The 44,526-nt window shown below is 70.5% G+C and carries 44 protein-coding genes and 1 riboswitch; of the genes, 12 read left to right on the plus strand and 32 right to left on the minus strand.

Annotated features, from left to right (window positions below):
* Positions 1–364 precede the first annotated feature (364 nt).
* The 3 genes from LE548_RS25240 to LE548_RS25250 all read left to right on the plus strand — a co-directional run bounded on the left by LE548_RS25240 (position 365) and on the right by LE548_RS25250 (position 3,248).
* The gene (locus LE548_RS25240) at positions 365–1,252 is read left to right on the plus strand and encodes a helix-turn-helix domain-containing protein (protein WP_225099247.1); all 888 of its coding nucleotides are present in this window, start codon (positions 365–367) and stop codon (positions 1,250–1,252) included.
* Between the two features lie 282 nt (positions 1,253–1,534).
* Positions 1,535–2,752 (plus strand): MFS transporter, encoded by a 1,218-nt coding sequence (locus LE548_RS25245; RefSeq protein ID WP_225099248.1) that lies wholly within the window; start codon positions 1,535–1,537, stop codon positions 2,750–2,752.
* On the plus strand, positions 2,742–3,248 hold the full coding sequence (locus LE548_RS25250; protein ID WP_225099249.1) for a flavin reductase family protein: 507 nt from the start codon (positions 2,742–2,744) through the stop codon (positions 3,246–3,248). The genes LE548_RS25245 and LE548_RS25250 overlap by 11 nt, the downstream gene beginning before the upstream one ends.
* Positions 3,249–3,260: 12 nt before the next feature.
* On the opposite strand, the gene LE548_RS25255 is transcribed toward LE548_RS25250, so the two are convergent.
* On the minus strand, positions 3,261–4,454 hold the full coding sequence (locus LE548_RS25255; protein WP_374116174.1) for a PotD/PotF family extracellular solute-binding protein: 1,194 nt from the start codon (positions 4,452–4,454) through the stop codon (positions 3,261–3,263).
* 268 nt (positions 4,455–4,722) lie between these two features.
* Positions 4,723–6,162 carry a gamma-aminobutyraldehyde dehydrogenase gene (locus LE548_RS25260; RefSeq protein WP_225099250.1) on the minus strand — a complete coding sequence of 480 codons (1,440 nt, stop codon included), beginning with the start codon at positions 6,160–6,162 and terminating at the stop codon, positions 4,723–4,725.
* Positions 6,163–6,333: 171 nt separating this feature from the next.
* Between LE548_RS25260 and LE548_RS25265 the strand changes: the two genes are divergently transcribed.
* From LE548_RS25265 to LE548_RS25290, 6 genes are all read left to right on the plus strand, one after another.
* Positions 6,334–6,855: an Lrp/AsnC family transcriptional regulator gene (locus LE548_RS25265; protein WP_067041370.1), complete on the plus strand. Its 522-nt coding sequence runs from the start codon at positions 6,334–6,336 to the stop codon at positions 6,853–6,855.
* Positions 6,840–8,222, plus strand: a complete 1,383-nt coding sequence (locus LE548_RS25270) for an aspartate aminotransferase family protein (RefSeq protein ID WP_225099251.1) — start codon at positions 6,840–6,842, stop codon at positions 8,220–8,222. Before LE548_RS25265 ends, LE548_RS25270 begins: the two co-directional genes overlap by 16 nt.
* 201 nt (positions 8,223–8,423) lie before the next feature.
* Complete coding sequence (locus LE548_RS25275; protein WP_225099252.1) at positions 8,424–9,164, plus strand: ABC transporter ATP-binding protein; 741 nt, start codon at positions 8,424–8,426, stop codon at positions 9,162–9,164.
* Positions 9,146–10,495 carry a hypothetical protein gene (locus LE548_RS25280; protein WP_225099253.1) on the plus strand — a complete coding sequence of 450 codons (1,350 nt, stop codon included), beginning with the start codon at positions 9,146–9,148 and terminating at the stop codon, positions 10,493–10,495. Before LE548_RS25275 ends, LE548_RS25280 begins: the two co-directional genes overlap by 19 nt.
* A gap of 89 nt (positions 10,496–10,584) precedes the next feature.
* A complete protein-coding gene (locus LE548_RS25285; RefSeq protein ID WP_225099254.1) occupies positions 10,585–10,992 on the plus strand; it encodes a VOC family protein in 408 nt (135 codons plus the stop codon).
* A 192-nt stretch (positions 10,993–11,184) separates the two neighbouring features.
* Entirely contained in the window at positions 11,185–11,880 is a 696-nt protein-coding gene (locus LE548_RS25290) for an LAETG motif-containing sortase-dependent surface protein (protein WP_263636565.1), read from the plus strand.
* A gap of 93 nt (positions 11,881–11,973) precedes the next feature.
* Here the strand turns inward: LE548_RS25290 and LE548_RS25295 are convergent, their stop codons facing one another.
* The 4 genes from LE548_RS25295 to rlmN all read right to left on the minus strand — a co-directional run bounded on the left by LE548_RS25295 (position 11,974) and on the right by rlmN (position 17,068).
* Positions 11,974–12,993 (minus strand): ABC transporter ATP-binding protein, encoded by a 1,020-nt coding sequence (locus tag LE548_RS25295; protein ID WP_225099256.1) that lies wholly within the window; start codon positions 12,991–12,993, stop codon positions 11,974–11,976.
* Between the two features lie 29 nt (positions 12,994–13,022).
* Positions 13,023–14,624 carry an iron ABC transporter permease gene (locus tag LE548_RS25300; RefSeq protein ID WP_225099441.1) on the minus strand — a complete coding sequence of 534 codons (1,602 nt, stop codon included), beginning with the start codon at positions 14,622–14,624 and terminating at the stop codon, positions 13,023–13,025.
* Between the two features lie 47 nt (positions 14,625–14,671).
* A complete protein-coding gene (locus tag LE548_RS25305) occupies positions 14,672–15,748 on the minus strand; it encodes a thiamine ABC transporter substrate binding subunit (RefSeq protein WP_225099257.1) in 1,077 nt (358 codons plus the stop codon).
* 81 nt (positions 15,749–15,829) lie between these two features.
* Positions 15,830–15,938, minus strand: a riboswitch (TPP riboswitch).
* Between the two features lie 23 nt (positions 15,939–15,961).
* On the minus strand, positions 15,962–17,068 hold the full coding sequence (rlmN, locus tag LE548_RS25310) for a 23S rRNA (adenine(2503)-C(2))-methyltransferase RlmN (protein ID WP_225099258.1): 1,107 nt from the start codon (positions 17,066–17,068) through the stop codon (positions 15,962–15,964).
* Positions 17,069–17,221: 153 nt separating this feature from the next.
* On the opposite strand from rlmN, the gene LE548_RS25315 reads away from it, so the two are divergent.
* Positions 17,222–17,887, plus strand: coding sequence for a YceI family protein (locus LE548_RS25315; RefSeq protein ID WP_225099259.1), 666 nt, complete (start codon positions 17,222–17,224; stop codon positions 17,885–17,887).
* A gap of 89 nt (positions 17,888–17,976) precedes the next feature.
* Here the strand turns inward: LE548_RS25315 and LE548_RS25320 are convergent, their stop codons facing one another.
* From LE548_RS25320 to rpsB, 5 genes are all read right to left on the minus strand, one after another.
* Positions 17,977–19,143, minus strand: coding sequence for a phosphatidate cytidylyltransferase (locus LE548_RS25320; protein WP_225099260.1), 1,167 nt, complete (start codon positions 19,141–19,143; stop codon positions 17,977–17,979).
* Complete coding sequence (gene frr / locus LE548_RS25325) at positions 19,143–19,700, minus strand: ribosome recycling factor (protein ID WP_225099261.1); 558 nt, start codon at positions 19,698–19,700, stop codon at positions 19,143–19,145. The genes LE548_RS25320 and frr overlap by 1 nt, the downstream gene beginning before the upstream one ends.
* Positions 19,701–19,845: 145 nt before the next feature.
* The gene (pyrH, locus tag LE548_RS25330; protein ID WP_225099262.1) at positions 19,846–20,604 is read right to left on the minus strand and encodes a UMP kinase; all 759 of its coding nucleotides are present in this window, start codon (positions 20,602–20,604) and stop codon (positions 19,846–19,848) included.
* 228 nt (positions 20,605–20,832) lie between these two features.
* Complete coding sequence (tsf, locus tag LE548_RS25335; protein ID WP_225099263.1) at positions 20,833–21,669, minus strand: translation elongation factor Ts; 837 nt, start codon at positions 21,667–21,669, stop codon at positions 20,833–20,835.
* Positions 21,670–21,820: 151 nt separating this feature from the next.
* On the minus strand, positions 21,821–22,696 hold the full coding sequence (rpsB, locus tag LE548_RS25340; RefSeq protein WP_225099264.1) for a 30S ribosomal protein S2: 876 nt from the start codon (positions 22,694–22,696) through the stop codon (positions 21,821–21,823).
* 272 nt (positions 22,697–22,968) lie between these two features.
* Here rpsB and LE548_RS25345 point away from each other — a divergent pair, with 272 nt between their 5' ends.
* Complete coding sequence (locus tag LE548_RS25345) at positions 22,969–23,550, plus strand: M23 family metallopeptidase (protein ID WP_225099265.1); 582 nt, start codon at positions 22,969–22,971, stop codon at positions 23,548–23,550.
* Positions 23,551–23,556: 6 nt separating this feature from the next.
* Here LE548_RS25345 and LE548_RS25350 read toward each other — a convergent pair whose 3' ends face one another.
* From LE548_RS25350 to LE548_RS25435, 18 genes are all read right to left on the minus strand, one after another.
* Positions 23,557–23,736: a hypothetical protein gene (locus tag LE548_RS25350; protein WP_225099266.1), complete on the minus strand. Its 180-nt coding sequence runs from the start codon at positions 23,734–23,736 to the stop codon at positions 23,557–23,559.
* Positions 23,737–23,957: 221 nt separating this feature from the next.
* Positions 23,958–24,515, minus strand: a complete 558-nt coding sequence (locus tag LE548_RS25355; protein ID WP_225099442.1) for a TetR/AcrR family transcriptional regulator — start codon at positions 24,513–24,515, stop codon at positions 23,958–23,960.
* 93 nt (positions 24,516–24,608) lie between these two features.
* On the minus strand, positions 24,609–25,451 hold the full coding sequence (gene whiG, locus LE548_RS25360) for an RNA polymerase sigma factor WhiG (RefSeq protein ID WP_225099267.1): 843 nt from the start codon (positions 25,449–25,451) through the stop codon (positions 24,609–24,611).
* 328 nt (positions 25,452–25,779) lie between these two features.
* The gene (gene dprA, locus LE548_RS25365; protein ID WP_225099268.1) at positions 25,780–26,940 is read right to left on the minus strand and encodes a DNA-processing protein DprA; all 1,161 of its coding nucleotides are present in this window, start codon (positions 26,938–26,940) and stop codon (positions 25,780–25,782) included.
* Entirely contained in the window at positions 26,937–28,562 is a 1,626-nt protein-coding gene (locus LE548_RS25370; RefSeq protein ID WP_225099269.1) for a YifB family Mg chelatase-like AAA ATPase, read from the minus strand. The genes dprA and LE548_RS25370 overlap by 4 nt, the downstream gene beginning before the upstream one ends.
* On the minus strand, positions 28,563–28,955 hold the full coding sequence (locus LE548_RS25375; RefSeq protein ID WP_225099270.1) for a YraN family protein: 393 nt from the start codon (positions 28,953–28,955) through the stop codon (positions 28,563–28,565).
* 97 nt (positions 28,956–29,052) lie between these two features.
* Entirely contained in the window at positions 29,053–29,361 is a 309-nt protein-coding gene (locus LE548_RS25380) for a DUF2469 domain-containing protein (RefSeq protein ID WP_003965949.1), read from the minus strand.
* Positions 29,362–29,417: 56 nt separating this feature from the next.
* Entirely contained in the window at positions 29,418–29,987 is a 570-nt protein-coding gene (locus LE548_RS25385) for an NUDIX hydrolase (protein WP_374116175.1), read from the minus strand.
* Positions 29,977–30,711, minus strand: a complete 735-nt coding sequence (lepB, locus tag LE548_RS25390; protein WP_225099271.1) for a signal peptidase I — start codon at positions 30,709–30,711, stop codon at positions 29,977–29,979. Before lepB (LE548_RS25390) ends, LE548_RS25385 begins: the two co-directional genes overlap by 11 nt.
* A 91-nt stretch (positions 30,712–30,802) precedes the next feature.
* A complete protein-coding gene (gene lepB / locus LE548_RS25395; RefSeq protein ID WP_225099272.1) occupies positions 30,803–31,807 on the minus strand; it encodes a signal peptidase I in 1,005 nt (334 codons plus the stop codon).
* Positions 31,695–32,786 (minus strand): signal peptidase I, encoded by a 1,092-nt coding sequence (gene lepB / locus LE548_RS25400; RefSeq protein WP_225099273.1) that lies wholly within the window; start codon positions 32,784–32,786, stop codon positions 31,695–31,697. The genes lepB (LE548_RS25395) and lepB (LE548_RS25400) overlap by 113 nt, the downstream gene beginning before the upstream one ends.
* On the minus strand, positions 32,779–33,480 hold the full coding sequence (gene lepB, locus LE548_RS25405) for a signal peptidase I (RefSeq protein ID WP_225099274.1): 702 nt from the start codon (positions 33,478–33,480) through the stop codon (positions 32,779–32,781). Before lepB (LE548_RS25405) ends, lepB (LE548_RS25400) begins: the two co-directional genes overlap by 8 nt.
* A gap of 45 nt (positions 33,481–33,525) precedes the next feature.
* Entirely contained in the window at positions 33,526–33,876 is a 351-nt protein-coding gene (rplS, locus tag LE548_RS25410; RefSeq protein ID WP_225099275.1) for a 50S ribosomal protein L19, read from the minus strand.
* Positions 33,877–34,011: 135 nt separating this feature from the next.
* Positions 34,012–34,845, minus strand: a complete 834-nt coding sequence (gene trmD, locus LE548_RS25415; protein ID WP_225099276.1) for a tRNA (guanosine(37)-N1)-methyltransferase TrmD — start codon at positions 34,843–34,845, stop codon at positions 34,012–34,014.
* Positions 34,845–35,387 (minus strand): ribosome maturation factor RimM, encoded by a 543-nt coding sequence (rimM, locus tag LE548_RS25420; protein WP_225099277.1) that lies wholly within the window; start codon positions 35,385–35,387, stop codon positions 34,845–34,847. The genes trmD and rimM overlap by 1 nt, the downstream gene beginning before the upstream one ends.
* An 82-nt stretch (positions 35,388–35,469) precedes the next feature.
* Entirely contained in the window at positions 35,470–35,709 is a 240-nt protein-coding gene (locus tag LE548_RS25425) for an RNA-binding protein (RefSeq protein ID WP_003973401.1), read from the minus strand.
* 5 nt (positions 35,710–35,714) lie between these two features.
* Positions 35,715–36,134 carry a 30S ribosomal protein S16 gene (gene rpsP / locus LE548_RS25430; RefSeq protein ID WP_184970374.1) on the minus strand — a complete coding sequence of 140 codons (420 nt, stop codon included), beginning with the start codon at positions 36,132–36,134 and terminating at the stop codon, positions 35,715–35,717.
* A gap of 303 nt (positions 36,135–36,437) precedes the next feature.
* Positions 36,438–37,034 (minus strand): hypothetical protein, encoded by a 597-nt coding sequence (locus LE548_RS25435; RefSeq protein WP_225099278.1) that lies wholly within the window; start codon positions 37,032–37,034, stop codon positions 36,438–36,440.
* Positions 37,035–37,546: 512 nt separating this feature from the next.
* On the opposite strand from LE548_RS25435, the gene LE548_RS25440 reads away from it, so the two are divergent.
* Positions 37,547–38,455 carry an SAM-dependent methyltransferase gene (locus LE548_RS25440; protein WP_225099279.1) on the plus strand — a complete coding sequence of 303 codons (909 nt, stop codon included), beginning with the start codon at positions 37,547–37,549 and terminating at the stop codon, positions 38,453–38,455.
* A 7-nt stretch (positions 38,456–38,462) separates the two neighbouring features.
* Here the strand turns inward: LE548_RS25440 and ftsH are convergent, their stop codons facing one another.
* The 3 genes from ftsH to LE548_RS25455 form a co-directional block, all read right to left on the minus strand.
* The gene (gene ftsH, locus LE548_RS25445) at positions 38,463–40,400 is read right to left on the minus strand and encodes an ATP-dependent zinc metalloprotease FtsH (protein ID WP_225099280.1); all 1,938 of its coding nucleotides are present in this window, start codon (positions 40,398–40,400) and stop codon (positions 38,463–38,465) included.
* Between the two features lie 61 nt (positions 40,401–40,461).
* A complete protein-coding gene (ffh, locus tag LE548_RS25450) occupies positions 40,462–42,012 on the minus strand; it encodes a signal recognition particle protein (protein ID WP_225099281.1) in 1,551 nt (516 codons plus the stop codon).
* A 216-nt stretch (positions 42,013–42,228) separates the two neighbouring features.
* The coding region (locus LE548_RS25455) for a [protein-PII] uridylyltransferase (RefSeq protein ID WP_225099282.1) at positions 42,229–44,526 on the minus strand (2,298 nt) is incomplete at its 5' end.

Consider the following 44,526-nt stretch of genomic DNA (forward strand, 5'->3'; position numbering starts at 1 on the left):
CACCAGCGTCAGCCGCATCCGCGACGTCAACCCCTGCGACTCCACCGGACCACCCGGACCACCCGGACCACCCGGACCACCCGGACCGGCCGAAACCGCCCCCTCCGACACACCATCAACAACAGACATGGGATCCCCTTCGAGACCTTCGAGAAGCTTCGAGAAACGTCGAGAACCTTCGACCGAAGGAATCCTGCGACCCGCGCCGGCACCTACCCAGTCCCCAAAAACGACTCCTCGGCCGCTGACCGGGCGGGCGCTGGGTGGTCACGACATGACCACCCAGCACGGGAAGGACCGGTGATCCACCCCCGTTGGACGGGGGGCACGGTTCATGTCACCGGATTCACGGGAGGGGCACCCCATGCCTGACTTCTCCGAGCTGAGCGACTTCCTGCGCAGCCGCCGAGCCGCCCTGACACCCGAGGAGGTCGGGCTTCCGCAGCTGGCGGAACGACGCCGGGTACCCGGTCTGCGCCGCGAGGAGGTGGCGCTGGCGGCCGGCCTGAGCGTCACCCACTACACCCGGCTCGAACAGGGCCGCATCAACCACGTGTCCGACTCCGTCCTCGACGCGATCTCCCGCACCCTGCGCCTGACCCCGGACGAGTACAGCCACCTCATGGATCTCGCCAGGCCGGAGACGGTCACCTCCCGTCGTGCCCAGGCCCCGCGAACCCCCTGCGCCGACCACGGTGTCCGCCAGCTCATCGACACCTTCACGGACACCCCCGCCCTGGTCCTGGACCGGCGCAACGACGTCCTCGCCTGGAACGCCATGGGCCATCTCCTGCTGGGCATGCACCTGGACTTCGACGCACCCGAGCATCCGGGGCGCCGGCCGAACCTGACCCGGATGCTCTTCCTGGACGAGCGCAACCGCGACCTCTACCCGCGCTGGCACGACGAGGCACAGCTCGCGGTGGCCTCGCTGCGGCTCGTCGCCGGCCGCTACCCCCACGACAAGCAGCTCGCCGAACTGGTCGGCGAACTCATCATGAACAGCGAGGAGTTCGCCAAACGCTGGGCCCGGCACCCGGTGCGGACCTGTGTCGCCGGAATCAAGGAGATCGACCATCCCCTCGTCGGTGCCATGGAGCTCTCCTTCCAGAGCCTGCTGGTTCCCGGAGCGGCCGGACAGCGCATGATCGCCTACACGGCCCGGGTCGGTACGAGTTCGGAGGCCGGTCTGCGGCTGCTCTCCTCCACGTTGCATGTGCCGAACACGAGCATCCCGACGGCCGTCGACTGACGCCCCGGCAGCGCCCGCGGCGGCACAGGCCGAACACAACACGGGCAACTTGCCGAAGACGCCCACCGTCGGCATCGACTCCTCAGGCCGGCGGGCCCGGCCGGGCTAACGTCACTGCGCGGTGACACTCCGCCCGCCTGACGGCCTTCCCCCTCCGTCGGCGGGCGGGGTCTCACCGCTCACTCCGGCCGGCCCGTGTCCGCCGCGCCCACCGCGCGGCACGGCCGGCCCCCCATCGCCAGCTCGCGCACCGGTCCGGTGCGCCGAGGTCGAGGAGTACACATGCCACTGGCGCTTCTGGCTCTCGCCATGGGTGCGTTCGGCATCGGAACCACGGAGTTCGTGGCCACCGGGATCCTGCCGCAGGTCGCGGACTCCTTCGGCGTGTCGATCCCGTCGGCCGGCTACCTGGTCACGGCCTACGCCGTCGGCGTGGTCGTCGGCGCACCCGTCATGACCCTGCTGGGCACCCGGATGTCCAGGAAATCGATGCTCGCACTGCTCATGGGCGTCTTCGTGGCCGGCAACGCGCTCTGCGCGGCCGCACCGGACTTCGCCCTCCTGCTCCTCGGCCGGGTCCTCGCCTCCTTCACCCACGGCGCCTTCTTCGGCATCGGCTCGGTCGTGGCGGCGGACCTCGTGGCGCCGCACCGCCGCGCCTCGGCGATCTCCATGATGTTCAGCGGACTCACGGTCGCCAACGTCGCGGGAGTCCCCCTGGGAACGCTGGTCGGACAGGCGGCCGGCTGGCGCGTCACCTTCGTCCTCATCGCCCTCCTGGGAGTCCTGGGCGTCGCCGGAGTCCTCTGCTTCGTCCCCGCCGACCGCCGTCCCGAACGGGCCGGTGTCGCCGGGGAGGCGGCCGCGCTCCGCAACCCGCAGGTCCTGCTCGCGATGCTCATGACCGTACTGGGATTCGGCGGGGTGTTCGCCGCCGTCACCTACATCGCGCCGATCCTGACCGAGGTGGCGTCCTTCCCCGAGTCCTCGGTCTCCGGGCTCCTCGTCGTCTTCGGATGCGGGCTGGTGCTCGGCAACATCATCGGAGGCAGGCTCGCCGACAAGCGGCTCATGCCGATGCTCTGCACCACGCTGGCGCTGCTCTCCGTGACACTGCTCTGCTTCAGTCTCGCCGCCTCCCACCAGGTCGCCGCGGTGGTCCTCACATTCCTGATCGGAGTGTTCGGCTTCGCGACCGTCCCGCCCCTGCAGAAGCGGGTGCTGGACAACGCGGCGGGGGCACCGACCCTGGCGTCCTCCCTCAACATCGGCGCCTTCAACCTCGGCAACGCCATCGCCGCCTGGCTCGGCGGCCTCACCATCAGCGCCGGCTTCGGGTACGCGTCCTCCAGTGCGGTCGGCGCGGTCATGGCCGCGGCCGCGCTGCTCACCGCCGTCGCGTCCGGCCGCCTGGAGTCGAGGCAGCGCCGCACCGCCCCCCGGCCGGACCCGCTGCCGGTCCCCGCCCACGCCGAAGGAACCCTCGACCATGCTCCGTGAAGCGACCCGCTCCCTGGTACTCGACGCCTTCTCCCGGATCGCCTCGACCGTGGCCGTGGTCAGCGCCGCCCACGACGGCACCCTGCGCGCGATGACGGTCACCTCGTTCGCGACCCTCTCGATGGCCCCGCCACGGCTCCTGGTCTGCGTGGCGAAGACGGCCCGCACCCACGTGGCCCTCACAGCACAGCCCGCGTTCGCGGTGAACCTGCTCGCCGAGGACCAGGAGGACCTGGCGCGCACGTTCGCGACGTCGGAGCCGGCGAAGCACACGACCGGCGGCCTCCGGGTGCTCGACGGTGGGATACCCGTCGTACCGGACGCGGCGGCCAGCCTGATCTGCCACCGGGAGAAGATCCACGACGAGGGCGACCACGACATCGTCATCGTCCGTGTCGTCGCGGTGGCCACCTCCGACTCCCCACCGCTGCTCCACCACCGCAGGACCTTCAAGCCGGTCGGCAGCACCCTGGACCGGGTGACGGCACCCGGGTGACCGGTCGGCGGCTCAGAGCCCCACGATCCTGTTCCAGCGCTTGGCGAACTCCACCCGTTCCGTGGAGGTGATGTCGCGGGCGACGGCGAGACGGCCGCGCATCGTGGCGTCCGGGAAGATCAGGGGGTTGTCGGCGAGGGCCGCGGTGTCCTTGTCCTTCGAAGCGGCCAGCACCTCCCTGGCCGCGGGGACCGGGCAGACGTACGTCACCCACGCGGCGAGCTCCGCGGCGGCCTCGGGGTCGTAGTAGTAGTCGATCAGCCGCTCGGCGTTGGCCTTGTGCAGGGCACGGTCGGGGATCATCAGGGAGTCCGCCCAGAGTTCGGCGCCCTCCTCGGGGACGACGAAGCGGATGTCGGGGTTGTCCGCCTGGAGCTGGATGACGTCACCCGAGTACGCCTGGCAGGCCAGCACATCGCCGCTGACCAGGTCCTTGGTGTAGTCGTTGCCGGTGAAGCGGCGGATCTGGCCGCGGTGGATCTCGCGCTCCACCTCGTCGCAGACGTTGTGGAAGTCGTCCGCCGTCCATGTGGTGATGTCCACGCCGTTGCCCTGCATCAGCAGCGCGAAGGACTCGTCCAGGCCGGAGAGGAGCGTCACGCGGCCCTTGAGGTCGCTCGCCCAGAGGTCCTTCACGTGCCGGATCTCGCGGCCCAGCTTCTTGCGGTTGTAGGCGATGCCGGTGATGCCCGACTGCCACGGCACGCTGAACCGGCGGCCCTTGTCGAAGGCGGGTGTACGCAGCAGCGGGTCCAGATACTTGGCCACATTCGGCTGCCGGGCGCGGTCCATCTCCTGGACCCAGCCCAGCCGGACGAACCGGGCGCACATCCAGTCGCTGATGACGATCAGGTCCCGGCCGGTGGACTGGTGGTTCATCAGCGCCGGGCTGATCTTGCCGAAGAACTCGTCGTTGTCGTTGATCTCCTCGACGTAGTCGACGGAGATGCCGGTGCGCTTCTCGAAGGCGTCCAGGGTGGGCCGCCGGTTCGGGTTCTTGTCGTCGGTGTCGATGTACAGCGGCCAGTTCGCCCAGGTCAGCTTCTTGTCGGCCGTGGACGCGTCGGCGACGGCCCGGTCGCCGGGCGCGACGTAGGCGGCGGGCACCCCGCAGCCGGCCAGGGCGCCGAGCACGGCGGTGCCGCCGAGCGCGCGCAGAAGGGAACGGCGGGGCATCGGTGTCGTACGGGAGGAAGTCTGGGGCACCCCGGAAGCATGCCGCCCGGCCCGCCGAACGGACAATCGACGCTGCGTCGAGCAAGCCGGCGGCTGCCCGACACCTTGTCGATCACTGATGGCATGTTCCAGTCATACGTGCCCTGTTCACTGGCCGGACACCGGCGCGTCCCTGAACCGGGACGGCACTCTTCAAGTCACCGGCAGCGAGCTGGAGTTCGTGGCCGGGGAACGAGCCGGCGCGGCCCCCGGACGGGGAGGTGACCCGTCCAGAGGCCGCGCCCGCTGTACCCGGTGTCTACTCGCCCAGGGACGTCATCACGTGCTTGATGCGCGTGTAGTCCTCGAAGCCGTACGCCGACAGGTCCTTGCCGTAGCCGGACTTCTTGAAGCCGCCGTGGGGCATCTCGGCGACCAGCGGAATGTGGGTGTTGATCCACACGCAGCCGAAGTCGAGCTTCTTGGACATGCGCATCGCGCGGGCGTGGTCCTTGGTCCACACCGAGGACGCGAGGGCGTACTCGACGCCGTTGGCCCACTCGACGGCCTGGTCCTCGTCCGAGAAGGACTGGACGGTGATGACCGGGCCGAAGACCTCGTTCTGGATGATCTCGTCGTCCTGCTTCAGGCCGGAGACGACGGTCGGGGCGTAGAAGTAGCCCTGGTCACCGACCTGGTGGCCGCCCGCCTGGACCTTGGCGTGGGCGGGGAGGCGGTCGATGAAGCCGGAGACCTGCTTGAGCTGGTTCGGGTTGTTCAGGGGGCCGTACAGGACGTCCTCGTCGTCCGGCTGACCCGTCTTCGTCTCGGCCGCGGCCTTGGCGAGCGCGGCCACGAACTCGTCGTGGATGGACTCCTGGACGAGGACGCGGGTCGCGGCCGTACAGTCCTGGCCGGCGTTGAAGAAGCCCGCGACGGAGATGTCCTCGACGGCCTTGGCGATGTCGGTGTCCTCGAAGACGACGACCGGGGCCTTGCCGCCGAGCTCCAGGTGGACCCGCTTGACGTCCTTGGACGCGGACTCGGCCACCGACATGCCGGCGCGCACCGAGCCGGTGATCGACGCCATCGCGGGCACCGAGTGCTCGACCATCAGCCGGCCCGTGTCGCGGTCGCCGCAGACGACGTTGAAGACGCCCTTGGGGAGGATCGAGCCGATGATGTCCGCGATGAGGACGGTGGAGGCGGGGGTGGTGTCCGACGGCTTCAGGACGACCGTGTTGCCCGCGGCGATCGCCGGGGCGAACTTCCATACCGCCATCATCATCGGGTAGTTCCAGGGGGCGACCTGGGCGCAGACGCCGACCGGCTCACGGCGGATGATCGAGGTCATCCCCTCCATGTACTCACCGGCCGAGCGGCCCTCCAGCAGCCGCGCCGCGCCCGCGAAGAAGCGGATCTGGTCGACCATCGGCGGGATCTCCTCGGAGCGGGTCAGCCCGACCGGCTTGCCCGTGTTCTCCACCTCGGCCGCGATCAGCTCCTCGGCGCGCTCCTCGAACGCGTCCGCGATCTTCAGCAGCGCCTTCTGCCGCTCGGCGGGCGTCGTGTCGCGCCAGGCCGGGAAGGCGCGGGCGGCGGCCTCCATTGCGGCGTCCACGTCCGCCGCACCGGACAGCGGCGCGGTCGCGTACGCCTCGCCCGTCGCGGGGTTGACCACCTCGGTGGTCCGTCCGTCGGCGGCGTCCCGGAACTCACCGTCGATGTAGTTGCGCAGACGACGCAGCTCGGTGCTCACTGCCGGCCTCCTGAATCAGGTTCTCGCTGTCCGATTGCTGAGACACCCACCCTAGTCGCCAGGCCCACGTTTTCAACACCCCCATGGGCACCTCTTCTGCGAAATCCGCAAGGTTCGGACTCTCAGACAACGAATTTCATCGATCGGGGCTTGCGGAACTGTCGAGACCTCGTGCACAGTGAGGTCGTGGCCAGTCGAAGCGCAGACCAGAGGGACTCCACCCGCGAGTCCAGGAACGGCGGCACCCCCCAGCTGGATGCCGTCTCCCTCGCCATCATCCAGCAGCTCCAGGAGGACGGCCGCCGGCCGTACGCCGCGATCGGCAAGGCCGTCGGCCTGTCCGAGGCGGCCGTGCGCCAGCGCGTCCAGAAGCTGCTGGACCAGGGCGTGATGCAGATCGTCGCCGTCACGGACCCGCTCACCGTGGGCTTCCGCCGGCAGGCGATGGTCGGGATCAACGTCGAAGGCGATGTCGAGTCGATCGCGGACGCGCTGACTGACATGTCGGAAGTCGAGTACGTGGTGATGACCGCGGGCTCGTTCGACATCCTCGCCGAGATCGTCTGCGAGGACGACGACCACCTGCTGGACGTCATCAACAAACGCATCCGGGCCCTGCCCGGGGTGCGCTCCACCGAGAGCTTCGTCTACCTCAAGCTCAAGAAGCAGACCTACATGTGGGGAACCCGATAACCGTGACCCAGAAGGACCTCAGCCGCACCGCGTACGACCACCTGTGGATGCACTTCACCCGCATGTCCTCGTACGAGAACTCCCCCGTCCCGACCATCGTCCGGGGTGAGGGCACCTACATCTACGACGACAAGGGCAAGCGCTACCTCGACGGTCTCGCCGGTCTGTTCGTGGTCCAGGCCGGTCACGGCCGCACGGAACTCGCCGAGACCGCCTTCAAGCAGGCCCAGGAGCTCGCCTTCTTCCCGGTGTGGTCCTACGCCCACCCCAAGGCCGTCGAGCTGGCCGAGCGCCTGGCCGACTACGCCCCGGGCGATCTGAACAAGGTCTTCTTCACCACCGGCGGCGGCGAGGCCGTCGAGACCGCCTGGAAGCTCGCCAAGCAGTACTTCAAGCTCAAGGGCAAGCCGACCAAGTACAAGGTCATCTCGCGTGCGGTCGCCTACCACGGCACCCCGCAGGGCGCCCTGTCCATCACCGGCCTGCCGGGCCTGAAGGCCCCCTTCGAGCCGCTGGTGCCGGGCGCGCACAAGGTGCCGAACACCAACATCTACCGCGCCCCGATCTTCGGCGACGACCCCGAGGCCTTCGGCCGCTGGGCCGCCGACCAGATCGAGCAGCAGATCCTCTTCGAGGGCCCGGACACCGTCGCGGCGGTCTTCCTTGAGCCCGTGCAGAACGCCGGCGGCTGCTTCCCGCCCCCGCCCGGCTACTTCCAGCGCGTGCGCGAGATCTGCGACCAGTACGACGTGCTGCTCGTGTCGGACGAGGTCATCTGCGCCTTCGGCCGCCTCGGCACGATGTTCGCCTGTGACAAGTTCGGCTACGTCCCGGACATGATCACCTGCGCCAAGGGCATGACCTCGGGCTACTCCCCGATCGGCGCCTGCATCATCTCCGACAAGCTCGCCGAGCCGTTCTACAAGGGCGACAACACCTTCCTGCACGGCTACACCTTCGGCGGCCACCCGGTGTCGGCGGCGGTGGGTCTCGCCAACCTCGACCTGTTCGAGCGCGAGAACCTCAACCAGCACGTGCTCGACAACGAGGGCGCCTTCCTGCAGACCCTGCAGAAGCTGCACGACCTGCCGATCGTCGGCGACGTCCGCGGCAACGGCTTCTTCTACGGCATCGAGCTGGTGAAGGACAAGCACACCAAGGAGTCCTTCAACGAGGAGGAGACCGAGCGCGTGCTGTACGGCTTCCTCTCCAAGGCCCTGTTCGACAACGGCCTGTACTGCCGTGCCGACGACCGCGGCGACCCGGTGATCCAGCTCGCCCCGCCGCTGATCTCCGACCAGGAGACCTTCGACGAGATCGAGCAGATCCTGCGGGCCACGCTCACGGAGGCGTGGACCAAGCTCTGATCATCCTCGGGTGATCCTTCTGGATGATCAACACCGGCCCCGGTGCCGCCCGTTCGAGTGAGAACGGCGGCCCGGGGCCGTGTGCTGTCCGGCCTCCCGGTACCGGCTATCTAGCGTTCCAGTGACCGATCGGCCCAGCCTTCGTTCGCCCACACGAGGGATCAGGCACGGGAACACGGATCAGAACCGAGGTGTACGCCCATGGAGGCCCCGCCGGACAACGACGTGCTCTGGGCACGCGCGCTGCACTTCAGGCACCCCGACGGCTCCCCCGGGCTCGCCGGGATCTCGCTCGGGGTGCGGGAAGGCGAGATCTTCGCCGTCACCGGCCCGCGCGGCAGCGGCAAGACGACCTTGCTGCGCTGTCTGTCCGGCCTGGTGCCGGTGCGCGAGGGCGAGGTCTGGTTCAACAGCGTGCCCGTGCACACCCTCAGCCCGATGGCCCGGGAACGGCTGCGCCGGGACCGCTTCGGCTGGATCGACCCCGTACCGGTCCTCGTCCCCGAGCTGAACGTCTGGGAGAACGCCGCGCTCCCCCTGATGCTGCGCGGCACCAGCCGCCGCCGGGCCAAGGTCGCCGCGCTGGAGTGGCTGGAGCGCCTCGACGTCGGCGACAGGTCCCGCGCGCACCCGCACGAACTTCAGCAGGCCGAACGCCAGCGCGTGTCGATCGCCCGTGCGCTGGCCCCGGCCCCCTCGGTCCTGTTCGCCGACGAACCGACGGCCCCGCTGCACCGCGCCGACCGCACCCACGTGCTGCGGACGCTCACCACGGCCGCCCGCTCGCACGGCATCACCGTCGTCCTCGCCACGAACGACCCCGACACCGCGGCCCTCGCCGACCGGACGGTCTCCCTGCTGGACGGGCGGCGCGTCCAGACCGTGCACCTGCCCCAGACCCCGGAGACGGAAGGCCGGGCCGCGTGCTCGCTCTCCGTCTGACCCGCGCGGCCCGGCCCGCGGTCCAGCTGCGCCGCCTGCTGGTGGCCGCGGCCTCGGCTGGCACCGGGTTCCTGCTGCTGTCCTGCCTCGGTTACGCCCTGCACCACCCTCAGTCCGCCGGTGCCGCCGCGCTGCGCCTGGTCTGGTGCGCGGTGCCGCTCGCCGCCACGGTGTACCTCGCGCTCGCCGTCGCCCGCACCGACCCCGGCACCAAGCCACGCACCGGACTGTCCGCCGTCGGCCTCGGCCCGGCCCGCCTCATGGCCATCTCCGCCCTCACCACGGCCCTGGCCTGCACCCTGGGCTCGGCGGTGGCCCTGCTGGTCTTCCTGCACCTGCGCGGCGACCTGACGGGCATGCCCTTCGACGGCGCCGCGTCCGACTTCCTCGCCTCCGGCCAGCCCCTCCCGCTCCCGGCGGCCCTGACCCTGCTCGCCCTGGTGCCGGCCACGGCGACGACGACGGTGGCCCTGTCCCTGCGCCCGCGCGACCCCCGCCCCACCACTCCGGGCCCGCGCAGATTCGGCCGTTTCGGGGCGTACGGCCACGCGACGGCGAAGGAGACGTTCGGGACGTACGGCAGGTACGGCGCGCGTCTGAGCCGGCGGACCGCGAGCGACGGCGGGCCACCGCATCCGCACCCGACGGGCGACCGTACCGCCGAGACCGCTCCCGCTCCGCAGGAGAGCGGCGACCTCACCGCACCGGGCACCGAACCCGGCTCCCCGGCCCCGGAGACCACCTGGCCCGCGGACACTCCTCAGCCCCCCAAGGACGCCCCCGCCGGCCTCCCCTGGGGCATCACCTTCCTCACCATGGGCCTCGCGGTCCACGCCTACGACCGCGCGGCCCTCGCCGTGCTGCTCGGCTGGCTCCTCATCGCCACCGGCCTGGTCCTCGCCGCCCCCGGCCTCACCCACCTGTGCGGCCGGCTCCTGCAGTCCACCCGCCCCGGCGCCCTCCGCCTGCTCGCCGGCCGGGTCCTCATGGCGGAAGCCACCCGTATCGGCCGTCCCCTGGGCGTCGTGTGCGCGGTCGCGTCCGCCGGGTACGCCATGACCACGCTGTACGCCGGCTCCGCACCGGCGTTCGGCCCGCTGACCACCCTGGGCGCGCTGCTCGTCACGGGCTGCACGGTCGCCACCCTGCTCACCGCGGCCGTGGAGACCCGCCAGTGCCGGTCCGAGACGACGGCCGCGCTACTCCGGCTCGGCGCCCCGGTCTCGATGCTGCGCGTGGCAGCGGCCCTGCGCGCGGCGGCCCTGCTGGCGCTGTTCGGTCCCCTCACCGTCGTCGTCGCCTCCCTGGCGGCGCTCCCCGTGGACCGCTGAAAAAAGTTCTCCCGTCGCCGATGAGTTCGAGCCGGACCCCCGGTCTACCCACCGAACACACTGGCACGAACCTCTACGGGAGAGACCTCATGTACCAGCAGATGATCTTCGTGAACCTGCCCGTGAACGACCTCGACGCCTCGAAGAAGTTCTTCACGGAGCTGGGCTACACGATCAACCCCCAGTTCAGCGACGAGAAGGCGGCCTCCGTGGTGATCAGCGACACCATCTTCGCGATGCTGCTCACCAAGCCGTTCTACGCGACGTTCACCAAGAAGGAGATCGCCGACGCGACGACGACCAGCGAGGTGCTGGTCTGCCTGAGCGCGGAGAGCCGCGCGAAGGTCGACGAGCTGGTCGAGAAGGCGATCGCGGCGGGCGGCACGGAGACCGGCCCGACCCAGGACCACGGCTTCATGTACGGCCGCACCTTCGACGACCTCGACGGCCACACCTGGGAGGTCATGTGGATGGACCCGGCGGCGGTCCAGGGCTGACAACTCGGGTCAAACGTCCGGTCGGTTAATAAGAAGGTAAAGCCAACGACTGCTGACGGCTTGTGCATTGACACTGCTTACGGAGCGCTTATAGACCTGTGAGCCTCCTGGGGGTGCTGGGGCGTCACCCTCGTCCGCCGCCCCAAAACCCCCTCAGCCCCCCGCAGTTATGCACTCTGTAAAGGACAAACGTTGTCCATAACTCGCCGCAGTGCACGTCGTTCCGTGCGCATCCTCGGTGTTGTCTCTGCCTCCGCCGCCGCGGTGCTGGCTCTGTCCAGCACCGCGTCCGCATGTGTGATCGGTGACTTCAAGGCCGAAGCCAAGTGCGACGGCGCGAAAGGTGTCATCGTCGTCACCGACACCGATGTCACCGGCACCCCGGCCCATGTCACCGTGTTCCTCAAGGACACCAGTGGCGTCGAGACGAAGGTGGGCGAGCACGAGGTCAAGGGCTCGGCCACGGGTGCGTCGGTGACCATCCCGGAGGACTGGAAGCCGGGCGCGACCTACCGCGTCCACATCAAGGCGACCAACATCCTCGACGAGGACATCCAGCCCGACCTGACGACCCCGTCCACCGCCTGCACGACCGGAAGCTCCACCCCGGCCCCGCCGGCCTCGACGACGCCGAAGCCGTCGCCGTCGGCGTCCACCCCGGCCCAGTCGCCGACCCCGACCCCGTCCGACTCCGCGTCCAGCTCCGCCCCGGCGAGCGCGGCGCCGAGCAACGCACCGTCCCCGGCGGCCGGCAGCTCGAACCTCGCCGAGACCGGTGCGAACTCCAACACCCCGCTGATCGCCGGTCTCGCGGGCGCGCTGGTCGTCGTCGGCGGCGGCGCGGTCTGGTTCGGCATGCGCCGTCGCGGCACGCGCGGCAACGGCTGACCCCGGCGCTTTCACTCCACTTCCGCGGCCCGTCCCCCTATCCCCAGGGGACGGGCCGCGGTCGTACGGCCCCTCCCCTCAGCAGGTCGCAGATCAGCCGAGCACGACGATGTCGGCCGCGTCGAACTCCACGCCCACCGCGTCTCCGGCCTCGGGCGCGTCCCGCAGTGCGCAGGCGGCCTCCAGGCGTGGTCCGTCCCCGGGCTGGAGGTGGACGGCCACATGGGTGCCCTTGAAGGTGCGGGCGGTCACCGTGCAGGGCAGGCCCGCGTCGGCCGCCACGAGCCGTACCCCGGCGGGCCGGACCAGCAGCGTGCGCGCGCCCTGCGGGGAACCGTCGGGCACCGGCAGCTTGCCCCAGGGGCTGTCGGCGGCCGTACCGACGACGGTCGCCTCGACCACGTTGTCGAAGCCGAGGAACCGGGCCACGAACGCGTCGGCGGGCCGCTGCCAGACCTCAAGTGGCGTGCCGGACTGGGCGATCCGCCCGTCCCGCATCACCACCACCCGGTCGGCCAGCGCGAACGCCTCGCCCTGGTCGTGGGTCACGGCGAGCACGGTGGTGCCCAACCGCCTGAAGAGTTCCCGCAGTTCGACCACCAGCCGCTCCCGCAGCGAGCGGTCGAGCTGGCCGAGCGGCTCGTCCAGCATCAGCAGCCGGGGCTTCGGCGCGAGCGCACGGGCGAGGGCCACGCGCTGCTGCTCACCACCGGACAGGGCGGCCACGGCCCGCCGCGCCGCCCCGGGCAGCCCGACCAGCTCCAGCAACTGCCCCACCTCGGCGTCCCGTTCCCCCTTGGCGACGCCGTGCATGCGCAGCCCGAAGGCCACGTTCGCGCCGACGTCCCGCTGCGGAAAGAGCTGATGGTCCTGGAACATCAGGCCGACACCCCGCTTGTGCGCGGGTACGCCGGACTGGTCGCGGCCGTCGAGCAGCACCCGCCCGCCGGACAGGGGCTGGAGGCCGGCGACCGCCCGGAGCAGCGTGGACTTTCCGCTGCCGCTGGGCCCGAGCACGCACACCACCTCCTGCTCGGCGACCTCCAGACCGACGGCGTCGAGCACGGCCCGCCCGCCGAAGCGCACGGTCGCGGCATCGAGGCTGAGCAGCATCAGAACTCCCCCGTCAGCGTCTTCGGCATCTAGAACTCCCCCGTCCGGTCGGTGCGCAGCCGTTCCAGGACGAGCAGCGCGACCGCGCACACCACCATCAGAATGGTCGAAAGGGCCATCGCCTGGCCGTAGTTGAGGTCTCCGGGACGGCTGAGCAGCCGGGCCACGGCGACCGGGAGGGTGGGATTGTCGGGCCGGGCGATGAACACGGTCGCCCCGAACTCACCGAGCGAGACGGCGAACGCGAACCCGGCCGCGACCAGCAGCGCCCGCAGCACCAGCGGCAGGTCCACCTCCCGCCACACCCGCCAGGGCGACGCCCCGAGCACGGCTGCCGCCTCCCGGAGCCGGCCGTCCACCGCGCGCAGCACGGGCAGCATGGTCCGTACGACGAAGGGGGCGCCGACCAGCGCCTGGGCGAGCGGGACGAGGATCCAGGACTGCCGCAGATCCAGCGGCGGCTTGTCCAGGGCGATCAGGAAGCCGAAGCCGACGGTCACGGCGGACACGCCGAGCGGCAGCATCAGCAGCGCGTCGAAGCTCCGGACCAGCCGTCCGGCGTCCCGGCGGGCGAGCGCGGCGGCGGCGAGACCTCCGATCACGACGGCGATGGCCGTGGCGGCGACGGCGTACTGCAGCGAGGTCCACACCGCCTGCACGGGCGCCACCAGGAACGTACCGCCGTCGGAGTCGGCGAGCGCCCGGTAGTAGCCGAAGCCGGGGGCGTCGAGGGAGCGCCGGACGAGCACGGCGAGCGGCAGCACGAGGAGCAGCGCGACGGTGACGAGGACACCTGCGAGCAGCGCCCACTGCCCGGTCCCGCGCGGCCGGCGGGCGGTCACCTTGGGGTCGACCAGCCGCAGCGCGGTCTCCCGGCGCCGTACGGTCCAGGCGTGCACGGCGAGGATCGCGCCGACGGCGGCGAACTGTACAAGGGTGAGGACGGCGGCTGTGGACAGGTCGAAGACCTCGGAGGTCTGCCGGTAGATCTCCACTTCGAGGGTGGAGAAGGTGGGGCCGCCGAGGATCTGGACGACGCCGAAGGAGGTGAAGGTGAACAGGAAAACCATCAGCGCGGCGGCGGCCACGGCGGGCGCGAGCGCCGGGAGGGTGACCTTCCGCCAGGCGCTGAGCGGAGACGCGCCCAGCATGCGGGCGGCCTCCTCCTGACGGGGGTCGAGCTGGGACCACAGTCCGCCGACGGTGCGGACGACGACCGCGTAGTTGAAGAAGACGTGGGCCAGCAGGATCGCCCACACCGTGGTGTCCAGCCGTACGCCCCACAGCTCGTCCAGCAGCCCGCCGTGCCCCACCAGCGCGAGGAAGGCGCTGCTGGCGACGACGGTGGGCAGCACGAACGGGACGGTGACGACGGCCCGCAGCACCTGCTTGCCCGGGAAGTCGAGCCGGGCGAAGACATAGGCGGCGGGCAGGGCGAGGAGCAGGGTGAGCGCGGTGGAGGCGAGCGCCTGCCAGGTGGTGAACCACAGCACGTGCCGGATGTCCGGCTGGGTGACGACGTCCGTGATCCGCCCGAACCGCCAGGCGCCGTCCACCTTCAGCCCGCGCGCGACGATCGCGGCCACGGGCCAGGCGAAGAACAGCGCGAAGAACGCGACGGGCAGGGCCATCAGCCCGAGCCGCGTCACGTTCCCGCGCGTCTTCCGCCGGGGTTCGGCTACTTCAGTACGAGTGACGTCCACGACTTGACCCACTGGTCGCGGTTGGCGGCGATCGTGCCGGGGGCCATGGTCTCGGGGTGCTGGGCGGCCGGGCCGTACTCGGTGAACTCGGCGGGCACCTTCGCCCCCTTCAGGACCGGGTAGACGTACATGTTCAGCGGCATGTCCTCCTGGAACTCCTTGGAGACCAGGAAGTCGATGAACGCCTTGGCGCCCTTGGGATTCTTGGCGTTGCTCAGCAGCCCGGCGAACTCGATCTGCCGGAAGCAGGTGCCGTTCGCCACGCCGGTCGGGGCGGTGCTGGGCCGCTTCGTGGCGTAGATGACCTCAGCGGGCGGCGAGGAGGCGTACGACACGACGAGCGGCCGGTCACCGCCGGCCTTCTTGCCCTCGGAGGAGCCGGAGAACTCCTGGTAGTAGGCCTGCTCCCAGCCGTCGACGACCTTGACGCCATTGGCCTTGAGCTTCTTCCAGTAGTCCTGCCAGCCGTTGTCCCCGAACTGCGCGGCGCTGCCCAGCAGGAAACCGAGGCCCGGCGAGGAGGTGGCCGCGTTCTCGGTGACGAGGAGGTTCTTGTACTCGGGCTTGGCCAGATCGGCGAAGGTCCGGGGCGGTGTCAGCTTGTGCTTGCTGAAGTACGCCTTGTCGTAGTTGACGCAGATGTCGCCGTAGTCGATCGGCGTGACCCGGTGCTTGGCCTGGTCGAGCTGGTAGGCGGCGCCCACCTGGTCGAGGCCCTTGGCGGTGTACGGCTGGAAGAGGCTGTTGTCGAGGGCGCGGGAGAGCAAGGTGTTGTCGACACCGAAGAAGACGTCGCCCTGCGGGTTGTCCTTGGTGAGGATGGCCTTGTTGACGGCCTGCCCGGCGTCGCCGTCCTTGAGGACCTTGACCTTGTACCCGGAACTCTTCTCGAAGTCGGCGAGCACGCTCTTGGAGACGGCCCACGAGTCGTGGCTGACGAGGGTGACGGTCTTGGAATCGGCGGGTGACGACGTGCCGTTGCCGGAACCGCACGCGGACAGACCGATCAGGCCGAGGCCGACCGCGGCGGCCACGAGGGTCTTGTTGTGCACTGGATGTCCTCCTGGGGGTTGGCCAGGAAGAACGCGGCCCTGCCCGGCCTTCCGCGCAGGAGGCCGGGCAGGGCGCAACAGCTTGAGTGATGACCGAACTTCCTACCCAGAATGACCTGGGCGAGGTTCAGAGGGTCTGCGGCCCTGTCCGCCGCACTCTCAGCGCTGTGGCGCTCCCCTGTCGGAATATGAAGATATGTGGACCCGGTCAGATTACCGCTCGGTGGCCGCGAGCTGACCACAGGCTCCGTCGATCTCCTGCCCACGGGTGTCCCGGACGGTGACGGGCACCCCGTGCGCGGCGATGGCCTCGACGAACGCCTTCTCGTCCTCGGGCCGCGAGGCGGTCCACTTGGTGCCCGGGGTCGGGTTCAGTGGAATGAGATTGACGTGCACGGGCTTGCCCCTGAGCAGTCGGCCGAGCCGGTCCCCCCGCCACGCCTGGTCGTTGATGTCGCGGATGAGCGCGTACTCGATGGACAGCCGGCGCCCGCTCTTCTCGACGTACTCGAACCCGGCGTCCAGCACCTCGCGCACCTTCCACCGCGTGTTCACGGGGACGAGGGTGTCGCGCAGTTCGTCGTCGGGGGCGTGCAGGGAGATCGCGAGCCGGCACTTGAAGCCCTCGTCGGCGAACCGGTGGATGGCCGGCACCAGCCCGACGGTCGAGACGGTGATCCCGCGCTGAGAGAGCCCGAGCCCGTCGGGGGCGGGATCGGTGAGCGCCCGGATCGCACCCACGACCCGGTTGTAGTTGGCGAGCGGCTCACCCATCCCCATGAAGACGATGTTCGAGAGCCGGGCAGGCCCGCCGGGCACCTCGCCGTCCCGCAGCGCCCGCATCCCGTCCACGATCTGGTGGACGATCTCGGCGGTGGACAGATTCCGGTCGAGCCCGGCCTGCCCGGTGGCACAGAAGGGGCAGTTCATCCCGCATCCGGCCTGCGAGCTGATGCACATGGTGACCCGGTCCGGATACCGCATCAGCACGGACTCGACCAGCGTGCCGTCGAACAGCCGCCACAGCGTCTTGCGGGTGGCGCCCTGGTCGGTCGACAGATGCCGGACGACCGTCATCAGCTCCGGGAACAGCGCTTCGCGCAGCCTCTCCCGCGAGCCGGCGGGGATGTCCGTCCACTGGTCCGGGTCGTGCGCGTACCGCGCGAAGTAGTGCTGCGAGAGCTGCTTGGCACGGAACGGCTTCTCACCGATCCCGGCCACGGCTTCCTTGCGCTCGGCGGGCGTGAGGTCGGCGAGATGCCGCGGCGGCTTCTTGGCTCCGCGCGGGGCGACGAAAGTGAGTTCTCCGGGCTTAGGCATGGCCTTACCAGTGTCGCAGATCGAACAGGGTGGCCCGCTGCGCTCGTTCCCCGGGGGGTGCGCGGGGTGGCGGCCTGTGAAGTTCTGTCGGGAAACGGTCGGGTTTCCTGGTCGGCCCTTGTCCCGCCTTTTGCCATGTCGTAGCAACAGGCCATGAAGTTCTTCGGCCGCAACTCCCCCCACCGGCACGCGCAGTCCCCCGGCGCGCCCGTGGCGACCACCGCTGCGGTGGCCGGTGCCACCGCCACCGCCGTACTGCCCGATCCCGAGCTGGCGCACCTGACCGGCGAGTGGCTGATCGATCCCGCGCACAGCAGGATCGGGTTCTCGGTGCGGCACGCGATGGTGACGACGGTGCGCGGTGCCTTTCCGCAGTACGAGAGCCGCCTGTACTTCGACGGCCGTGACCCGTCCCGGTCCCGGGCCGACATCGTGGTGTACACCGCCAGTGTCGACACGGGGGTCGAGCAGCGGGACGCGCACCTCGTCGGCCGCCCGTTCCTGGACTCCGCGACCTATCCGCGGATGACGTTCACGAGCACCGCCGTGCGGCTCGTGGGCAAGGACGTCTACCGGATGGCCGGCGACCTCACGATCAAGGACACCACCCGCCCGGTCGACCTGGACCTCACGTACATCGGCCACGTCACCGACGCGTTCGGTGACGAGCGGGTCGGCTTCGACGGCACCACCACGATCAACCGCTCCGACTGGGGTCTGACCTACGACGCCCGGATCGCCCAGGGCGGCGCCATGGTGAGCGAGACGGTCCGCCTCCAGTTCGACCTCGCGGCCATCCGCGTCACACCGGGCGCCTGAGCCTGGACACACCGGTGCCCCCGTCCCGCGCCCAGGACGGGGGCACCGTCGTATGCCTCGTCGTACGGCCCTCTGCTCACGCTCACGGCTCACGCGGAGCCGACGAACACCACCAGCAGCAACCACACCACCGGAGCCGTCGGCAGCAATGAGTCCAGCCGGTCCATGATGCCCCCATGACCCGGCAGCAGCGTGCCCATGTCCTTGATGCCCAGGTCGCGCTTGATCATGGACTCGCCGAGATCGCCCAGGGTGGCGCTGGCCGCGACCGCGAGGCCGAGGAGCAGCCCCTGCCACCAGGTGCCGTCGTCGATCAGGAACTGCATGCACAGCGCGCCCGCGACCATCGCGAAGGTCACCGCGCCCAGCAGGCCCTCGCGGGTCTTGCCGGGACTGATGCGCGGGGCCAGCTTGTGCCTGCCGAAGCGCCAGCCGACCGCGTAGGCGCCGGTGTCGCTGACGACGGTCAGGAGCAGGAAGGTCAGGACACGCCAGGGGCCGTCCTTCGCCGTCAGCATCATCGCGACGAACGTGGCCAGGAACGGCACGTAGAACGCCGCGAAGACGCCCGCCGTGACGTCCTTGAGGTAGCCCTCGGGTGGCTCCGTCATCCGCCAGACCAGGGCCGCGAGAGCGGTCAGCGCCATGGCGACCCACGCCCCCTCGGCGCCGCGCACATACCCGGCGACCACCATCGCCGCACCGCCCACCGCGAGCGGCACGAGCGGCGCGTTGATGCCCTTGCGCTCCCGCAGCCTGCTCGTCAGCTCCCACAGGCCCACGACCACGGCAGCCGCGATCACGCCGACGAACACGGCCTTGCGGACGAACAGGGACGCGACGATCACCACACCGAGCCCGACCCCGACCCCTATGGCCGCGCTCAGGTCACGGCCCGCGCTCTTCTTCTGCGGCGCTGGCGCCGGCTGGGGGGCGTCGGGCATGGGCTCCGGATTCTGGTTCTCGGCAGGCAGGGACCCGGCCGGTGCGGGCTCGGGCCATGCCTCGCCGGCGGCCTCGTTGCGGAACAAGGGGCCACTCGGCCGAGCGGCCCCCCGGTCGTCGTCCTGGTCATCGCCGTATCGAGATACGGCGGGTCCGTCGGGCACGATGGGCATGGGGCGAGTGTGCTGCGCCTCAGGCGCATCGTACGCGGGACCCGCCGGGGCGGCTCCCTGGGCAGGACCACCCTCGGTGGGCCCCCAGTAGCCGGCCTGACCCGCCGATGGCGGCGCCCCCCAGGAAGAGTCGCTCATCAGACTTCGAGCAGCTCCGCTTCCTTGTGCTTCAGCAGCTCGTCCACCTGCGCGACGTACTTCGACGTGAGGTCGTCCAGCTCCTTCTCCGCGCGGCGGCCCTCGTCCTCGCCGACCTCGCCGTCCTTGACGGCCTTGTCGATGGCGTCCTTGGCCTTGCGGCGCACGGAGCGGATGGAGACCCGGGAGTCCTCCGCCTTGTGCTTGGCGACCTTGATGAACTCGCGGCGGCGCTCCTCGGTCAGCTCCGGGAAGACCACACGGATGATGTTGCCGTCGTTGCTGGGGTTGACGCCCAGGTCGGAGTCGCGGATCGCCTGCTCGATGTTGCGCAGCGCGGTCTTGTCGAACGGCGTCACAACCGCCATGCGCGGCTCCGGCACGGAGAACGAGGCCAGCTGGTTGATCGGCGTCAGGGCACCGTAGTAGTCGGCCACGATCTTGTTGAACATCGCCGGGTGCGCACGGCCGGTGCGGATCGCGGCGAAGTCCTCCTTGGCGACCACGACGGCCTTCTCCATCTTCTCCTCGGCTTCGAGGAGGGTCTCTTCGATCACCACTTGCTCCTGCGTGTCTTGAGTAAGGCCCGGCTGCGGTTCCCGGAGTCGGGCGGCGGCCGGCTGCGTCGCGTCTGCTTCCTGCACGGTTCCGGACCGGCAGGACATTGTCCATCCCCCGGCCGGGAACCGGGTGGTCCTGAGCTCAGTCCCGGCTTCCCTGGTCACCCACCAGCGTGCCGATCTTCTCACCCTTGACCGCCCGCGCGATATTGCCCTCCGCGAGCAGCTCGAAGACGAGGATCGGCAGCTTGTTGTCACGGCACAGCGTGATCGCGGTGGCGTCGGCGACCTTCAGGTCGCGGGTGATGACCTCGCCGTAGCCGAGCGAGTCGAACTTGACGGCGTCGGGGTTCTTCTTGGGGTCGGAGTCGTAGACCCCGTCCACGCCGTTCTTGCCCATGAGCAGCGCCTCGGCGTCGATCTCCAGGGCACGCTGCGCGGCGGTGGTGTCGGTGGAGAAGTACGGCATGCCCATACCGGCGCCGAAGATGACCACGCGGCCCTTCTCCAGGTGGCGCACGGCGCGCAGCGGGATGTACGGCTCGGCGACCTGGCCCATCGTGATGGCGGTCTGCACCCGGCTGTCGATGCCCTCCTTCTCCAGGAAGTCCTGGAGGGCGAGGCAGTTCATCACGGTGCCGAGCATGCCCATGTAGTCGGAGCGGGCCCGGTCCATGCCGCGCTGCTGGAGCTCGGCGCCGCGGAAGAAGTTGCCGCCGCCGATGACGACCGCGATCTCGGCGCCGTCCCGGACGACGGCCGCGATCTCGCGGGCGATCTTGTGCACCACGTCCGGGTCCACGCCCAGGCCGCCACCGCCGGAGAAGGCCTCTCCGGACAGCTTCAGCAGAAACCGGCCGCGCACTTTGCCGTCGTCGCTCTTCTGGGCCTTGGTGGTCATGGGAGATCCCGCCTCTTTCACGTGTTGCACATACGAAGAAGGCCATTGCCGGTGGGGTCGCTTTTCGCTCCCATGCGCGGCAATGGCCTCCTCGTCAGATCTGCTGCCGTCCGCCTCACGCCGGGGTGTGGCGGTGTACGCGGACGACTGCTTACGACCCTATCGGGAATTCCCCCGGGATTGGTCCCGGGTTCTGTCCACGGGCCGTGCGTCGATCGCGGTACGGACTCAGATGCCGACCTTGATGCGCGCGAAGCGCTTCAGGGTGACACCGGCCTCGTCCAGAACCTTCTGGACCGACTTCTTGTTGTCCAGCGCGTACGGCTGGCCGAGCAGCGTGGCGTCCTTGAAGAAGCCGTTGAGGCGACCCTCGACGATCTTGGCGATCGCGGCCTCGGGCTTGCCCTCGGCGCGGGTGGTCTCCTCGGCGATGCGACGCTCGGACTCGACGACCTCGGCCGGCACCTCCTCCTGGGAGAGGTACTTCGGCGCGAAGGCGGCGATGTGCTGGGCGACGCCCCTGGCGACCTCGGCGTTCGGCTTGTCGAACTCGACCAGGACACCGATCTGCGGGGGCAGGTCGGGCATGGTCTTGTGCATGTAGGAGGTGACGTAGCCGTCGGAGAACTGCGCGAAGCGGTCCAGGACGATCTTCTCACCGAGGGTGGCGTTGGCCTCGTCCACGAACGCCTGGACGGTCTTGCCGGCCTCGATCTCGGAGCCGAGCAGGGCCTCGATGTCGGCCGGGTTCGTCTTGGCGACGTGCTCGGCGATGGTCTGGGCCACGGCCTGGAACTTCTCGCCCTTGGCGACGAAGTCCGTCTCGCACTTCAGCTCGACGAGGACGCCGGTGGAGTTGTCGTCGGCGATGATGGAGACCACGGCGCCGTTCTCGGCGGAGCGGCCCTCGCGCTTGGCGACGCCCTTCTGGCCCTTGATGCGCAGCGCCTCGACGGCCTTCTCGACGTTGCCCTCGGCCTCGTCCAGCGCCTTCTTGCAGTCCATCATGCCGGCGCCGGTGAGCTCACGGAGCTTCTTGACGTCGGCGGCGGTGTAGTTCGCCATGAGTCTGTGAGTCTTTCTCGAAGTCTGGAGAATCTTCAGGTCAGCACGGTTTGCGTTCCCCATGTAGTCGGGGTTGGCATACGTCGTACCGACCTACGGGTGAACAGCGGGGGCGGACTTCATGTCAGCGCCCCCGCCGTCAACGCGTGCGTCAGGCCTGCTCGCCCTCGGCGGCCGGAGCCTCGGCAGCCGGAGCCTCGGCAGCCGGAGCCTCAGCGGCGGCCTCAGCCGGCTTCTCGGCCTCGTCGGCCTTCTTCTCACCCTCAAGCAGGTCGCGCTCCCACTCGGCAAGCGGCTCGCCCGCGGCCTTCTCGCCCTTCTCACCGGCGGCCACGCCGGAACGGGCGATGAGGCCCTCGGCGACGGCGTCGGCGATCACACGGGTGAGCAGGGTGACGGAGCGGATCGCGTCGTCGTTGCCCGGGATCTTGTAGTCGACCTCGTCGGGGTCGCAGTTGGTGTCGAGGATCGCGACGACCGGAATGTTCAGCTTCCGGGCCTCACCAACGGCGATGTGCTCCTTCTTGGTGTCCACGATCCAGACGGCGCTCGGCACCTTCTGCATCTCGCGGATACCACCGAGGGTCTTCTCCAGCTTGGCCTTCTCACGCGAGAGGACCAGGAGCTCCTTCTTGGTCAGACCGGAGGACGCGACGTCCTCGAAGTCGATCTGCTCCAGCTCCTTCAGGCGCTGCAGACGCTTGTAGACGGTCGAGAAGTTGGTGAGCATGCCGCCCAGCCAGCGCTGGTTGACGTAGGGCATGCCGACGCGGGTCGCCTGCTCGGCGATGGCCTCCTGCGCCTGCTTCTTCGTGCCGACGAACATGACCGTGCCGCCGTGGGCGACGGTCTCCTTGACGAACTCGTAGGCGCGGTCGATGTACGACAGCGACTGGAGCAGGTCGATGATGTAGATGCCGTTGCGCTCGGTGAAGATGAAGCGCTTCATCTTCGGGTTCCAGCGACGGGTCTGGTGACCGAAGTGGACGCCGCTCTCCAGCAGCTCCCGCATCGTGACGACGGCCATGGCCGTATCTCCTTGAGTTCCTCGGTTGTGCCGCGAAAGCCGGACGGCCTCCACGCCTGACGCCCGCGATGCGCCGTGCCACAGAGGACCGAGAGGCGCTGACACCGACCGCTTGGCGGCCCGGTGTCGGGGCGTGCGAAGTCGACCCGGTGACCCGGATCGCCAGAAGAAGTGTACGGGACCGCCGGGGCACCGGGTGACGCCGCTGTCCACAACCGGGGAGTAGTCCACAGACTCCGGCCGTGATCGGCGGGGTGGGGGACGGTTGTCGCATGCGACGATCCATGCGATATGCCCAGGTCTGGGCCATCTTGCTGCTGGCCGCTCTGGCGGCGGCCCCACTGCCCCCGTGGGCCTGGGCGGCTCCCGCTCCCCCGGCCCCCGCTCCGTCCCCCGTCCGGGTGCCGCAGATCGCCCGCGCCTGGCCGGTGGGTGTACGACCGCCGGTACTGCGCGGCTGGGAACCCCCGCCGACACCGTACGGCCCGGGTCACCGCGGCGCGGACCTGTCCGCCCCGGCCGGCTCCCCGGTACGGGCGGTGGCCCCGGGCCGGGTGTCCTTCGCGGGGCGGGTGGCGGGACGGGGTGTGGTGTCCGTGGAACTGAGGGGCACGGATCTGCGGACGACGTACGAGCCGGTGAGTCCGTCGGTGCGCAAGGGTGACGAGGTCGGGGCGGGGGATGTGGTGGGAGCGGTGGAGCCGACGGGTTCACACTGCACGGTCACGTGCGTGCACTGGGGCTTGCTGAGGGGCGAGACCTACCTGGACCCGCTGTTGTTGTTGCCACCGTGGCTGCTGCACAGGGGGCCGTCGAGACTGCTGCCGGTACTGGGAGTACCGCTGCCGGCGTAGCTGCGGTCAGGAGCGCCGGCGCAGCTGTGGGTGGTGGTGCATGCCCGGCTGCGGGCGGTGGTCCATGCCCGACTGCGGGCGGTGGTGCATGCGCAGCTGCGGGCGGTGATCCATGCCCGGCTGCGGGTGGCAGTGCATGCCCGGCTGCGGGCGGTATTGCATGCGCAGCTGCGGGCGGTGATCCATGCCCGGCTGCGGGCAGTTGTGCCGTTGGGGCGATGGGGGTGCCCCCGGTCGAGCGAAGCCGAGACTGGGGGAGGGTGGGCGCCGGGGGTACCACCTGCTGGAATCAGCTCGGGGGAGGCACCCGGCAAGCACCGGCACGCGCCGGCGAGCGACCCGACACCCGCCCAGCCGCAGCACAGGGCACCTTGCAAGCACCGGTAGCCAGCCCGGCGCAGCCGGGCTCAGCCCCGCACACCCCGCAGCACCATCGCCACGGCCGCGTCGGTGATGGCCGCGGGGTCCTCCGCCGCGCCCAGCTCGATCCTCCGCACCGCCGCGTCCACGACCCCCTGCAGCAGCATCGCCGCCAGCCGGGGCTGCTCGTGCCCCAGCTCCGCGAGCGCCTCGCCGATCATCGCGACGAGTCCGCCGTGCGCCGCCCGGATCTTCTCCCGCGCCCCGGCGTCCAGCTCGCTCGCCGAGATGGCCACGACCGCCCGGTGCCGCCGGTCCCCGACCAGCGCCAGCTGCCGGCGTACGTACGCCTCGACCTTGCCCTCGGCCGAATCGGCGAGCTCCATGGCCGCGGCCACCTCCGCCGCCCACAGCGGGAAGTCGACCTCGCACAGCTCCTCGACCACGGCGGCCCGGGACCGGAAGTACTCGTACACGGACGACCGTGCGAGCCCCGTGCGCTCGGCGAGAGCCGGGAAGGTCAGCGCCTCCGTCCCGCCCTCGGACAGCAGGGACCGAGCCGCGTCCAGCAGGGCGGCTCGCTGCATCGACCGGTGCTCGGCCACGGAGGCCGCTCGAATCCTTGGCACGTCGACCACTGTACGGACGCCCCGCGCCGAACGGGAGAGCCACTCGCCCGCGCGAGGTCACCGGCGGCCTCACTGCCCGAAGCTCGCCAGCTTGGCCCGCAGCTGAAGCACGGACTTGGTGTGGATCTGGCTGACCCGGCTCTCGGTGACCCCGAGCACATTGCCGATCTCGGCGAGCGTGAGCCCCTCGTAGTAGTACAGCGTGACCACGGTCTTCTCCCGCTCGGGCAGCGTGTTGATGGCCCGGGCGAGGAATCGCCGCAGCTCCCGGTCCTCGGCCACCTCCACCGGATTGTCCGCAGCGGTGTCCTCCAGCGTGTCCATGAGGCTGAGCCGGTCCCCGCCTTCGCCGCCGACGTGCAGCAGCTCCTCCAGGGCGACGACGTTGGCCAGCGACAACTGGCTGAACACGGCGTGGAGTTCGTCGACCTCCATGCCGAGCTCGGCAGCGACCTCGCACTCGTTCGGGGTGCGCCGCAGCCGCGCCTCCAGCGTGGCGTAGGCCCGCTCCACGTTCCGCGCCTTCTGCCGCACCGACCGCGGAATCCAGTCCAGCGCCCGCAGCTCGTCGATCATCGCGCCCCGGATCCGGGTGATCGCGTACGTCTCGAACTTGATCTCCCGGTCGATGTCGAACTTCTCGATCGCGTCGATCAGCCCGAAGACCCCGGAGGAGACGAAGTCGGCCTGCTCCACGTTGGGCGGCAGCCCGACGCTCACCCGGCCCGCGACGTATTTCACGAGCGGCGAATAGTGCAGGATCAGCTGCTCCCGCAGCCGGTCGTCCCCCGTCGCCTTGTACGACCGCCACAGCTCGTCGAGCGTCGAGGGAGCGGGCGGCCGCACGCTGCCACCGTCGCGGGCGGCTGGGGGGATCGCCGCCCGGTCGGACCCGGAGGTGTGCTGGGGCATTCGTCGCCTTGTGCCGTTCTGCCGTGGAGAGCTGTGAAGTGCCGTGAAGGGAGGGAAGGGAACTGGGGTGGATGGGTGGGCGAATGGGCTGCATGGGTGAGCTGTCGGTCTGATGTCGAGTTGACGCGATCTGTATCGGCCTCTTCGTGAGCGTAGCGTGACTGAGGTGTCGCGGTGTGCGAACAGCGAGGCTCCACCCGTGCGCGGGGTCCTCCGGCCGGTCGTGCGGACGCGGTGCGCGACTCGCTCCGCGTGACCGGCCGGGGGCGCCAACTCCGGGAAACGCCAAGGGCGTCGGGGATTCCCCCGGACGGCCGAACACCCTGGGTCAGGAGGGGGCGCGACCGGTGCGGACGGACATCACCGCCTGGCGTGTCAACTTCCAGCCGTCGCCATGTCGTTCGACGTAACCGAGTGCTCGGAGTTCGTACAGTCTCGCGATCGCCTCGTCCCTGGTGGTCCGCGCGCCGAGAGCAATGTCGGCGGCGGTGGCCGCGCGATCGCCGGGCAGGGCGGCGAGCACGGCCCGGGCGGCGGGCTCCAGCAGGTCGCGCGGGAGCACAGGCCCGCGCCGTACCGGTGCCAGCTCTCCCATGTCACCGACGAGTTCGATGATCTCCGCGGTGTCGGTGACCAGGGTGGCCTCGCCGCGCAGCAGTTCATGCACGCCGGCGGAGAGGGCGCTGGTGACGGGGCCGGGCACGCCCATGGTGAACCGGCCGAGGCGTTGTGCGGCGCGGGCGGTGGACAGGGAGCCGCTGCGATGGGCGGCCTCCACGACGACGGTGCCTCGGGTGAGCGCGGCGATGACGCGGTTGCGCAGGATGAACCGGCTCGGCGTCGGATGGTCCCCGGGCGGCAGCTCTCCGACGACCAGTCCCTGGTCCGCGATCCGGTCGATCAGGGCGGCGTGGCCGCGTGGGTAGGGCCGGTCGACGCCGCAGGCCAGGACGGCGACGGTGGCTCCGCGGGCGGCGAGGGCACCCCGGTGCGCGGCGCCGTCGATGCCGTACGCGCCACCCGACACCACCACCCACCCCCGCTCGGCGAGCCCGCCGGCGAGGGTGGCGGCCACATGGGTCCCGTACTCGGTACAGGCCCGCGCTCCCACGACGGCGACGGATCGCAGCGCCCAGATCCGCAGGCCGGCCCGCCCCCGCACCCACAGTCCGAGCGGCCGGGCATCCCCGAGGTCATCGAGCTGGCGGGGCCACTCGACGTCCTGAGGGCCGACAAACCGTGCCCCCGCGCTCCGGGCCACGTCGAGATCCCGCTCCGGCTCGGCCCGCCGCGCCCGCGCGACCAACCCGGCCCACCGCACCTCACTCACCCCCGGCAACGCCTCCCCACCGTTCCGCAACCGCCGCACCACCTCCCCCACCCCGAACTCCCGTACCCACCTCCCTCCGACCTCGTCCCCGGGCTCGATGACCCGGGTGAGAAAGACGCGTCCGAGCAGGTCGGGGTCGGGCCTGTCCGCCGCGGTCATGTGAGCGCCCCGATGGCCATGGGCACTCCGCGGGGGACTCCGGTGCGCAGGTGCAGGGCCAGGGCGACGTCGGTCGAGTCCGGCCGGTCGTGCCCGACGAGGTCGGCGACGGTCCAGGCCACGCGCAGGACCCGGTCGATTCCGCGGGCGGTGAGCACGCCCCGTTCAAGGCTGCGCTCGGCCTCGTCCATCGCGCCGGGCGCGGCGTGATAGCGGGTGCGCAGCTCCCGGCCGGGCACTTCGCTGTTGGTGTGCCACGGGGTCCCGGCGAGCCGGGCCGCCGCCCGCTCGCGGGCCCGCCGCACGCGGTCGGCGACGGTCGCCGTGGACTCGCCCCGGGCCCCGGGTTCGGTGAGCTCGGTCCGGGTCACCGGATCGACCTCGACACGCAGGTCCACCCGGTCCAGCAGCGGGCCGGAGAGCCGTGACTGGTAGCGGCGGATCACCGACGGCGGGCACTCGCACAGCGAGTCGCGTTGCGCGAAGCGTCCGCAGGGACAGGGGTTGGCCGCCAGCACCATCAGGAAACGTGCCGGGAACCGGACGACGCCGGCGCTGCGCGCGATCACGACATGCCCCGACTCCAGAGGCTGGCGCAGGGCGTCGAGGACCTGGCTGTGGAACTCGGGCGCCTCGTCCAGGAAGAGCACGCCCCGATGAGCGAGGGAGACCGCGCCGGGCCGCGCGGTGCCGTGACCGCCGCCGACGAGCGACTGCATGGTGGCCGAGTGGTGCGGGGCGCAGTAGGGGGCGACGTCGATGAGCGGCTTGCCCGGTGGCAACAACCCGGCCACCGAGTGCACCGCCGTGACCTCCAGCGACTCCTCCCGGGTGAGCCGGGGCAGGACCGCGGGCAGCCGCTCGGCGAGCATGGTCTTGCCCGCGCCGGGCGGCCCTTCGAGGAAGAGGTGGTGCCCGCCGGCGGCGGCCACCTCCACGGCCGTACGGGCCGAGGTCTGGCCGACCACGTCCGCCAGGTCGTGATCGTGGTCGTGCTGCGCCCCGCCGATGCTGTGCATGCCGGTGGCCGCGCCCGTGCCGGGCATGCGCAGACCGGCCAGCAGCGGATCGGGGCGTCCCTGCTGGTCCGGTTCCTCCTCGGGGACGGGCTCCTCGGTGAGAACGGCGACGAGCTGGCGCAGGCTACGGACGCCGAGCACGGACACGCCGGGGACCAGCGAGGCCTCGGCGGCGGCGCACTCGGGCACCACCACTTGCTCATAGCCGGCGTCGGCCGCCGCCAGGACCGCGGGCAGAATGCCCCGCACAGGCCGCACCCGGCCGTCCAGGCCCAGCTCTCCGATCATGACGATGTCGGCGAGGACGCGGGGATCGATGCGTTCGGCGGCGCCGAGCACCGCGCAGGCGACCGCCAGGTCGAAACCTGAGCCGGCTTTGGGCACCGATGCCGGGCTGAGGCCGACGGTGAGCTTCTTCTGCGGCCACTCGCCGCCCGAGTTCACCACTGCCGCCCGGACGCGGTCACGGCTCTCCGTCAGGCTCTTGTCCGGCAGGCCCACCAGGGTGAAGGCCGCTACGCCGGGTTCGAGACCGGCCTGGACCTCGACGACCACTCCCTCGACGCCGACCAGGGCGACCGAGCAGGTACGGGCGAATCCCATTCAGGCCACCCCTCGCGCATGCTCCACGGACGGGGCGCCGCGGTGGGGCAGCAGGACGCCGATCAGGTCGATGCGGACACCGCCCGGCGGGGCTCCGCCGTGGGCCTGGATCCAGTGTTCGGCCAGCTCGCGCAGGCGGGCCGCCTTCTCCGGGCCCACCGCGGCCATCGGGTGTTCGTAGTCGCCGCCGCGGCGGGTCTTCACCTCGCAGACGACGAGGGCGTCCCCGTCGCGCGCCACGATGTCGATCTCGCCGGACCGCCCGCAGCGCCAATTCCGCTCCAGGATGGTCATTCCGGCCTCGGCGAGCCGCCGGGCGGCCAGGTCCTCGCCGTACTTGCCGAGTGCTTCTCGTGCGTTCATGTCGGCACCACCTCCGGCGCCAACGGTCACGCATCCGGCCGAGAGATGTTGATCTTGGTGAGCTACTCGGCGGTTGTGGAAAACTTCGTCACCCGATCGGGGACATCACCCGCGACGCCGCAGGTCATCAGCCGCCCGGGAGCTCCAGGTCGCTCTTGTTCAGCTCCTCGATGTTCACGTCCTTGAACGTCAACACGCGAACTTGCTTGACGAAGCGCGCCGGGCGATACATGTCCCAGACCCAGGCGTCGGCCATGGACACCTCGAAGAACACCTCACCCTGGACCGAGTGCACCTGCATCTCGTAGTCGTTGGTGAGGTAGAAGCGCCGCTCGGTCTCGATCACGTATTTGAACAGACCGACGACATCTCGGTACTCCCGGTAGAGCTTCAGCTCCATCTCGGTCTCGTACTTTTCGAGGTCCTCGGCGCTCATGGCATGTTCCCCTTCAGCCGTGCGATCCCACCATTGTGCGCCAGTCCCGGGTGCCCTCAGACGATTTCCGTGTCGAGGATCTCGGGCCCGGCCGGGGGACCTTCGTCGAGCAGCCGCTGGAGCAGCTCGGCGAGTCTGGTCGGATACACCGTCTCATGTGCCCGGGCCAGTTCCTGACACGTCCACCAGCGCGCTCCGGCGACACTGCGCCGCTCCAGCTCCGTCAGCGCGGCCGGCGCGGTCGCCGTCTGCGTCGTACGGGCCAGGTAGTACCACTCGTCCTGGTCCCAGCGGCGGCCCGCGAAGGGGAAGGAACACCTGCGCTGCCACAGCACCGGGCCGAGTTCCACTTCGGTGATACCCGTCTCCTCGGCGAGTTCCCTGAGCGCCGCCTCCTCACGGGTCTCGGTGCCCTCCAGACCACCGCCGGGGGTGAACCACCAGTCGTCGGCCGGGTTCCCCGGCTCATGGCCGTGCAGGAGCAGGATGCGGTCCTGGGAGTCGAGGAGCACCACCCGGGCCACCTTGCGCAGACCGCCCTCGTAGGAGTCCTCACCACAGGAGTCCTCGCCGTACGCGTCCGTGTCGTAGCAGTCCTCGCCGGTCCGCGTGGGCTCAGCGGGCACCGGCCGCCTCCGGGCGGGCGGCACGGGCGCGGGAGCCGCCCATGCGCTTGGCAATCGGCCCGTACGCCCCGCCGCCCAGGACCAGGACGGTGCCGGCGACGATCAGCAGCTCGATGGTGGGCAGCGGGCCGGGCTGGGAGAGGGCGCCGAGGGCCTCGAAGCCGGTGGGGCGCCCCAGCATGCCCTTCCAGGGCCATACGACGGCGTCCACGCGCGCGGAGACGGCGTCACGGGAGACGGTGCCCCGGGCGGCGTCGGTGAGGTGGGCCGTGGAGTCCAGGGAGCCCTGGCGCTCGTCGCCGAGCAGGAACAGGCGGCCCTCGGGGACGGTCACCGTCGGGAAGTTCTGGATCTCGGCCAGGCTGCCCTTGGGCAGATACGGCTCGTCGATCTGCTTGCCGTTGACCGTCAGCTTGCCGTTCGTGCAGCAGGAGACGGTGTCACCGCCGACCGCGACGACCCGCTTGACCACCTTGGCGTTGCTGACCCAGCTCTTGTCCTCGAAGACGACGACGTCGCCGCGCTTGACCTGACTGCCGTCGACCTTCTCCGCGAGCACCCGGTCACCGGCGTCGATGGTGGGGGTCATGGAGCTGGTGGGCACGGTGTACGGCCGATAGCTCACCGCTGCCCAGGCGAATCCGCCGAGGAACAGCACCAGCCCGAGTGCCACGGCCACTCCGGACAGCCGGTGCCCTATCCCTTGCCTGCTCTGACCACTCATGGACCCGGACCCTACCGGGCGGTACCTGGGCTTGCCCACCCACCCGGGCGACTCCGTCGGCCGGTACCCACCGGGTCCACGGAACCGTCACTCAGCCGCGCTCGCCTTCGCCGCCCTGCTTCATCGCCCGGCGTCGCCGCCACACCGCCACCGGCAGCACCGCCGCGACGGCCGCACCCTCCGGGGCCACCGTCAGGGCGGCGGACGCCGAGGACTGCTGGGAGATGCCGGGCTGGTCGAAGGTGTCCGGGATCGGCAGAGTGCCCCAGCGGTTGATCGGCCAGGCCTTGACGATCGCGCGGCCCACGACGTCGCTGACCGGGACCATGCCGTGGTGCGCGTCGGTCTGGTTGTACCGCGAGTCCCGGGAGTTCTGGCGGTGGTCGCCCATCACCCAGATGAAGCCCTCAGGGACCTTGACCTTGAACTGGCCGCCCTGGTCGTCCACGCTGCACGGAGTGTTGCCGGGGTAGACGTACGGCTCGTTCAGCGCGTGGCCGTTGACCAGCAGCGGGCCCGAGTTCTTGCACTCGACCGTGTCGCCGCCGACGCCGATCACCCGCTTGATGAGGTCCTTCTCCTCCGCCGACGGCATCAGGCCGATCCAGCTGAGGACCTTCTGCACCGGGTTCGGATTCGGCGCCGGCTCGCCCGCCAGCCAGTTGTCCGGGTCGTGGAAGACGACCACCTCGCCGCGCTCGGGCTTGGAGCCGAACCACGGGGTGAGCTTGTCGACCAGGACGCGGTCGCCCTGCTGGAGGGTGTTCTGCATCGAGTCGGACGGGATCGAGAACGCCTGCACCAGGAACGTCTTGATCAACAACGCCAGGACCAGCGCGATGCCGATGAGGATCGGCAGCTCCTTCCAGAAGGAGCGTGGTTTCCTCGGTGGGCGGGCGCCTTCACCCGTACCCTCGCCCGCACCCGCGTCGTCGGCTCGCGGGTGCTGCTCGTCGTCCGGCGTGCGGTCGTCGCCCGCCGCGTCATTCCCGGAGGTCATGGCGCCGTCCGGGCCGGGTGCGTTCGCTTCCACGGGGTGCCCGCGGTGCTCCTCGCCGTCGTGTCCCGACCGTGCGCCAACCGCCACATCCCCCACGCCAACTCCTCACTCTGTGCCGCTGCCTGCCCGTGATACGGCGCAGGCCCACCACTCCCATAACGAGCGGGAGTTCCGCAGGGGTCGGGAGCTGGGTGATTCCGTTCGGATTCTCGGGGGCAACCCTATGCGACAGCCGGGGAGCGGCGGTCGCACCCGACACGGAGTGGGCGACGCTTGCGAAGGTTTTAGGTTCCTGCAGACGAGTCCAATGGCCGAAGGGCCAGCCGATGGCGACGGCCCGGCCGACGACGGAGCTCAGGGAGACCGTGCCGCCGTAGGCCGTGTTCATGTGGAAGCGGGAGTCGGCGGAGTTGCCCCGGTGGTCGCCCATCACCCACAGCCGGCCCTTGGGGACGGTGATGTCGAAGCGCATGGCGGACGGGGCGTCACCCGGATAGATGTAGTTGCCCTCGGTGAGCGGGGTGCCGTTGACGGTGATCCGCCCCTGCGCGTCACAGCACTTGACGTGGTCGCCGCCGACCCCGATGACCCTCTTGATCAGGTCTTTCTCATTGTCGGAGGGCAGCAGGCCGATGAAGGTGAGGCCTTCCTTGACCTGCTTGACGACGACGGGATCGTTCTTCTTGGTGGTCTGCTCGTCCGCCAGCCAGCCGCCCGGGTCGTGGAAGACGACGACGTCCCCGCGCGCGGGCTCCGAGCCGAACCACGGGGTGAACTTGTCGACCAGGACGCGGTCGCCGATCCGGATCGTCTGTTCCATGGAGCCGGACGGGATCACGAAGGCCTGGACGAGGAACGTCTTCAAGACGAGCGCGATGAGGACGGCGACTCCCACCAGAAGAGGGATCTCACGAACGGCTGAACGCCGTCGCTTGCGCTTGACCTTGCGCTGGAGCTTGCGCCGCTCCGCGCGCGTGCGGCCGCCGCCGGGTGCCGAGGTGCGGCGCGCTCCGGTGGGCAGCAGGTCGTCGGCGGGGCCCGCGGGCACCCCGCGCGGTTTGCCGCGGTTACCCATGCGCGCCCTCCGCGGAAGGCGCCGGCACGCGCGCGTAGGCGGAGGCCCGCGTCAGGTGCGTCCAGTGGGCGTACGGCCAGACGATCCAGTCGGCCCGGCCGATGACGTCGCCGACCGGGATCATGCCGCCGCCGGGCGAGCCGAGGTGGTCGCGGGAGTCGCTGGAGTCGCTGCGGTGGTCGCCGAGGACGAACAGGCGCCCAGGGGGCACCGCGACGTCGAAGGGCACGCTGGAGGCGCTGTCCCCGGGGTAGAGGAAGGCCGACTCGTCGACCGCTCGGCCGTTCACCTCGATCCTCCCCGACTTGTCACAGCAGACCACATGGTCTCCCCCTACCCCGACGACGCGTTTGACATAGTCGGCGTCCCCGAAGTATCCGGTGCCGTCGAACACGATCACGTCGCCGCGGCGCGGCTGGGCACCGAAACGGTACGCCAACTTATTTACGAGAACGCGGTCGCCGATCCTCAAGCCCTGCTCCATGGATCCGCTCGGAATCTGGAACGGTTGCACCACGAAAGCGTTGAGAACCAGCAAAAAGGCCAGACAGGCGAAGAGGGTGAGGGTGATCCGGCCACCCGGCAGCCACTCGGCGATCCGCGACACCAACGCGAAACGCGACCGTCCCTCCGGCCCCGGGGAATCCGGATGGGAGGAGCGGTCGCGTTGCGTCGGCTGTGCTTCGGTGTCCATCGGGGCGAGATGCTATCCCGCCTCGCTATGGCCTCCGCGGTGCGCTCAGCTGTCGCGCTTCTCCTTGATCTTCGCGGCCTTGCCGCGCAGGTCACGGAGGTAGTACAGCTTGGCGCGGCGCACGTCACCACGGGTGACGAGCTCGATCTTCTCGACGATCGGGGTGTGCACCGGGAAGGTGCGCTCGACGCCGACGGAGAACGAGACCTTGCGGACCGTGAAGGTCTCGCGGACACCGGAGCCCTGGCGACGGATCACAACGCCCTTGAACTGCTGCACACGGGAGCGGTTGCCCTCGATGACGCGGACGTGGACGTTGACGGTGTCACCCGGGCGGAAGGCCGGGACGTCGCTGCGCAGCGACGCGGCGTCGACGGAGTCGAGCAGGTGAGACATTTCGTCTGCTTTCTTCGCTGATGCCACAGGTCATCAACGGAAACTAGGTGTACAAGAGGTCTGCCGTGCGGGTCGGGACGGGCGTCGTGTCCCCCTGTGGCAGGGGCGCACGCCGGACGGGCGCACAACAGCGGTCTATTCTTCCACGCCCCCGGCCCGCCGCCAAAATCGGCCGAACGGCTCGCCGTCGGGGTCCGGCTCCCAGCCCAGGATCGAGAGCATCTCGCGGTCCTTCTTGTCGAAGGCCTTGGGATCGCAGCGCTCGATCAGGTCGGGCCGGTTGACGGTCGTACGCTTCAGGGCCTCGTCGCGGCGCCAGCGGGCGATCTTGCCGTGGTGGCCGCTGAGCAGCACCTCGGGGATGTCCCGGCCGCGCCAGACGGGCGGCTTGGTGTAGACGGGGCCTTCCAGGAGGTTGGCCATGGCGCCGGGCGCGAAGGAGTCGTCGCGGTGGGACTCGGCGTTGCCGAGGACGCCGGGCAGCAGCCGCGCCACGGCCTCCGTGATGACGAGTACGGCCGCCTCGCCGCCGGCGAGGACGTAGTCGCCGATCGAGACCTCGTAGACGGGCACGCGCGTCGCGTACTCGTCCATGACGCGCCGGTCGATGCCCTCGTAGCGGGCCGGCGTGAAGATCAGCCAGGGGCGCTCGGAGAGCTCGACGGCCAGTTCCTGGGTGAAGGGGCGGCCGCTGGGCGTGGGCACGATGATCGCGGGGGCCTGCGCGCCGGTCTCGTAGCCGTCGGCGAGGACCGTGTCCAGGGCGTCACCCCAGGGGTCGGTCTTCATGACCATGCCGGGGCCGCCGCCGTACGGGGTGTCGTCGACCGTGTTGTGCCGGTCGTACGTCCACGCGCGCAGGTCGTGCACATGGACGTTCAGCTGTCCACGCGCGCGTGCCTTGCCGACGAGGGAGACGTTCAGGGGCTCCAGGTACTCGGGGAAGATCGTGACGACGTCGAGGCGCATCAGGACTCTTCCCGGGTCGAGTCGATCACCGCGCGGTCGTCGATCAGGCCCGGCGGGGGCGCGATGACGGCCTTCTGCTCCTCCAGGTCGATCTCGGTGACGATCTCCTCCACGAAGGGGATCATCACCTCGCTGCCGTCGGGGCGCTCCACGATGAACAGGTCCTGCGAGGGCAGGTGCGAGATCTCGGTGATCCGGCCGACCTCCTGCCCGTCCTCGGTGACCACGTCGAGGTCGATGAGCTGATGGTCGTAGTACTCGTCCTCGCCCTCGGGGAGCTCCTCCGGGTCGACCTCGGCGATCAGCAGGGTGTTGCGCAGGGCCTCGGCCGCGTTGCGGTCGGTGACGCCCTCGAAGCGCAGGAGGAGGCGGCCGCTGTGGACGCGCCCCGTCTCGATGGTCAGCGGTCCCGTGGAGGCGGGATCCGTGGCGAGTACGGCGCCGGGCGCGAGCCTGAGTTCCGGCTCGTCGGTACGCACCTCGACGGTGACCTCACCCTTGATGCCATGGGCACGGCCGATCCGTGCGACTACCAGCTGCACCTGTCCAAATCTCCTGTCATACGACTGCGGGCCGGGGACGGCCCAGTGGCCCTCCCCGGCCCGAGCCGGTTGCGATGAAGCGTCAGCGGACGTGGTCCACGTCGACGAGGTCGACGCGGACACCGCGACCGCCGATGGCGCCCACGACGGTGCGCAGAGCGCGCGCGGTACGGCCGTTGCGGCCGATCACCTTGCCGAGGTCGTCGGGGTGGACCCGGACCTCCAGCACGCGCCCGCGGCGCAGGTTGCGCGAGGCGACCTGCACATCGTCAGGGTTGTCGACGATGCCCTTCACGAGGTGCTCAAGCGCCTCTTCGAGCATGCTGCTCAGGCCTCGGTCGACTCGGACTCAGCCGCGGCCTCGTCCTTCTTCTCAGCCTTCTTCTTCTGGGTGATCGCCTCACCCTTGCCCTCGTCGTCACCGCCGAGAGCCTCGAACGACGGACGCGCGGCCTTCGGCTCGGCGACGAGCAGCGGCGCGGGAGCCGGCTCGCCCTTGAACTTCTGCCAGTCGCCGGTCTTCTTCAGGATGGCGAGAACGGGCTCGGTCGGCTGCGCGCCGACACCCAGCCAGTACGCCACGCGGTCGGCGTCCACCTCGATGACCGACGGGTTGTAGGTCGGGTGGTACTTGCCGATCTCCTCGATCGCACGGCCGTCACGGCGGGTGCGGGAGTCGGCGACGACGATGCGGTAGTGAGGCGAACGGATCTTGCCCAGACGCTTCAGCTTGATCTTGACTGCCACGGGAGTGGGTTCTCCTGGATTTGACGTGGTTGGGCACGGCGAGCTGCCGCGTGGGGTTGCGGTACCCGAGTGCCCGATGGACGCGTCAGCCGGAGGAGAGAGGGGTCCTGTGCGGCTGTCGAGTACAGCTAGCCATTGTGCCACACCCTGCGGGTCGCCTCTGGCCGAGGGGCGTGAGCCGGGCATGCGTGAGGCGCACCCGGCGTGGAGGTGACCGTACGTCGGGTGCGCGGCCCGGTGTTGTCGAGTTGCTGCCGAAGGCCGTCACCGGCACCCACGAGATGCCGGTACGCGCGGCCCGCGTCACGCCGCTCCGGCGACCTCCGGGATTCTGAACGGCTTGCCGCAGCCGCCGCAGACGATCGGGGCCTGGGCCAGGACCGAGGGGACCACCCGGACGTTGCGCCCGCAGTCGCAGACCGCCTTGACGCGGACGCCTCCGCCGGAGGAGCCGTGCCGGGCGGCCGGGCCGCGGAAGCTGCGGGGGGTGTCGGACGTGGTGGCCGCCGTGTGGGCCTTCAGCGCGCGCTGGAGCCGCTCGATGGTCGGGCGGTAGCGCCGCTTCGCCTCGGGGTTGAGCGTGACCAGGGAGAAGCCGCTGCTCGGGTGCGGCTCCTCGGGGTGGTCCAGGCCCAGCTCCTCGGCGATCGCCAGGAAGCGGCGGTTGTGGTACCGGCCGGCGCGGGAGGTGTCGCGGATCCCACGGGCGGCGGCGATGCCGTGGACTGCCTCATGGAGCAGTCGCTCGAAGGAGAGCTCGTGCCCGCACGCGGACGACGACTCTCCGATCAGGGATTCTGGCGCGGCGAGATCCGGCAGCTCGGGGTGGTACCGCTGAATGTCGGCCCACGCCTGCGCCAGCTCCGCGGCGAGAACAGGTGGTGTCTGTGTCGTGCTCACGTAATGACAACGAGCGGGAGCTCGAATGTGTTCCTATTCCGGGTCATCCCAAATAATTTGCACGTACCCGTCAGTTGCCGCTGATGCGTCCTGACGAGGGCGGGTGCGCTGATCTGCGGAGAAGCCGCACAGCTCCTACCAAGCTGGTGCGTAGTCCGCCCTACGACCCGGCGAGTAGTGCCCCGGACGACGGCTGCGCAAGAGACGTTTCGGCCGCGCTCGGCGCACAGCCACACCTTGGTCAGCGTCCGTGACGGTCGTGACGTTACCGCGCACCGCCCGACCTCCTGGCACCGGTCCGTCCCCGGGAACGGACACCGTAGGGTCCTCCAGATTGCCGGGGTGTGAAATCTCGCCACAGAGGCACTCCGGCCTCAAGCAGGGCTCTACGACCTCTGGACGCCACCGCGAGCCGGGAGTTACCTGGCATACGTGGGAAGTGCGCGCGCACGGCACGGGGGCCAGGCGACCGGGCGCGGCGGCGAACTGTCGGCGGATTGGGGCGCTTACCTATGACACCTACGCTCGTGCGGCAGCACACTGCTCACGCGGACCCCGCACCCCGCGTGGACCTGTGCGCACGCGCGCGTGACTGGTCCGAGATCCAGGAGCGGATGCTGGTGCCGCTCTACGAAGCCGTCCACGAGCGGCTCGAAGTGGGCCCCGCCACCCGGCTCCTGGGCCTGCGCTGCGGCTCGGGGCTGGCCCTGCTGATGGCGGCCGCGAGAGGGGCCACGGTCACCGGCGTCGACACCTCCTCCCCCGAACGCCTCGCCCTCGCCCGCGAACGTCTGCTGCCGCATGCCGCGCACGGCGGGGTCAGGGGCCTGCCCGGCGAGCCCCGAGGGCATGGCGGGCCCCCCGAAATCGGCCGTACGCGTGCGCGTGCCGGCGAGGAGCTCATCGCCGGGTCGCCCGTCGAGGCCGTCGGCGCGTACAACCTCGTGACCGTCTTCGAACCCGTCGGGTGTCTCGCCGGGGACGCCGAGGGGCTCGGGGAGCTGCTGGCGCAGGCTCTGCCGCGGGCCGCACGGGGGGCCGCTGTGGTGCTGACCGGCTGGGGGCCGCCTGAGCGGTGTGCCACCTCCTCGGTGCTGCGGGTGGCGGCGAAGCTCGCCGATCCGCTGCGGAGCACGGGCAGTTGGCGGCCGGCCCAGCGGGACGACCTGGAGGAGGTCGCACAGCGCGCCGGGCTCAAGCCGGACGGCTCCGGGCGGGTCGCCTGCCCCTTCGGGTACGCCGACCTCGACAGCGCGGTACGCGGTCTGCTGTCGACGGGGCTGTTCGACGCGGCGATCGCGGCGACGGACGCCAAGCAGGTCGACAAGGAACTGGCCGAGGCCCTGCATCCGTACCGGCGCCCGGACGGGACCGTGTGGATGCCGAACGTCTTCCGCTACCTCGTCGCGCGCGTGCCCTGAAGATCTCCTAGGAATCGACGTCCTTGGTCAGGCGGGTGATCCCGGCGATCCGGTACGCGTCCGCCTCCTCCAGCGTCTCGTTCTCCAGCAGGGCCTGCGCGAGGGCGTCCAACTGGCCGCGATGGTCCCGGAGTTTGCGGCACGCCTCGTCGTAGCACTCGTCCACGATCCGGCGCATCTCCGTGTCGATGACGTCCAGGGTCTGCGGGGCGGCGGCGAGCCCGTAGGCCTGCTGGGCGTCGTTCGGGAGCGCGGAGAGGCGGCCGACCTCCCGGCTCATGCCCCAGCGCGACACCATCCCGCGCGCGATGTTGGTGACCTGTTCCAGGTCGCTCTCGGAACCGGTGGTGATCACGTCGTAGACGACGTGCTCGGCCGCCATGCCGCCGAGCGCGCCGATGATCCGGCCGCGCAGATACTCCTCGGTGTACGCGTACTTGTCCGCGTCCGGCGTGGAGAGCGTGACACCCAGGGCCCGGCCGCGCGGCACGATCGTGATCTTGCGGACCGGGTCGGCGCCCGGCTGCAGCATGCCCAGCAGCGCGTGCCCGCTCTCGTGGTACGCCGTGCGCCGGCGCTCCTCCTCGGGCATCACCAGCGCCCGCTCCGCACCGAGCTGGATTTTCTCCAGCGCCTCGGAGAGGTCGGACTGGGTCACCGCCTGCTGCTTGCGCTTGACCGCGAGCAGGGCGGCCTCGTTGGCGAGGTTGGCCAGCTCGGCGCCGGTCATGCCCGGGGTCGTGCGGGCCACCTGGGCGAGGTCGACGTTCTCGGCGAGCGGGATGTCGCGGGTGTGGATCTCCAGGATGGCCTTGCGGCCGCCGCGGTCCGGGGGCGAGACCTGGACGACCCGGTCGAAGCGGCCGGGGCGGGTCAGGGCCGGGTCGAGGATGTCGGCGCGGTTGGTGGCCGCGATGACGATGACGCCCTCCGAGCCGGAGAAGCCGTCCATCTCGGTGAGGATCTGGTTCAGGGTCTGCTCGCGCTCGTCGTGCCCGCCCATGGACGCGCCGCCGCCGCGGGCCCGGCCGATGGTGTCGATCTCGTCGATGAAGATGATCGACGGGGCGACCTTGCGGGCCTCCGCGAACAGCTCCCGCACCCGCGACGCGCCCACGCCCACGATCATCTCGATGAACTCCGACGCGGACGCGGAGAAGAACGGCACGCCCGCCTCGCCGGCGACCGCGCGCGCGAGCAGCGTCTTCCCGGTACCGGGCGGGCCCGCGAGCAGCACACCGCGGGGCATCTTGGCGCCCATGCGGCGATAGGCGTCGGGGTTCTTCAGGAAGTCGACGACGTCGTTCAGCTCGCCCTCGACCTCGTCGATACCGGCCACGTCCGCGAAGGTCGTGCGCTTCTCCCCCGGCACCAGCTCGACCGGTTTCGGCGGCGCCTTGCGGCCCAGCATGCCCCCCGCGCCGCCGAGGCCCGCGCTCATCCGCCGCGCGACGAAGATCCACAGAGCGACGATGATCAGCATCGGCGCCAGTGAGATCAGCAGATTGGCGAGAAAGCTGCGGTGCTGGACGACGGGCTGGGCGGTGACCGTGACGTTGTGCTTGGTCAGGTTCGACCAGAGGTTGTCGTTCGCGAAGGACGGCCGCTCGGTGTTGAACTTGGTGTACGTGCCGCCGCCGGGGTTCTTCTGCTCCTTCTTGAGCTGCCCCTGGATCGAGTCGCCCTTGGCGTAGATCTTGGCGACATTGCCGTCGTTGACCTGCTTGCTGAACTCGGTGTACGAGATCGTCGGCTCGTTCTCCTCGCCGAAGTACGACAGCACCAGGTTCGCGATCAGGTACACGATCAGCGCGGTGAGGATCAGCCGCCACCAGCCGCCCCGCATCCGCGGCCCGCCGGGCGGCGGCTTCGGCGGCTCCTCCGGGGCACCTTCGGTACGCCAGGGCTGGTCGGGTGACTTGCGCGGCGGCGCGGGGTTGGTCATATCGGGACCGTACGACAATGACCAACCCCTGGCATGCCCAGCGGTGGACTCAGGGGCGAACTCAGCCCATGAACTTCTTGAACTCGTCGGGCAGCTCGAACTCCTGGCCGCCCTGCTGCGGCAGCCCGAAAGCGCCGCCGGCCTGTCCGGCCGCCTCGCGGCGCTGGGCCGCCTCCAGCTCCTGCTGCTTGCGCTTCATCGGGTTGCCGGAGCGCTGCTTGCCCTTGGCCTTCTTCGGCTGCTTCTTGGCCCGGCCCGGGCCGCCGCCCATGCCCGGGATCCCCGGCATGCCCGGCATGCCGCCGCCCTGCGCCATGCGGGACATCATCTTGCGGGCCTCGAAGAACCGCTCGACGAGGTTCTTCACCGCGCTGACCTCGACACCGGAACCCTTGGCGATCCGGGCGCGGCGCGAGCCGTTGATGATCGTCGGGTCCTGGCGCTCGCCCGGGGTCATCGACTTGATGATCGCGGCGGTGCGGTCGACGTCCCGCTCGTCGATGTTCTGGATCTGGTCCTTGATCTGGCCCATGCCCGGCAGCATGCCGAGCAGCTTGGAGATGGAGCCCATCTTCCTGACCTGCTCCATCTGGGCCAGGAAGTCGTCCAGGGTGAAGTCCTGGCCCTTCTTGGACGCCAGCTTCGAGGCCATCTTGGCGGCCTCTTCCTGGCTGAAGGTCTTCTCCGCCTGCTCGATCAGGGTGAGCAGGTCACCCATGTCGAGGATGCGGGAGGCCATCCGGTCCGGGTGGAACGCGTCGAAGTCGTCCAGCTTCTCGCCGTTCGACGCGAACATGATCGGCTTGCCGGTGATCTGCCGGATGGACAGCGCGGCACCACCGCGGGCGTCACCGTCGAGCTTCGACAGGACCACACCGTCGAAGCCGACGCCGTCGCGGAAGGCCTCGGCGGTGTTGACCGCGTCCTGGCCGATCATGGCGTCGACGACGAAAAGAATCTCGTCCGGCTTCGTGGCATCGCGGATATCCGCGGCCTGCTGCATCATCTCGGCGTCGATACCGAGGCGGCCGGCGGTGTCCACGATCACGATGTCGTGGACCTTGGACTTGGCGAAGTCGATGGAGTCCTGGGCGACCTTCACCGGGTCACCGACGCCGTTGCCCGGCTCCGGCGCGTAGACCGCGACACCGGCGCGCTCGGCGACGACGCTCAGCTGATTGACGGCGTTCGGTCGCTGGAGGTCGGCGGCGACCAGCAGCGGGGAGTGGCCCTGCTCCTTCAGCCAGCGGCCGAGCTTGCCCGCGAGGGTGGTCTTACCGGCACCCTGGAGACCGGCGAGCATGATCACGGTGGGCGGCTGCTTGGCGAAGCGCAGGCGGCGGGTCTCGCCACCCAAGATCGTGATCAACTCGTCGTTGACGATCTTGAGGACCTGCTGGGCCGGATTCAGGGCCTTCGAGACTTCGACCCCGAGCGCGCGCTCCTTGACGTTCTTGATGAACGTGCGGACGACCGGCAGGGCGACGTCGGCTTCGAGGAGCGCGATGCGGATCTCGCGCGCCGTGGCGTCGATGTCCGCTTCGCTCAAGCGCCCCTTGCCGCGCAAGTTCTTGAAGGTCGCTGAAAGGCGATCGGAGAGAGTATCGAACACGGCGGCGTCGGTCCTTGGGGTCGGCGACAGTTTGGGCTGCCCTCCAGGGTATCTGGCACCGCAAGCAAATCGTCCCCGCCCGCCGATTCAGCGGGCGAGGACGGAATCCCCGTAGCGACGGGGAGGGAGTATCGCCTCCGAGCATCCTGACGAGCTCGGGACCATCCCCGCATCAGCGGGGAGCACATCCGGTGAACGCACAAGCGCACCGCAAGGTCACGCCCGCAACGTCTCCTCCAGCACCCTCGCCAGCGACGACGCGTCCTCCGCCGGCAGCTGTGCCCCCGCGCCGGTGGTGACATAGAACGCATCCACCGCGTTGGAACCCAGCGTGCTCACATGCATGCTCCGCACCCGCACCCCCGCCTTCTCCAGCGCCATCCCGATCCGGTGCAGCAGCCCCGGCGCGTCCTGGGCCCGTACCTCGATCACCGTGGCGTGATGTGAAGCCGCCGGAGCGACCGTCACCCTCGGCGGCGGGGCCACCCAGCCGCGGCGCCTCGGGTAGGCCGCGTCCCGTTCGGCGAGGCGGCCGGCGATGTCCAGGGAGCCGTCGAGGGCGCGGACCAGGTCGGCGCGCAGCCGGGCGGCCTGGGGCAGGGAGCCGTACTCGGCGGCGACCCGCCAGTTGAGCAGCAGGACCGAGCCGTCGTCGACGTCGTCGGGCAGGGTCACGGTGCGCAGTTCCGCCGTGCGGACCGTGAGGCGGTGCACGGCGAGGACACCGGCGACCGCGGGGAGCACGGCGGGCTGGTCGGGTACGGCGATGAGCAGCTCCACGCCGAGCGGTTCCTGGGTGGGCTCCTCCTCGGTGACCGGTTCCGTCTGCGCGCGCAGCGCGAGGACCGGGCCGCCCGTGCGGAACGCCTCGATCGCGAGGCGCTCCTGCTCGGCCGTGGGCGCGGCCGGCTCGGGCTCGTCCGGGGTGTCCCCGGCCAGGACGGCCGACACCCGCCGGACCAGGTCGGCGACGAGGGAGCCGCGCCAGGAGGACCAGGCTGCCGGTCCGGTGGCGAGGGCATCGGCCTCGGTCAGCGCGTGCAGCAGCTCCAGGGTGCTCTGGCTGCCGACCGCCTCGGCGACCGAGCGGACCGTGGCCGGGTCGTCCAGGTCGCGGCGGGTGGCCGTCTCGATGAGGAGGAGGTGGTGACGGACCAGTGCCGACAGGACGGCCACGTCCGCGCGGTCGAAGCCGATCCGCGCGGCCACGTCCTTGGCGATGATCTCGCCCGCGACCGAGTGGTCGCCGGGCCAGCCCTTGCCGATGTCGTGCAGCACGGCGGCGACGAGGAGCAGGTCGGGGCGGCTGACGCGGCGGGTCAGCTCGGAGGCGCGGACCGCTGTCTCGATCAGGTGCCGGTCGACTGTCCAGATATGGACGGCATTGCGCTGCGGGCGGCAGCGGACCCGCTCCCAGTCCGGCAGCAGACGGCTGATCAGGCCCTCCGCCTCCAGCGCCTCCCAGACGTCGACGGTCGGGCGGCCGGAGCCGAGCAGGGTCACGAGCTGCTCGCGGGCCTCGGCGGGCCAGGGCGTGGGCAGGGGGCGCGCGGTGGCGGCCAGGCGCCGTACGGCGTGCAGGGAGAGCGGGAGGCCCGCCTGCGCGGCGGCGGCCGCGGCGCGCAGCGGCAGCACGGGGTCGCGTTCGGGGCGCGCGGCACGGGCGAGCACCACCTCGCCGTCCTGCTCCACCACGCCCTCGGCCAGCGGGGAGCGCTCGGCGACCGGCTTGTTGCCGCCGCCCAGCATGGCGCGCAGCCGCGGCCGTACGGCGCGCGAACGCAGCACGCGCCCCACCTCGCGCCAGGTGACGTCGCTGGCGTACGAGATCACGCGCGCGGCCTCGTACACCTGCCGCAGCAGGGTGTCGGCGTCCAGCAGGCCCAGCTCCGCCGCCACCTGGTCCTGCTCCTGGAGGGAGAGGCGATCGGTGGCGCGGCCCGTGGTCAGGTGCAGGGCGTCGCGGACGTCCAGCAGCCGGCGCCGGGCGTCGGCGAGGCCCTCGCGCGGGGCGTCGGCGAGCCAGGAGGCGGCTACGGCGCGCAGGGCGGTGGCGTCGCGCAGGCCGCCGCGCGCCTCCTTGAGATCGGGTTCCAGCAGGTACTGCAGTTCGCCCTGCCGGTCGGCGCGCTCGGCGCACAGTTCCTGGAGTTCGGGGAGGCGTTTGGGGGCCTGGTTGCGCCAGTCGGCGAGGACAGCGGTGCGCAGGCCGGTGGTGAGGCCGAGGTCGCCGGCGAGGTGGCGGGCGTCCAGGAGGCCGAGCTGGACCTTCAGGTCCTCCCCGGCGGTCCTGCGGGCCTCGGCCGGGGTGCGCACGGAGTGGTCGAGGGCGAGGCCGAGGTCCCAGACGGGGTACCAGAGCCGGTCGGCGAGGGCGGCCACCGCCTTGGTGTCACCGCCGTCGTGCAGCAGGAGCAGGTCGAGGTCGCTGCGCGGGGACAGCTCGCCGCGGCCGTAGCCGCCGACGGCGATCAGCGAGACACCCGTGAGCCCGGTGAGCCCCTCGGCCGCCGC

Source organism: Streptomyces sp. CoH27 (genome assembly GCF_020181035.1).
Lineage (GTDB): Bacteria > Actinomycetota > Actinomycetes > Streptomycetales > Streptomycetaceae > Streptomyces > Streptomyces camelliae.

Coding starts and splice junctions, on each gene's coding strand:
- LE548_RS25240 (WP_225099247.1), top strand. CDS start 365: ATGCCTGACTTCTCCGAGCTGAGCGACTTCCTGCGCAGCCGCCGAGCC.
- LE548_RS25245 (WP_225099248.1), top strand. CDS start 1,535: ATGCCACTGGCGCTTCTGGCTCTCGCCATGGGTGCGTTCGGCATCGGA.
- LE548_RS25250 (WP_225099249.1), top strand. CDS start 2,742: ATGCTCCGTGAAGCGACCCGCTCCCTGGTACTCGACGCCTTCTCCCGG.
- LE548_RS25275 (WP_225099252.1), top strand. CDS start 8,424: ATGGAGGCCCCGCCGGACAACGACGTGCTCTGGGCACGCGCGCTGCAC.
- LE548_RS25285 (WP_225099254.1), top strand. CDS start 10,585: ATGTACCAGCAGATGATCTTCGTGAACCTGCCCGTGAACGACCTCGAC.
- LE548_RS25295 (WP_225099256.1), bottom strand. CDS start 12,993: ATGCTGCTCAGCCTCGATGCCGCGACCGTGCGCTTCGGCGGGCGGGCC.
- LE548_RS25300 (WP_225099441.1), bottom strand. CDS start 14,624: ATGGCCCTGCCCGTCGCGTTCTTCGCGCTGTTCTTCGCCTGGCCCGTG.
- rlmN (WP_225099258.1), bottom strand. CDS start 17,068: ATGCCTAAGCCCGGAGAACTCACTTTCGTCGCCCCGCGCGGAGCCAAG.
- LE548_RS25315 (WP_225099259.1), top strand. CDS start 17,222: ATGAAGTTCTTCGGCCGCAACTCCCCCCACCGGCACGCGCAGTCCCCC.
- LE548_RS25320 (WP_225099260.1), bottom strand. CDS start 19,143: ATGAGCGACTCTTCCTGGGGGGCGCCGCCATCGGCGGGTCAGGCCGGC.
- pyrH (WP_225099262.1), bottom strand. CDS start 20,604: ATGACCACCAAGGCCCAGAAGAGCGACGACGGCAAAGTGCGCGGCCGG.
- tsf (WP_225099263.1), bottom strand. CDS start 21,669: ATGGCGAACTACACCGCCGCCGACGTCAAGAAGCTCCGTGAGCTCACC.
- rpsB (WP_225099264.1), bottom strand. CDS start 22,696: ATGGCCGTCGTCACGATGCGGGAGCTGCTGGAGAGCGGCGTCCACTTC.
- LE548_RS25345 (WP_225099265.1), top strand. CDS start 22,969: ATGCGACGATCCATGCGATATGCCCAGGTCTGGGCCATCTTGCTGCTG.
- LE548_RS25350 (WP_225099266.1), bottom strand. CDS start 23,736: ATGGATCACCGCCCGCAGCTGCGCATGCAATACCGCCCGCAGCCGGGC.
- whiG (WP_225099267.1), bottom strand. CDS start 25,451: ATGCCCCAGCACACCTCCGGGTCCGACCGGGCGGCGATCCCCCCAGCC.
- dprA (WP_225099268.1), bottom strand. CDS start 26,940: ATGACCGCGGCGGACAGGCCCGACCCCGACCTGCTCGGACGCGTCTTT.
- LE548_RS25370 (WP_225099269.1), bottom strand. CDS start 28,562: ATGGGATTCGCCCGTACCTGCTCGGTCGCCCTGGTCGGCGTCGAGGGA.
- LE548_RS25380 (WP_003965949.1), bottom strand. CDS start 29,361: ATGAGCGCCGAGGACCTCGAAAAGTACGAGACCGAGATGGAGCTGAAG.
- lepB (WP_225099271.1), bottom strand. CDS start 30,711: ATGAGTGGTCAGAGCAGGCAAGGGATAGGGCACCGGCTGTCCGGAGTG.
- lepB (WP_225099273.1), bottom strand. CDS start 32,786: ATGGGTAACCGCGGCAAACCGCGCGGGGTGCCCGCGGGCCCCGCCGAC.
- lepB (WP_225099274.1), bottom strand. CDS start 33,480: ATGGACACCGAAGCACAGCCGACGCAACGCGACCGCTCCTCCCATCCG.
- rplS (WP_225099275.1), bottom strand. CDS start 33,876: ATGTCTCACCTGCTCGACTCCGTCGACGCCGCGTCGCTGCGCAGCGAC.
- trmD (WP_225099276.1), bottom strand. CDS start 34,845: ATGCGCCTCGACGTCGTCACGATCTTCCCCGAGTACCTGGAGCCCCTG.
- LE548_RS25425 (WP_003973401.1), bottom strand. CDS start 35,709: ATGCTCGAAGAGGCGCTTGAGCACCTCGTGAAGGGCATCGTCGACAAC.
- LE548_RS25440 (WP_225099279.1), top strand. CDS start 37,547: ATGACACCTACGCTCGTGCGGCAGCACACTGCTCACGCGGACCCCGCA.
- ftsH (WP_225099280.1), bottom strand. CDS start 40,400: ATGACCAACCCCGCGCCGCCGCGCAAGTCACCCGACCAGCCCTGGCGT.